This window comes from Mycobacteroides sp. CBMA 271, from assembly GCF_009729205.1.
In the GTDB taxonomy this organism is placed as follows: domain Bacteria; phylum Actinomycetota; class Actinomycetes; order Mycobacteriales; family Mycobacteriaceae; genus Mycobacterium.
This window is the reverse complement of the sequence record NZ_VTHB01000006.1, coordinates 286,377-342,895: the sequence shown is the minus strand read 5'-3', so window position 1 is coordinate 342,895 and position 56,519 is coordinate 286,377. Positions and strand designations below refer to the sequence as shown.

At 64.3% G+C, this 56,519-nt stretch carries 51 protein-coding genes and 3 tRNA genes (2 of these 54 cut by a window edge); 28 read left to right on the top strand and 26 right to left on the bottom strand.

The window, feature by feature from the left end:
• Together FZI91_RS17810 and FZI91_RS17805 are read left to right on the top strand one after the other, a co-directional pair.
• Positions 1–583, top strand: the 3' portion of a protein-coding gene (locus FZI91_RS17810) for a hypothetical protein (RefSeq protein ID WP_155940390.1). Its footprint begins 131 nt before the window's first position; only the last 583 of its 714 coding nucleotides appear in the window; its start codon lies off the left edge, out of view; its stop codon occupies positions 581–583.
• A 47-nt stretch (positions 584–630) separates the two neighbouring features.
• Entirely contained in the window at positions 631–1,914 is a 1,284-nt protein-coding gene (locus FZI91_RS17805; RefSeq protein ID WP_155940389.1) for a threonine/serine exporter family protein, read from the top strand.
• On the opposite strand, the gene FZI91_RS17800 is transcribed toward FZI91_RS17805, so the two are convergent.
• The gene (locus FZI91_RS17800; protein ID WP_155940388.1) at positions 1,904–3,139 is read right to left on the bottom strand and encodes an acyl-CoA dehydrogenase family protein; all 1,236 of its coding nucleotides are present in this window, start codon (positions 3,137–3,139) and stop codon (positions 1,904–1,906) included. The two genes, FZI91_RS17805 and FZI91_RS17800, sit on opposite strands and share 11 nt — an antisense overlap.
• A gap of 82 nt (positions 3,140–3,221) precedes the next feature.
• Here FZI91_RS17800 and FZI91_RS17795 point away from each other — a divergent pair, with 82 nt between their 5' ends.
• Positions 3,222–3,893 carry a histidine phosphatase family protein gene (locus FZI91_RS17795; RefSeq protein ID WP_155940387.1) on the top strand — a complete coding sequence of 224 codons (672 nt, stop codon included), beginning with the start codon at positions 3,222–3,224 and terminating at the stop codon, positions 3,891–3,893.
• On the opposite strand, the gene FZI91_RS17790 is transcribed toward FZI91_RS17795, so the two are convergent.
• From FZI91_RS17790 to FZI91_RS17775, 4 genes are all read right to left on the bottom strand, one after another.
• Positions 3,890–4,285 (bottom strand): hypothetical protein, encoded by a 396-nt coding sequence (locus FZI91_RS17790; RefSeq protein ID WP_155940386.1) that lies wholly within the window; start codon positions 4,283–4,285, stop codon positions 3,890–3,892. The two genes, FZI91_RS17795 and FZI91_RS17790, sit on opposite strands and share 4 nt — an antisense overlap.
• Before the next feature lie 101 nt (positions 4,286–4,386).
• Positions 4,387–6,282, bottom strand: a complete 1,896-nt coding sequence (locus FZI91_RS17785) for an alpha/beta hydrolase (RefSeq protein WP_155940385.1) — start codon at positions 6,280–6,282, stop codon at positions 4,387–4,389.
• On the bottom strand, positions 6,282–6,575 hold the full coding sequence (locus FZI91_RS17780; RefSeq protein ID WP_155940384.1) for a hypothetical protein: 294 nt from the start codon (positions 6,573–6,575) through the stop codon (positions 6,282–6,284). The genes FZI91_RS17785 and FZI91_RS17780 overlap by 1 nt, the downstream gene beginning before the upstream one ends.
• Positions 6,576–6,634: 59 nt before the next feature.
• On the bottom strand, positions 6,635–8,233 hold the full coding sequence (locus FZI91_RS17775; protein WP_155940383.1) for a GMC family oxidoreductase: 1,599 nt from the start codon (positions 8,231–8,233) through the stop codon (positions 6,635–6,637).
• 145 nt (positions 8,234–8,378) lie between these two features.
• Between FZI91_RS17775 and FZI91_RS17770 the strand changes: the two genes are divergently transcribed.
• Entirely contained in the window at positions 8,379–8,765 is a 387-nt protein-coding gene (locus FZI91_RS17770; RefSeq protein ID WP_155940382.1) for a hypothetical protein, read from the top strand.
• Between the two features lie 4 nt (positions 8,766–8,769).
• Here the strand turns inward: FZI91_RS17770 and FZI91_RS17765 are convergent, their stop codons facing one another.
• Positions 8,770–9,003 (bottom strand): hypothetical protein, encoded by a 234-nt coding sequence (locus tag FZI91_RS17765; protein WP_155940381.1) that lies wholly within the window; start codon positions 9,001–9,003, stop codon positions 8,770–8,772.
• A 114-nt stretch (positions 9,004–9,117) separates the two neighbouring features.
• Between FZI91_RS17765 and FZI91_RS17760 the strand changes: the two genes are divergently transcribed.
• Positions 9,118–9,711 (top strand): TetR/AcrR family transcriptional regulator, encoded by a 594-nt coding sequence (locus tag FZI91_RS17760; protein WP_155940380.1) that lies wholly within the window; start codon positions 9,118–9,120, stop codon positions 9,709–9,711.
• A 117-nt stretch (positions 9,712–9,828) separates the two neighbouring features.
• Here FZI91_RS17760 and FZI91_RS17755 read toward each other — a convergent pair whose 3' ends face one another.
• The 3 genes from FZI91_RS17755 to FZI91_RS17745 form a co-directional block, all read right to left on the bottom strand.
• Positions 9,829–10,257: an SRPBCC domain-containing protein gene (locus tag FZI91_RS17755; RefSeq protein ID WP_155940379.1), complete on the bottom strand. Its 429-nt coding sequence runs from the start codon at positions 10,255–10,257 to the stop codon at positions 9,829–9,831.
• 28 nt (positions 10,258–10,285) lie between these two features.
• Positions 10,286–10,361: transfer RNA gene (locus FZI91_RS17750), tRNA-Arg, on the bottom strand.
• A 48-nt stretch (positions 10,362–10,409) separates the two neighbouring features.
• A tRNA-Ser gene (locus tag FZI91_RS17745) sits at positions 10,410–10,498 on the bottom strand.
• Positions 10,499–10,665: 167 nt separating this feature from the next.
• Between FZI91_RS17745 and hisC the strand changes: the two genes are divergently transcribed.
• Positions 10,666–11,742: a histidinol-phosphate transaminase gene (gene hisC, locus FZI91_RS17740; RefSeq protein WP_162525423.1), complete on the top strand. Its 1,077-nt coding sequence runs from the start codon at positions 10,666–10,668 to the stop codon at positions 11,740–11,742.
• Here hisC and FZI91_RS17735 read toward each other — a convergent pair.
• Positions 11,739–13,022, bottom strand: a complete 1,284-nt coding sequence (locus tag FZI91_RS17735; RefSeq protein WP_155940377.1) for a TQXA domain-containing protein — start codon at positions 13,020–13,022, stop codon at positions 11,739–11,741. The two genes, hisC and FZI91_RS17735, sit on opposite strands and share 4 nt — an antisense overlap.
• A gap of 398 nt (positions 13,023–13,420) precedes the next feature.
• On the opposite strand from FZI91_RS17735, the gene FZI91_RS17730 reads away from it, so the two are divergent.
• Both FZI91_RS17730 and FZI91_RS17725 read left to right on the top strand, forming a co-directional pair.
• Complete coding sequence (locus FZI91_RS17730; RefSeq protein WP_162526160.1) at positions 13,421–14,344, top strand: family 2A encapsulin nanocompartment shell protein; 924 nt, start codon at positions 13,421–13,423, stop codon at positions 14,342–14,344.
• Positions 14,331–16,202, top strand: a complete 1,872-nt coding sequence (locus FZI91_RS17725; protein WP_155940375.1) for a family 2A encapsulin nanocompartment cargo protein cysteine desulfurase — start codon at positions 14,331–14,333, stop codon at positions 16,200–16,202. The genes FZI91_RS17730 and FZI91_RS17725 overlap by 14 nt, the downstream gene beginning before the upstream one ends.
• A 134-nt stretch (positions 16,203–16,336) precedes the next feature.
• Here the strand turns inward: FZI91_RS17725 and FZI91_RS17720 are convergent, their stop codons facing one another.
• From FZI91_RS17720 to FZI91_RS17700, 5 genes are all read right to left on the bottom strand, one after another.
• The gene (locus FZI91_RS17720; protein ID WP_155940374.1) at positions 16,337–16,789 is read right to left on the bottom strand and encodes a hypothetical protein; all 453 of its coding nucleotides are present in this window, start codon (positions 16,787–16,789) and stop codon (positions 16,337–16,339) included.
• A 405-nt stretch (positions 16,790–17,194) separates the two neighbouring features.
• Entirely contained in the window at positions 17,195–17,605 is a 411-nt protein-coding gene (locus FZI91_RS17715; protein ID WP_155940373.1) for a hypothetical protein, read from the bottom strand.
• Entirely contained in the window at positions 17,602–18,315 is a 714-nt protein-coding gene (locus tag FZI91_RS17710) for a hypothetical protein (RefSeq protein ID WP_155940372.1), read from the bottom strand. The genes FZI91_RS17715 and FZI91_RS17710 overlap by 4 nt, the downstream gene beginning before the upstream one ends.
• Before the next feature lie 10 nt (positions 18,316–18,325).
• Positions 18,326–21,424 (bottom strand): putative toxin, encoded by a 3,099-nt coding sequence (locus FZI91_RS17705; RefSeq protein WP_162526161.1) that lies wholly within the window; start codon positions 21,422–21,424, stop codon positions 18,326–18,328.
• A gap of 204 nt (positions 21,425–21,628) precedes the next feature.
• Positions 21,629–22,207 carry a recombinase family protein gene (locus FZI91_RS17700; protein WP_239001787.1) on the bottom strand — a complete coding sequence of 193 codons (579 nt, stop codon included), beginning with the start codon at positions 22,205–22,207 and terminating at the stop codon, positions 21,629–21,631.
• A gap of 225 nt (positions 22,208–22,432) precedes the next feature.
• Between FZI91_RS17700 and FZI91_RS17695 the strand changes: the two genes are divergently transcribed.
• Positions 22,433–23,323 carry a hypothetical protein gene (locus FZI91_RS17695; protein WP_155940371.1) on the top strand — a complete coding sequence of 297 codons (891 nt, stop codon included), beginning with the start codon at positions 22,433–22,435 and terminating at the stop codon, positions 23,321–23,323.
• On the opposite strand, the gene FZI91_RS17690 is transcribed toward FZI91_RS17695, so the two are convergent.
• A complete protein-coding gene (locus tag FZI91_RS17690; RefSeq protein WP_155940370.1) occupies positions 23,302–23,781 on the bottom strand; it encodes a hypothetical protein in 480 nt (159 codons plus the stop codon). The genes FZI91_RS17695 and FZI91_RS17690 overlap by 22 nt on opposite strands.
• 7 nt (positions 23,782–23,788) lie before the next feature.
• Positions 23,789–24,340 carry a hypothetical protein gene (locus tag FZI91_RS17685; protein ID WP_155940369.1) on the bottom strand — a complete coding sequence of 184 codons (552 nt, stop codon included), beginning with the start codon at positions 24,338–24,340 and terminating at the stop codon, positions 23,789–23,791.
• Positions 24,341–24,812: 472 nt separating this feature from the next.
• On the opposite strand from FZI91_RS17685, the gene FZI91_RS17680 reads away from it, so the two are divergent.
• Positions 24,813–25,169 carry a hypothetical protein gene (locus FZI91_RS17680; RefSeq protein WP_155940368.1) on the top strand — a complete coding sequence of 119 codons (357 nt, stop codon included), beginning with the start codon at positions 24,813–24,815 and terminating at the stop codon, positions 25,167–25,169.
• Here the strand turns inward: FZI91_RS17680 and FZI91_RS17675 are convergent.
• Both FZI91_RS17675 and FZI91_RS17670 read right to left on the bottom strand, forming a co-directional pair.
• Positions 25,151–25,237 (bottom strand) — tRNA-Ser (locus FZI91_RS17675). The genes FZI91_RS17680 and FZI91_RS17675 overlap by 19 nt on opposite strands.
• 31 nt (positions 25,238–25,268) lie before the next feature.
• Entirely contained in the window at positions 25,269–25,772 is a 504-nt protein-coding gene (locus tag FZI91_RS17670; RefSeq protein ID WP_155940367.1) for a MarR family transcriptional regulator, read from the bottom strand.
• Between the two features lie 100 nt (positions 25,773–25,872).
• Between FZI91_RS17670 and FZI91_RS17665 the strand changes: the two genes are divergently transcribed.
• Positions 25,873–26,859 carry an NAD(P)H-quinone oxidoreductase gene (locus FZI91_RS17665; protein ID WP_155940366.1) on the top strand — a complete coding sequence of 329 codons (987 nt, stop codon included), beginning with the start codon at positions 25,873–25,875 and terminating at the stop codon, positions 26,857–26,859.
• Positions 26,860–26,878: 19 nt separating this feature from the next.
• Here FZI91_RS17665 and FZI91_RS17660 read toward each other — a convergent pair whose 3' ends face one another.
• Positions 26,879–28,075: a cysteine desulfurase-like protein gene (locus tag FZI91_RS17660; protein WP_155940365.1), complete on the bottom strand. Its 1,197-nt coding sequence runs from the start codon at positions 28,073–28,075 to the stop codon at positions 26,879–26,881.
• A gap of 109 nt (positions 28,076–28,184) precedes the next feature.
• Between FZI91_RS17660 and FZI91_RS17655 the strand changes: the two genes are divergently transcribed.
• The 5 genes from FZI91_RS17655 to FZI91_RS17635 are packed head-to-tail and all read left to right on the top strand — an operon-like array spanning position 28,185 to position 33,232.
• Positions 28,185–30,161, top strand: a complete 1,977-nt coding sequence (locus tag FZI91_RS17655; protein ID WP_155940364.1) for a DUF6541 family protein — start codon at positions 28,185–28,187, stop codon at positions 30,159–30,161.
• Positions 30,158–30,673 (top strand): bacterial proteasome activator family protein, encoded by a 516-nt coding sequence (locus FZI91_RS17650; RefSeq protein WP_155940363.1) that lies wholly within the window; start codon positions 30,158–30,160, stop codon positions 30,671–30,673. Before FZI91_RS17655 ends, FZI91_RS17650 begins: the two co-directional genes overlap by 4 nt.
• Before the next feature lie 12 nt (positions 30,674–30,685).
• Entirely contained in the window at positions 30,686–31,477 is a 792-nt protein-coding gene (locus FZI91_RS17645; RefSeq protein ID WP_155940362.1) for an ABC transporter ATP-binding protein, read from the top strand.
• On the top strand, positions 31,470–32,402 hold the full coding sequence (locus tag FZI91_RS17640) for a glycosyltransferase (protein WP_155940361.1): 933 nt from the start codon (positions 31,470–31,472) through the stop codon (positions 32,400–32,402). The genes FZI91_RS17645 and FZI91_RS17640 overlap by 8 nt, the downstream gene beginning before the upstream one ends.
• Positions 32,399–33,232 carry an ABC transporter permease gene (locus FZI91_RS17635; RefSeq protein WP_155940360.1) on the top strand — a complete coding sequence of 278 codons (834 nt, stop codon included), beginning with the start codon at positions 32,399–32,401 and terminating at the stop codon, positions 33,230–33,232. The genes FZI91_RS17640 and FZI91_RS17635 overlap by 4 nt, the downstream gene beginning before the upstream one ends.
• A 129-nt stretch (positions 33,233–33,361) precedes the next feature.
• Here FZI91_RS17635 and FZI91_RS17630 read toward each other — a convergent pair whose 3' ends face one another.
• Positions 33,362–33,943 (bottom strand): hypothetical protein, encoded by a 582-nt coding sequence (locus tag FZI91_RS17630; protein ID WP_155940359.1) that lies wholly within the window; start codon positions 33,941–33,943, stop codon positions 33,362–33,364.
• A 108-nt stretch (positions 33,944–34,051) separates the two neighbouring features.
• Positions 34,052–34,516: a carboxymuconolactone decarboxylase family protein gene (locus FZI91_RS17625; RefSeq protein ID WP_155940358.1), complete on the bottom strand. Its 465-nt coding sequence runs from the start codon at positions 34,514–34,516 to the stop codon at positions 34,052–34,054.
• 50 nt (positions 34,517–34,566) lie between these two features.
• Here FZI91_RS17625 and FZI91_RS17620 point away from each other — a divergent pair, with 50 nt between their 5' ends.
• The 8 genes from FZI91_RS17620 (at position 34,567) to FZI91_RS17585 (ending at position 45,340) form a co-directional block, all read left to right on the top strand.
• Complete coding sequence (locus tag FZI91_RS17620) at positions 34,567–36,000, top strand: PLP-dependent aminotransferase family protein (protein ID WP_155940357.1); 1,434 nt, start codon at positions 34,567–34,569, stop codon at positions 35,998–36,000.
• A gap of 39 nt (positions 36,001–36,039) precedes the next feature.
• Positions 36,040–36,894 (top strand): alpha/beta fold hydrolase, encoded by an 855-nt coding sequence (locus FZI91_RS17615; protein WP_162526163.1) that lies wholly within the window; start codon positions 36,040–36,042, stop codon positions 36,892–36,894.
• Positions 36,895–37,185: 291 nt separating this feature from the next.
• Positions 37,186–37,650: a GtrA family protein gene (locus FZI91_RS17610; protein ID WP_155940355.1), complete on the top strand. Its 465-nt coding sequence runs from the start codon at positions 37,186–37,188 to the stop codon at positions 37,648–37,650.
• A 27-nt stretch (positions 37,651–37,677) separates the two neighbouring features.
• Positions 37,678–39,090, top strand: coding sequence for an FAD-binding oxidoreductase (locus FZI91_RS17605; protein WP_155940354.1), 1,413 nt, complete (start codon positions 37,678–37,680; stop codon positions 39,088–39,090).
• An 18-nt stretch (positions 39,091–39,108) separates the two neighbouring features.
• A complete protein-coding gene (locus tag FZI91_RS17600; protein ID WP_155940353.1) occupies positions 39,109–39,888 on the top strand; it encodes a decaprenylphospho-beta-D-erythro-pentofuranosid-2-ulose 2-reductase in 780 nt (259 codons plus the stop codon).
• Between the two features lie 10 nt (positions 39,889–39,898).
• Entirely contained in the window at positions 39,899–41,785 is a 1,887-nt protein-coding gene (locus FZI91_RS17595) for a galactan 5-O-arabinofuranosyltransferase (protein WP_155940352.1), read from the top strand.
• Between the two features lie 19 nt (positions 41,786–41,804).
• Positions 41,805–45,035 (top strand): arabinosyltransferase domain-containing protein, encoded by a 3,231-nt coding sequence (locus FZI91_RS17590; protein WP_162526164.1) that lies wholly within the window; start codon positions 41,805–41,807, stop codon positions 45,033–45,035.
• A 122-nt stretch (positions 45,036–45,157) separates the two neighbouring features.
• Complete coding sequence (locus tag FZI91_RS17585; RefSeq protein WP_155940350.1) at positions 45,158–45,340, top strand: hypothetical protein; 183 nt, start codon at positions 45,158–45,160, stop codon at positions 45,338–45,340.
• A 5-nt stretch (positions 45,341–45,345) separates the two neighbouring features.
• On the opposite strand, the gene FZI91_RS17580 is transcribed toward FZI91_RS17585, so the two are convergent.
• Both FZI91_RS17580 and FZI91_RS17575 read right to left on the bottom strand, forming a co-directional pair.
• Positions 45,346–45,621, bottom strand: coding sequence for a hypothetical protein (locus FZI91_RS17580; protein ID WP_155940349.1), 276 nt, complete (start codon positions 45,619–45,621; stop codon positions 45,346–45,348).
• 128 nt (positions 45,622–45,749) lie between these two features.
• Positions 45,750–46,913, bottom strand: coding sequence for an ATP-binding protein (locus tag FZI91_RS17575; protein WP_155940348.1), 1,164 nt, complete (start codon positions 46,911–46,913; stop codon positions 45,750–45,752).
• Positions 46,914–47,115: 202 nt separating this feature from the next.
• Here FZI91_RS17575 and FZI91_RS17570 point away from each other — a divergent pair, with 202 nt between their 5' ends.
• Together FZI91_RS17570 and FZI91_RS17565 are read left to right on the top strand one after the other, a co-directional pair.
• Positions 47,116–50,457 (top strand): arabinosyltransferase domain-containing protein, encoded by a 3,342-nt coding sequence (locus tag FZI91_RS17570; RefSeq protein ID WP_155940498.1) that lies wholly within the window; start codon positions 47,116–47,118, stop codon positions 50,455–50,457.
• A gap of 11 nt (positions 50,458–50,468) precedes the next feature.
• A complete protein-coding gene (locus FZI91_RS17565) occupies positions 50,469–53,660 on the top strand; it encodes an arabinosyltransferase domain-containing protein (protein WP_155940347.1) in 3,192 nt (1,063 codons plus the stop codon).
• A gap of 73 nt (positions 53,661–53,733) precedes the next feature.
• Here the strand turns inward: FZI91_RS17565 and FZI91_RS17560 are convergent, their stop codons facing one another.
• Positions 53,734–54,027, bottom strand: coding sequence for a zf-TFIIB domain-containing protein (locus tag FZI91_RS17560; protein ID WP_375234368.1), 294 nt, complete (start codon positions 54,025–54,027; stop codon positions 53,734–53,736).
• Positions 54,028–54,076: 49 nt separating this feature from the next.
• Here FZI91_RS17560 and FZI91_RS17555 point away from each other — a divergent pair, with 49 nt between their 5' ends.
• Together FZI91_RS17555 and FZI91_RS17550 are read left to right on the top strand one after the other, a co-directional pair.
• Positions 54,077–55,051, top strand: a complete 975-nt coding sequence (locus tag FZI91_RS17555; protein ID WP_155940345.1) for a cation diffusion facilitator family transporter — start codon at positions 54,077–54,079, stop codon at positions 55,049–55,051.
• A 39-nt stretch (positions 55,052–55,090) separates the two neighbouring features.
• The gene (locus FZI91_RS17550) at positions 55,091–55,504 is read left to right on the top strand and encodes a hypothetical protein (RefSeq protein ID WP_155940344.1); all 414 of its coding nucleotides are present in this window, start codon (positions 55,091–55,093) and stop codon (positions 55,502–55,504) included.
• An 87-nt stretch (positions 55,505–55,591) separates the two neighbouring features.
• Here FZI91_RS17550 and FZI91_RS17545 read toward each other — a convergent pair whose 3' ends face one another.
• Positions 55,592–56,519, bottom strand: partial view of an acyl-CoA carboxylase subunit beta gene (locus FZI91_RS17545; RefSeq protein WP_162526165.1) — the 3' portion only. 623 nt of this gene lie beyond the right edge of the window; 928 of the gene's 1,551 nt are visible here — the last part of the coding sequence; the start codon falls outside the window, past its right edge; the stop codon is at positions 55,592–55,594.

Genomic DNA, 56,519 nt, shown 5'->3' with positions numbered 1-56,519 from the left:
TCGATACGACGACGGCACGTTCATCGCCGCGGATGACACCACACGTCCCGAGTACCGAATTCCGCCGACTAGAGACAGCATCCAGTCACTCATCAACGTCATCGAGCGCACCACAACGTGTTCCGAGGTAAACACCTCATTCGGCCCCAACGGTGGAGGCCACCAGCCATCCACGTTGCTTGCCGGAGATTTCATCGTGCACGCGCTGATCGCTCAACCGGTATGGGATGCGATTTCGACTCATCACCACGCGCCAGAACGATCCGCCGACGCACAGTTCGCAGATGTCTTCACCGACCCAGCGTCGCGCCAGATCTACGACGGTCACGCTTCAGATCTGGTCGCGCGAATACGCGAACGTGCAGCGGTCGACGCGTTTCTTGCTGCGCGGGGTATCCCGTGGGCGCCACCCGGATCAAGCAACTGTCCCTACCCCAGCACCTACAACGACCACGAGGACGACGAGGTGCGAAGCTGGCTGGACCGTGCGCGCGGGGATTACCAGGATCTTCCGTGGATGGTCGCGGCCATCGACGAGTGCGGCACCACCTTCGAACGAGAGCTTCGTGCTATGCGCGAATAGGCCGATTCAGCCGACATCGACGTCCGCGCACCGGGACAATATGGCAGATGGTGAGGCTATCCGCACTTGTCCGTAAGGCTCTTAAGGACAAGCCCCTGCCGCTGGCGGACGCGAAGCATTTTGACGACGCCGAAGTCGTCACGATGCTGCGGATGATCGGCATCGCCATGCTTGAGGTAGGCCAGCCCACCAACCTGGTGCTGGCGAAGTTGCATAACATCGCACCGCAATACACCGACAAGGAGTTGCGTGCCGTCGTACTGCCGACGGTGTTGATCATCCAGATCGACGGCGTCACCGGGCAGCTCGAAGTCGAGGAATCCACCCGCAGCACAGCACAGTTGGACCAGGCCGGCCATATCGACACCATCGCAGATATGGCCGCCGCGGGGGCCATCGCGCCCGCTGAGGCAGTCGCACGGATCTACGAAATACGTTGCCTTAAACCTCGTTTCGGATCGATTATCACCGTGATCGGGCACACCATCCTCACTCTCGGTTTCGGATTGGCGCTGGCGCCGACCTCCTCGGCGCTACCCGCCTACCTGGTTCTCGGTCTGATTGTCGGCGTCCTCATGTTGACGACCAATCCCATGCCCACCCTGGCCGCCACCATGCCCGCAGTGGCCGCCTTCGTGGTGACGGTCGTCAGTACCTTCATCGTCGCGAACGTGCCCAGCGAGGGGCTCGCGCGGGTGCTAGCTCCGGCCCTTATCGCCGTGCTTCCCGGCGTGACCCTCACGATCGGGGCACTGGAACTAACGAGTACCCAGCTAATGGCCGGTTCCACGCGCATCGTGTACGGGATCGCCCAATTGATGCTGTTGGCATTCGGCGTGGTGATCGGCGTGAAAGTGGCTGGGCCACTGGAGCCCTCGCCCTTGGGACCACCACTGGGCAGCTGGACTATCGCGCTGGCGGTGCCGGTGATCGCTGTGGGTTTCTACCTCTACAAGTCCGCACCACGCGGATCTCTGATCTGGCTGGTGCTGGCGATCGGCGTCGCCGTGCTCGGGCAACGGCTCGGTGGTCTGTTTCTGGTACCGGCGATGACGGGTTTCGTCGGGGCCGTCGCCGTCGTGCCCTTCGCCCTCTTCGCGGCGCGGTTCAGGGGCGCCCCCTCTGCCATCGTGTTGCTGCTCGCGGCCTTCTGGTGTTTGGTGCCCGGCGCGTTGAGCTTCGTGAACGTCAGCGAGGTCGCGGCCACCGGACATGCCAATCTGACAGCGCTGCTGGATACCTGCATGGCGATCTTCTCGATCGCGCTGGGACTGCTCGTGGGCGCGAGCCTGCACCGCGGTATGCGCTATGCGCTGGCTGTCACTCGCTAGCGTATTTCGCCAGCTCGATCCGGGCGACCACACCGCGGTGTACCTCGTCAGGACCGTCGGCCAACCGCAACGCGCGGGCGTTGACCCACGCGGCGGCGAGCGGGAAATCGTTAGAAAGACCTCCGCCGCCGTGGATTTGGATTGCCATGTCGATGATCTGCTGGGCCATGTTGGGCGCGGCCACCTTGATTTCGGATACGGCCGACAGCGCCCCCATGATGCCCACGGTGTCCAACAGCCAGGCCGCGTGCAGCACCAGCAGCCGGGTCTGGTTGATGGCGATGCGGGCATCTGCGATGCGCTCACGGTTTCCGCCCAGGTTTACCAACGGCTTCCCGAATGCGGTGCGCTCCAATCCTCGTCGGCACGCATGCTCCAGCGCCACCTCGGCGAGGCCGATCAAGCGCATGGCATGGTGCACGCGGCCCGGCCCCAGCCGTCCCTGGGCGATCTCAAATCCCTTACCCGGTCCCGCGATGAACGCATCTACCGGGAGCCGGACGTTGTCAAAGGACACCACGCCATGGCCGCCGGGCTCGTCGTAGAACCCCATCGTCGGCAGCATCCGATCGACGGTGACGCCGGGACTGTCCATCGGCACAAGCACCATCGAGTGCCGCGCATACCGATGCGCGTCGGGGTCGGTGAGTCCCATGAAGATAATGACTTTGCAGTCGGGATGACCGACGCCGGTGCTCCACCATTTACGTCCGTTGATCACCACCTCGTCGCCGTCGACGACGGCAGTGGCCTCCATATTCGTGGCATCGGAGGACGCGACGTCGGGTTCGGTCATGCAGAAGGCGGACCGGATGTCGCCCTCAAGCAGCGGTTCCAGCCACACCTCCTTTTGTTCCTGGCTGCCGTAGCGGTGCAGCACTTCCATGTTCCCGGAATCCGGTGCATTGCAGTTGAATACGGTCGGCGCGAACAGCGAGCGGCCCATCTGTTCGGCCAGCGGCGCGTACTCGGAGTTGGAAAGTCCGCCGCCGAGCTCGGGATCGGGCAGGAACAGATTCCACAGTCTCGCGGCACGGGCCTTCGTCTTCAGCACGTCCAGCTCGGGCGGAACCTTCCATAGCTCGGCGGTCGTGCCGGCGCGAGCACCGAGCAGCTCATCGTGACGGGCCAGTACCGCGCGTTCCATCGGCATGATCTCGCCATCAATGAACTCCCGAACGGCGGCGGTCAGTTCAGCGGCGCGGGCAGACGGGGCAAAGTCCATGCGTCCGATGCTAGGCCCGCCCATCATCGGCGTCTGAGGTTCGCCGAGTGGTCGTGATCCGGACAGTCGATACGATTCCTATATGGGCGTCATCTACCTGGTCCGGCACGGTCAGGCTGCCAACTACTCCAGCAGTCCCGACAGCCCGCTCACCAGCATCGGGCAGCGGCAGGCCGATACCGTGGCCGCCGAGCTCGCCCGCCGCGGCCTGGGCGGCACCCGGGTTGTACACGGCGGGATGAAACGACAACGTCAGACCGGTGAGGCCGTTGCACTCGCATTGGGATCCGAGCCGCAGCAGGACGACCGGTGGGACGAGTACGACTACAAGGAGATCGTCGGCAACTCGCGGATGCGGCGGCTGGCGTCGGTCGACACTGTCAAGAAATTGGCCAAGGGCGATACCCAAGCCATCCTGGAGGACGGCCTGGCGCAGTGGGCCAGTACCGACTCATCCGGTGAATACGCCGAGAGCTACACCCGATTTCAGCAGCGCGTGCTGGCCGCGATGGCCGACATCACCACGCTGGACGGCGACACCGTGGTGGCCACATCTGCTGGAGTCATCGGCATGATCGTGGCGGACCGCTGGAGCGGGAGCGTAGCGAATTGGCTTACCGCACAACGTGTTGTCATCAACTCGTCGGTCACCTCGCTAGTCAACGGCAGGCGGGGACTGAGCCTGCTCTCCTTCAATGACCACACCCATCTGCTCGGAGGTGGCGGCAACCGGGACCTGGTGACCTACCGCTAGTCCTCGTTCGCGCACGGGGACGACGCGGTCACCCGGAAGACTGGGGTCCCGTCACCTTCCCTGTACTCGCTGGTGCCCACCGTGTAACCGGCGGCGTCACGATAGGTGAATTCATGCGGCGGCGCGGGATCGGGGCGCTTGCGCGCCTGCAGTTGGAATCCCTTGACGCTCAACGCTTCAAGGCGACCGAGCGTGGCGGCTATGAGTTCACTGGACGGATGGTCGTAGGCGCGGGTGAAGCGCACCGTCCACGGCGGACCGGCCGGCATCAGGTCAACCGTCCGGCAGCCGTCGCGCTGCGCCTTATCGGGGCTGGCGTCCACATGTTCACCGACTACCGCCGAAAGGTTTTCGGCGGTAGCAACTAACGCCTCGCTCATCTTCAACGTCACCGGCTGCATCGTTTCCTCGGTCCTTCCATCAGTGCGGTCGTCGGCACACGACGTCGCCGCCGTCAAAGCCACAACCAACGCTAAAACCCAACGAAGAGGCTTCATTTCACTTGTACCTTGGGCCCTAACCCGGGATTGTCGGTGACTCGCGGATTACCGTACGGGTCTTCCCATCGCGGGTTGGTGGGAATGTTGAACGGTCCGGGGAGATCGAAACCAGAAGCCAACTGGCCGCCCTTGGCGCGGATGATGTCACCCAGCTCCTGCTTCAGATTCCCGTCGTCACCGATGTTGATATCGACGTTGTTCGCTTCGATTCCACGCTCAACGTATGTGCTGACTTCCCCACCGCTGATGACGCCCGCCATGTTTTTGAATGCGTCCGATCCCCTGTCGTTCCAGTAGCCGCCGTGACCATCCTGACCAAAGACCACCTCGCCGGCATGCCGCGATGCCGTCTCGCTGTAGTACCCCGTGTCCAGGCGAGTGACTCCGGGGACCTTGTCCGGGTCGCCGCCGAGCGGATTCCCTCCGTGCGGGTTGCCCACACTCCCGTCGGGGGCGCGCATCTCGGGGGGCAGATCGATGGTGACACCGGGGAAGGGCGTGTATCGCGTCGGGATATCGGTGTGGCCGGGCAGAGACTGCACCGCACCGATGATGTCGCCCGGCGCGGTCATCGAGTATCGCTGCACATTCGGGTTCGGATCGTGCCATTCGGTGTTGTAGATCCCGGTTCCGGCGGACGACGCGAAGAGGACGCGGTCGGCACGAAGTCCCAGCTGCTCGGCGGTCCCGACGATCGAACCACCGTAGGAGTGCCCGATGTACGTCACCGGAGCCCCGGGGGCCGACTTGCCTACTTCGATATCGAGTTGCTTCCCGAACTCGACGAGCTGCGGCGCCATGGCTCGGGCGTACGACGGGTCGGCCGCCTTGGAAAGGTCCTGCGGGAAGTCGTTCTCCATGTAGACGAACACCGGCGACTTGCTGTCCTGGGCGAGGTTGTAGGCCGCCTCGTAGTTGGACTTGCTTCCGTTGAGGTTTGTGGTGGTCCCGGGCACATAGACACCCACACCAGGAACTCCCGGTTTGAGGTCTCCGATCTGCTCGATCATCCGGCCATTGCCCTCGGTCGAGAACATCACGAACTTGCGATCGACCATGAAATCGGCCGCCGATGCGGTCGTCTTCGGCGCATGCGGATCCACGATCGGTTTGAGCATGTCCGTCAGCTGGTTAATCCGCGCCTGATCCGGTGACGGCTTCTGCTGCTCATCAATCAGCGCGTTGCGGATGTTGATCTCGTTGGCATCGATGCGGATGTTGAAGGGGACCCCGTTGTCCTTCCCCATGTACTCGGGGTCCGCAATGACCATTTGGTGCACCGTCTCCGGAGGAAGCCCCTCCAGAAAGGCGCGGCGCTCCTCCGCGGACATGCCGCGGACCCGATCGACGAGCGCGTCGGGATCTATCTTCTCGCCCGATGGCAACGTAACGTCCTGCTGACCGTCGCGCATGGTCTCTAGGTCGTTGACGGCCTCCCGCAGCTTCCGGCCGTACATCTCGTCCAGGCGTGCGACCTCGTCGAGCCCCGATTGAATCCGGCGCTGGTGGTCCGCGGCGGCCTGCGCCTTCTCGGCGTCGGGATGACTCACCGCGCCGCTATCGGTCACGGTAAACCCGTCGGCGACAGCGGCGTCCACGTCCTGAAGCGTGTATTCCTTGGCGTGCTTGAGCGCACGCCCGGCATCCTCGGCATCATCGGAGAGCTGATTCAGGACATTCCGGACCTCGCGACCGTGGTCCAGCTCCTGGTCGACCTTGATCTTCGCCGCGTCGTGGGTCTTGCCGTACCAACCCGACGCGTCATTGAACACACGGTCACAGGAGTCCAGTGATCCATCTAGGGTCCGCGCGTTATCGCGCGCCGTCTCGCCAGCCTTGGTCAGCGCATCGAGATTCCAGCCGCGCAGCGCACTGATAGTCGGGCGCATCAGCGTGGCTTCAACGCATCGAACGACGCGGCGCTCTTCTCGTCCTGCGAGGTCACATTGGCCGCGAAGGTGCTGACGAGTCCTGACATGTCGGAGAATCTGCGGGCGATCGACGACATTGCCTTGATTCCCGGGGACTGGACGTCTCGGATCGCCGCCAACACCTCACTGCCGGCGCCCGAGGCGTCCGCGAAGGCCGACCATGGCATGTCGTTGATATGCAGCGTCTCGCTCAGCCATGTCTTCGAGATGGCGGCAAGCTCCTCGGTCCGGACCCCGAACTCGTCGCTCATGATTCCCCTCTCCCATCGGTGACTCTATCCAGTCAGACGCACGGGAACGCGAATCGGTTTCATCCTTGTGGAAAAAGAATCAGATCCGCGGCCATCTCGCCGAGCAGCACCGATGGCGCGTGGGTATGCCCGCGGATGAGGCTGGGCATTACGGAGGCGTCAACCACGCGGAGCCCTTGCACACCGCGGACGGTGAGATCGGGAGTCACCACGCTGGCTTCGTCGATCCCCATCCGGCAGGTGGCGACCGGGTGGTACAGCGTGTGCGAACAGTTCTCCAGAGCGTCCACGAGGGTCTCTTCCAGGTTCTCCGAAGGGCGCTCGGGTCGCAGGATCTTGCCCAGCAGCGTCCGCATCGAGGGCGCCTCGGCGATCCGGGCGCAGGTGCGCAGCCCGGACATCATCGCGGCCCGGTCGACGCCGCCGGAGTCGCTCAGGTACCGGGGGTCGATGCGCGGCTTGGCCAGCGGATCGGACGAAGTCAAGGTGATCTCGCCGCTACTGAGAGGCTTCAACAGAATCGGCCCCATGACGACGCCGTGCTCGGTGGCCTCCCCGAGGCCCTCGTCGAAGAACGGTGCCGGCGCAAAGATCAACTCCAGATCCGGTAGTGCGAGGTCGTCACGGCTGCGGATGAACCCGTATGCCTCACCAACATTCGAGGTGAGCATGCCGCGACGGCGCAGGAAGTAGTTGGCCAACTGCAACGGCTTCTCCGCGTCGAACAGTGAGTCCGACTCGACGGCATACCCGACCGGGCACACCAGGTGATCCAACAGATTCTGGCCCACCTGCGGGGCGTCATACACGACCTGGATACCCAACTCGCGCAGCTTGGCGGCATCGCCGATACCCGAAAGCATCAGCAGCTGAGGGGAATTGATGGCACCCCCACTGAGAATGACCTCGCGCCGCGCGTGCACGGTGTGGGTGATGCCGTCACGCACGTATTCCACGCCCACGGCACGGGTCCCGTCGAACAGCACCCGGCGCGCCTGCGCATCGGTGACGACGTTCAGGTTGCGCCGCCGCAGTGCGGGCTTGAGGTACCCATCCGCGGTGCTCCAACGCCGTCCGCGGTTCTCACACACCATGGTTTCGGTAAAGCCCTTGGGCTCCGGGGTATTGGCGCGCTCGACTTCGAATCCGGCCTCCCGCACAGCTTCCAGCCAGGCGCCGGTGCTGGAGCGAGGGCTGCGCTGTTTGGAGATTCGCAGCGCACCCTCGGTGCCCTCGTCGCTCCCCGGGTCCCGAGACGCGCCTTCCACATTTTCGATGCGCTTGAAGTACGGGGCGACATTCGCGAAGGACCATTGGTCTCCGGCGACCGCGGCCCAGTCATCGTAGTCGGCCGCGAATCCGCGGACCCACATCATGGCGTTCATGGACGATGAGCCGCCGAGGGTTTTCCCTCGCGGCCAATAGATTTGGCGGTTGTTCAGCTCGGGCTGCGGCTCGGTGAGGTAGTCCCAGTCGACATCGCTGCGGAACAACTTGGAGAAGGCGGCGGGAATGTGGATTCCCATGTCCTTGTTCTTGGGTCCGGCCTCCAGCACCAGCACCTGGTCGTTGGTCCGCTCGGAAAGCCGCGTAGCCAGCGGAGCCCCCGCCGATCCCGCGCCCACGATCACATAATCAGCCGTCAGGTCCTCAACCATGAGGGGGACGGTAGCGGACTGGACAGCGCGCCGGGCAGCTTCTGGTACGGGCCGTCCCAGGTGCGACGACTAGGTGCGCTCGCGCCCCCATTTGTCGAGCTGGGCCCCGCAGTACCAGCGACGACCATAGGGGACACTGGCCCCCATGCCTAGCCCAAACGGGGAGGAATCGAAAACTCGAGCCGACAAGCTGGGTGTGCATGTGGGCATCTACGTCGTCGTGAGCTCGCTGTTGCTCACCGCCGGCGCGGTGGTCAGTTTCATGTGGTTCTTCGCGGCCACGATGGCCAGCGACGGTTGCCATGGCAACGATGCGGACTACATCTGCACAGTCGAAGGGCAGCACTGGGCCCTCGTACTCCCCGTCGTGGCGTTCGTCGCCGCGGCTGTGGTGGCATTTGTCTCGCCGATCTGCGTCGCCGCGTTCAAGTGGTACCCGGCCTTGATCTGGATCGGCGTTCCGCTGACCATCGGCGCGTATGTGGTCGCCCCGAAGGTCGCCAACTGGGGTCGCCTGCAAGAAATTTGGTGAACCGTCACGGTGCCGGTGGGTACACCCGGTAGCAATTGGTCCCGCCGATGCCGAGCACATACACGGTGTCGCATCGAGTGAAGCTGCCGTCCGATCCGAAATCGGACTCGCAGACACCCCCGCCGTTTCCCCACACCACGACCTTGCCGCAGGGGGCAGCGGCGGCGGGCCCGGCCAGGGCGACGCCCCCGGCCGTCAACGCGACCGCGATACCCAGGGTTGCCAGTAGTTTCCGCATGTCATTGCCTCTTCTTGCGTTTCCGGCCGCTCGGATGGCGCGCCGGATCTACTGACTAAACGTTTCACTAATCGGCAAAGTTTCCTAATTTGGAAGGTTTGTTAGAATGGCCGCATGCCCCCACTCCCCGGCCTGCGTGAGCAGAAGAAGTCCGAGACCAAGCTGGCGCTGAGCCGGGCGGCCCTTGAACTGGCACAGGAACGCGGAGACCTCGCCGCGGTCACCATCGACGACATCGCCGACGCTGTACGCGTCTCGCCGCGCACCTTTCGCAACTACTTCACCAGCAAGGAAGACGCGGTCCTCTTCTCACTGCAGGGCGTCGAGGACACCGCAATCGAGCTGTTACGTCAGCGTCCCGGCGGCGAGCGCGTCCTCGATTCTCTGGAGGCAGCGATCGTGCACCTGGCGACCTCGGCGGCGTTCGGCACCGCGGTCGCTGTCACCCGATTGTCGGCGCAAAATCCGGGCTTGGCGGCGCACGCCGCCGCCCGACCCGACGATGCGGGAGCGCTGGTGCTCGCCGAAGTCAGCCGGCGCGCCGGCCTGGATTCCGACGTCGACCTGTATCCACTGTTGGTCTGCAATGCCGCCTACGCGGTCCTCAGAACGGTCATCCAGCTGGCAATCACCAAGACCGGGCTGCCAGGCGAGCCCGGGGAGCTTGTCGCCCAAGGGTTTCAGAAGCTGCGTGACGGGCTGGCGTGACCCTGACGCCGGTCCCCTGCGTCCAAACGCATGCCGAACTGCCGTTCGGCGCCGAAGCTTCATGCGCGTGTTCAAGATCGGCATGCGTTTGGACACCAGAGGGTTGGAGTGCGAAGGCTAGCGGCGCGGCTGATCCAGCAGTTTGGCGATGCCGTACAACTCGGTCGCCTGAACCTCTTCAACGACCCGCAACAGGACTCGTTCATCGAGATCGTCGAGGTTGACGCCCATGTTGGTCACCGTCAGCGCGGTGCCGCCCTCGTGCTCACGAAAGTCCACCCGCCGGGTCCAGCGAGCCGATTGCCCCGCGCTTGCGTGCGCGAGAAATCCGAGCGTGAAATGCTCGTACGGAAGAGCGTCGAGGAACTCGACCTCGAACACGCCGGTGAACCGCGTACCGACGACCTGAACGGTGGTCATCGTGAAAGTACTCCCCACGGCGACGTCGACCGGGACATCGGGCTTACCCCACCACGACGCCGGGTCGATGAGCGCCGACCACACCTCGCGGGGATGGTGCGGGAAATACCGCTGAACCTGTGTCATAGCTTCTCACTCACTCGTGAAGAAGTCGTGGTGCGCCCGAAGGGATTCGAACCCCTAACCTCTTGATCCGTAGTCAAGTGCTCTATCCGTTGAGCTACGGGCGCGTGCTATTCAATTGTTGTAGGTCAACAGGTTTGGCCTGCAGACCGACGCGGAGGCGAGAGGATTTGAACCTCCGGTCCCCTTTGAGGGGGACAACTCATTAGCAGTGAGTCCCATTCGGCCGCTCTGGCACGCCTCCTGAACTTCCCGAGGGTATCGGAGCCCATAAAATGGATCCCGTACCGCCGAGGGCACAGAGTACAGGCCCGCGCGCTCCAAAGGCAAAGCCGTTGGTCGTCATCCGGCTCAACATGCACCGATACTCTGGTCAGCGTGCCTGACTCTCTTCGCGCAAGCGGCTCATCGGTGCCCGCGCGGCTTCGCCCCGAACTGACCGAACTGCCGGCCTACACCCCGGGACGCACCGTCCCCGGCGCCATCAAGCTCGCCAGTAACGAGACCGTCCACGAGCCCCTCCCGAGCGTGCGCGCAGCCATCGCCGAGGCCACCTCGCTGATCAACCGATACCCCGACAACGGGTACGCCGAGCTGCGCTCGCACCTGGCCAAGCACGTGGACATAGCTCCCGAGCACATCGCGGTGGGATGTGGGTCGGTGAGCCTGTGCCAGCAGCTCGTCCAGATCACCGCGACCGTCGGCGACGAGGTGCTGTTCGGCTGGCGCTCCTTTGAGACCTACCCCCTGGTGGTCCGGGTCGCCGGGGCCACGCCGGTACAGGTGCCGCTGACCGACTACACCTACGACCTAAACGCGATGGCCGCCGCGGTGACGGACGCCACCCGCCTGATCTTCGTGTGCAACCCGAACAATCCGACCGGCACCGTGGTACCGCCGCATGAGCTACGGCGGTTCGTGGAGACGGTGCCGTCCCACATCCTCATCGCAATCGACGAGGCCTACGTCGAGTACGTCCGCGAGGATTTCACCGATGAGCCGCTTGCGCGAAGAGGATCAAGCACAGATAGCGTCGCATTGGTCCGCGAACACCCCAATGTGATTGTGTTACGGACCTTCTCGAAGGCTTACGGCCTTGCCGGTCTGCGCGTCGGCTACGCGATCGGCGATCCCGCCGTCATCACGACGCTCGGCAAGGTGTACGTGCCGTTCAGTGCGTCCAGCCTCGCTCAGGCCGCCGCAGTGGCCTCGCTCGGTGCGGCCGAGGAACTCCTGGCGCGCACCAATGACGTTGTCACCGAACGCGCTCGGGTGACCACCGCGCTGCGGGCGGCCGGGTACGACGTACCTCCGTCACAGGCCAACTTCGTGTGGCTGCCGTTGGGCGAGCGCTCCGCGGAGTTCGCACAGGCCTCCGCCGAGGCTCGAATCATCGTGCGCCCCTTTGCGACCGACGGAGTCCGCGTCACCATCGGTGCACCCGAGGAGAACGACGCTTTCCTTGAGTTCGCACGTACCTGGCGCTAACTCACCCGCGACAGTTCGGCGGCTTCGGCCCATTCGATCGTGAACTCGATGACTTCCCGAGCACCCGGATGCACCAAGGCCAGCGGGGTCAATGGCCCCTCGGCCACCCCCGTCAGCACCGGCGCCGTCGCGTCCGGATCGACTACAGAGACCGTCACCGCCGCGGCGCGCTCACCGGGACGCACGTAGAAACGGGTGCCCGGGTCCGCCGTTCCGGCAAGCTCGGAACCGGAGATGTCCATCGCCGTGGCGCCGGCCGACAACGAAAGCAGCACCGGGCGCTGCGAATCCAGCACAAACGGACCAACCAGGCCCGCCGCCATCACGGCCTGCGAGTCATCGATTACCGGGGGACGCTGCGCGTGGCCGGCAGCGATCGCCGACTGTTCCAGCAGATACCGATACAGCTGCACAACCCGGTCGGCATTCCGATGGTTGCGCGCGTCGTGCAACCAGAAATCGACATCCTCGACGTGGTCGGTACCACCCTGGACGTACAGGCGATAGAAGCGATACCCGAGATCCGATGCACCGTGGCGGGTTTCGGCCACCGTCGCGCCCACCCCCAAGGCCTTGACGTACCTGGTCTCGCCTTCGGTGAAGTTCAACTCCGAGGAGGACACCTCGCGCCACGCGGCACCGTCGACAGATGCGTGCAGACGTACCCCCGCCTGCCCCTGCGCGGCCGCGGTACGCACCACGAAGCCGCCCAGCTGGGGGCGTTCCCCGAATTCAAACTCGATGAAGGACGGCGACTTTCGCGTCGCACCGGGCACATTGCGCGCCGCAGTGTCCAGCTCTATGCCGTTGGTGAGAAACCAGATGGCCGCCTGGGTTCCGGCAATGGCCTCGTGGTCCTTGATGTTCGCAACGGTATTGGCGCCGCCCAAATAGCCCGTCTCACGCAGCCGACGACTCAGCTCCGCCGTCGACAACGCCGGATAGGAGTTGGCCAGGATCCACGCGGCCTGGGTCTCGCGGGTACGGGCCCGCAGATTCGCGACCGACAACCAGTCCGCCACCTGATAGTCCGACGGCAGGTTGGGGGCGATCCCCGCGATATCCAGCGAGTAGGCCGCGATGCTGGGGTTGAGGCGAATTAAATCAGTGCGAGCAGAAGTTCCGTCGATGAACACAACCTCGTCCACGGTGGACGAATATGTGCCGCCTCGGTACCGCGTCAGGCGCGACGGGAGCACCTCGGTATTACGGCGACGGCTCCTGCCAGTGACGCGGGCAGACGGCCATTCGACGAGCGCTAGCAAAGAATGAGTGGTCATGGGTTGGTTGATCCTTATGCCGACGTATTGCAACCCAGGAGCTCAGCTACCCCGATAAATGTCGGGGTATGGCGAGCCGGGATGCCAGGGGCGGGGGTGGGGGAATCAACAACAACAGCAACATGCGGCGGCGCTGCGCGTCGCGGTCATGTCGGCGCGCAGCCCGCTGATCGGCCGGAGGCGGCTCGACGGTGCGAAATGCTGCATGCAACAAGTGTACGTACCCGCGACTATCGACTTGTCGGGCGAAAGTGCGAGTGGACCATCCGGAAAGTCGACACCTGGCGGACTTGAACCGAGTTTGACGCAGGGGTGTTCCTTACCTGATGCGCGGCGGCAATCGCGATTAGGCTTCCATTCGTCAGGTCTTGATCCATATCGCCGAGGAGGAATCCGCTGTGCCCGCTGCCAAGAACGAATCCCAGGCCCTCGGCGACCTTGCCGCACGGCAGCTAGCCAACGCGACCAAGACCGTCCCCCAGCTCTCGACGATCACCCCGCGGTGGCTGCTGCACCTGCTGAACTGGGTTCCCGTCGAGGCGGGCATCTACCGCGTGAACCGAGTGATCAACCCAGACAAGGTCGCCATCCACAGCGAGGAGCAGGGTGAGGGCGAGGCCCCGCTGCCGCAGACCTACGTCGACTACGAGACCAACCCGCGCGAGTTCACGCTGCGGACCATCTCGACCCTGCTCGACATCAACACCCGGGTCTCCGACCTGTACTCCAGCCCGCACGACCAGATCGCCCAGCAGCTGCGCCTGACCATCGAGTCCGTCAAAGAACGTCAGGAAAGCGAGCTCATCAACAACGCCGAGTACGGCCTGCTCGCTCAGGCGACCCCGGAGCAGACCATCAAGACGCTCGGTGGCCCTCCTACCCCGGACGACCTGGACGCGCTGATTACCAAGGTGTGGAAGACCCCCGGTTTCTTCTTGACCCACCCCTTGGGAGTCGCGGCGTTCGGCCGTGAGGCCACCCGCCGCGGCGTGCCGCCGGCTGTGGTGAGCTTGTTCGGCGCGCAGTTCCTTACCTGGCGCGGTATCCCAATCATCCCGTCGGACAAGGTTCCGGTGACGGACGCCAAGACCAAGTTCCTGCTGGTGCGCACCGGCGAGGAGCGCCAGGGCGTCGTCGGACTCTTCCAGCCCGGCCTAGTTGGCGAGCAGGCACCGGGTCTCTCGGTGCGATTCACCGGAATCAACCGGTCGGCCATCGCCTCGTACCTCGTCACCCTGTATTCGTCGCTGGCCGTGCTGACTGATGACGCACTGGCCGTTCTCGACGACGTGCAGGTGGACAAGTTCCATGCCTACAAGTGATGCGATTCCGGTAACCGACAGTCCGCCTGGTTTCCCTTCCGCGGCGGAGCTGTCGGCTTTGGCCACTCAGTTGTTCTGGGAGACAACGCCGACCGGAGCTCCGGGTATCGATACCCCGGGACCTGCGGTACCCGTCGCACCCCGGGGTACCGTCCCTGACGCGACCGCGGGGTCGTCCGCGGCAGCCACGGCGGGCTCGTTGGCCAGTCCGTACGCGCCGGCACCCGTGGCGGACGTGCTATCGACGGCAACGGTGGCTCCCCCCGTGGCAGCATTCGGTTCGGGTGCGCCAGACGGTGTCCCCGGAGCAGTACCGGTTGCTCCGCGCGGCGGGGGCGGAGATCTGACCTCGGGGACGTCGGCTGCCCACACCGCCGCCACGTATCCGGCTGCGGACGTGGTGGATCCGTTCGGCATTCCCGCCGGCTTGGTACCGACGATTCCGGGTGTGCTCGCCACTCCCGTCGTCGCGACAGCCCCATCGGTACCCCGTGTGGCGCCGCACTCGGAGGGGCTCACGGTTCCGGACCTCGGTTGGACGACGCCGGTCGCCCCGGCCGGTGACGATGCGCAGAACTACTACTTCCTGGGTGGGGCACCCGCCGCCGCGCCGACACACGAGGATGCCCGCGCCTTCGACGTCGCGGCAATTCGGGCGGACTTCCCGATTCTCACCGAGACCGTCAACGGCAAGCCGTTGATCTGGTTCGACAACGCGGCCACTACCCAGAAGCCGCAGTCGGTGATCGATCGGCTGGTGCACTTCTATCAGCACGAGAACTCGAACATCCACCGTGCGGCACACGAACTGGCGGCGCGGGCGACGGACGCCTACGAGGATGCGCGCGGAGCGGTCCGCAAGTTCCTGGGCGCCGAGGCCGACGAGAACATCATCTTTGTGCGCGGCGCCACCGAGGCGATCAACCTGGTGGCGCATGCCTGGGGTGGCAAGAACCTCGGGCACGGGGACGAGATCGTCATCACCCATCTAGAGCATCACGCCAATATCGTGCCGTGGCAACAGATCGCCAAGAAGACCGGCGCCGTCATCAAGGTGGCGCCGGTGGACGATGCCGGTAACTTGCTGCTGTCCGAGTTGGAGGACCTGGTCGGCCCGCGCACCAAACTGGTTGCGGCCACCCAAGTTTCCAATGCGCTGGGAACGGTGACGCCGGCCAAGCAGATCGTTGAGATCGCGCATCGGTACGGCGCACGCGTGCTGATCGACGGCGCCCAGTCGGTGCCGCACCTGACGGTGAACCTGCAGGAGCTCGGGGCCGACTTCTTCGTCTTCTCCGGCCATAAGATCTACGGCCCCACCGGAATCGGCGTGCTGTACGGCAGCGAGGATGCCTTGGCGGAGACGCCACCGTGGCAGGGCGGCGGCAACATGATCGCCGACGTGACGTTGCAGCGTTCGGTGTTCCAGGGTCCGCCCAACAAGTTCGAGGCGGGCACCGGGAACATCGCCGATGCCGTCGGGCTCGGTGAAGCGTTGCGGTATGTGGAGCGCATCGGCATCGATCGGATCGCCGAGTACGAACACGCGCTGCTGGAGTACGCGACGCCGCTGTTGGCAGCGATTCCCGGTGTGCGGCTGGTGGGTACGGCCGATCACAAGGCCTCGGTGCTGTCCTTTGTTCTCGACGGACACGACCCGGTGGAGGTCGGCACGGCACTGAACGCCGACGGTATCGCGGTGCGGGCCGGCCATCACTGCGCCCAGCCGATCCTGCGGCGCCTCGGGCTGGAACAGACCGTGCGACCGTCGTTCGCCTTCTACAACACCTTCGACGAGATCGACGTCTTCATCGACGCGGTGCGCAGGTTGGCGGAGGGCGGCGGACCCAAGGCCTAAGTCGCCAAAGTTGGACCGCGGCGCATATTTCCCGTGATGATGCGGGCCACGAAGGCGGGCCGCAGCATGCGGGTGGCCTAACGCCACCGGGGCGCCGTCAACGCGGGCCGCCCGCAGCGATTCGGTGTGCTTGGTTAGTGGGCGGCGGGGAAGAGTTCGGGCGGCGCCGCGTAGTCGCGGCTCCATGTCACCCAGGGAACATCGGTCGGCCCTATGCTGCTGGTGATTAGAGTCCACTGCCCTGTGTCGCCGCGCTGCAGGAGCCCGGCATACTGCTGCGACTTCACGCCGTGCTTGGCGGCTTCGGCGTCCTCCGAATCCAGATACGCAACGGGCCCGCCGTTTGCATTGCGCATCTTGGCATACACAAAAGCCCAGCGGCCATCATCTGAGATGCGGAACGTTTCATATTTAGAACTGATCACCAGCTGAACAGATTGCCCGAATTTGGCATCGAGATCTGTCAGTGCTGGCTTGAGGATTACGCAGCCTTCGGGTGATTGTGGATCCACATCCGCCGACGCAAAGGGTGCACTGATCAGGGAGCCCGCCAGAACTAACAGAAGCGGAGTCAATATCCTCAACATGGAAGCCTCTTTAATTTGCTGCTAGGTTAACGTGATCCCGGCTCAGGACGGGGGCTTCAGATAGGTGATCGCGCTACTCCATGGAGCCTCGAAGCCGACTTTCCGCGGCCCTTCCCCTCCAGGTCCTGTGTTATTTGACCCTATAAGCGTGAGTTTTCCAGCATCGTTAGCGGAGACAAACTCGACGTGCCGATTGTACGCACTGCCGAATATAGCGACCGCTCCAGGCGGAGCCTCAGCTGCTGGGACAGCCTTCCATTTATTTGCTACTAGGGTACTGTACAGCGGCAAGACCCCGACGGTTTGAGAACTTGGATCACTCAGACCAGCTTTGATTAGTACTGCGCTCGCAAAATTCGCACAGTCCACTGTTGCTGTGAAGTCCTAGCCAGAGCGGAGTATTCGCTACCAGATCGTGCGCGTCGCCGTCTGCGCGATCAGGTCGCCCACCTCAATAGTGTTGCCCCGCTTGGTGTACGGGATTTGCACGGTCATCGCGGCGCCTTCGCGGTGCTGTAAACGCACCTCGATGGCATCCGAACTCAGCGCCGCGACCCGCGTGTCGTAAGCGAGGGCGTACGCGGCGAGTTCGTCCTTCTGCGATGCCAATTCGCGCTCTAGAGTCACGATAGTCTGCTTCGCGTCTTCCCCCGCACCTGACAGCAGGGAATGCTCTTGCTGCGCATTGACGGTAACGGCGAACGGGATGAAGCTGTCAGCCTTCTGCAGGTTCAGCACCGCCATGTCAATGGCGGTGCTGAACAGAGTATCTAGCGCATCTTGGGCATTGGCAGTCGTGGTGTCCCGCCAGCTCATGTCTTGTTCTCCTGCTTCGGTTCGCACTGCGTCAGTGCCCGTTTCACCCTATCTTGCAGCCACTTATCCGGGGTATTTGCGAGCGTTTTCAACGGCGTATACAACCTGGGATCACGTAGCTTGCCCGCCGCAGCGACAGCCGCAGGCGGTATGACCTCAACAGCATCCTCGGATCCAACTGGGGTTTCGAGTACTTCTTTGATCAACAACACTGCACGCTCGCGTTGTTTCTTCGTTCGCGACACCGCCGATAAGAGGAAGTCCGCGTCTGCTTTGCGGGGGAGCTCGTCGATCAATCCGAAGATCCTCTCTATCTGCTCTTCATTGAGCTTGCCGTCTATCGCATCGGAGATGTACCGCCGCATCTCCGTACCGCCACAATCGCGCGTTCCGGCGAATTCCCGATAGGCCTCAATAAGGGCATCAATCGAGTAAGGACGCATCTTCCCGAGCTCAATAATGATTGACCGCTGCTGTTTCCGACTCGGGATGCGGTACAGGTACTTCACCAAGACTGGCACATTGGCGGCGGCGACCGGCGTCTTATTCCCGCCATGGGCCTGCCTGAAGGCTTCGGTCCTGTCACGTTTCAGCGCTTCGAGCCATGGTGCGATTTCAGACCAGGATTCCTCGGTCGACAAAAGATCGATCCGATTGTAGAAATCGTCATCATCAATCGGATGTGGTTCCTGCACAAGCTCTTTGGCCATCGACTCCATGCTATATCACCTTGTGAAGGACTATTTGCCCTGAGTCTACGAGCACTTGAAGCGGCCCCGACAGTTGAGTGCCCTCCCCCTGGCGGACAAATAGATGCACAGCGTATCCGTTCGCTTTTGCGTACCGCAGGTACTCCGTCAACTGCTGGGTCAGCGACAGTTTCCCGACATTCTTGACTTCGCCCAACATATTGACAGGCGCCTGCACCAGTACATCGGGAATACGGAACTTCTTCGTAGACGAGCTCGGAAAGATCTTCTCGGTGTTCTGCGGCAGACCGACTGCCTCCATACCCTGCCGGCCGCGAGCTCCGCTGCTCATCTTGGTCATCACCGCGGAGGTGCCTGGGGCGTTTTGCGCCTGTAAGTAGCCTTCAAGTGTTCCTGTGGCTTGGCGCTGAATGTTTCCTTCGAACCATTCGACGGTCGCGGTCTGTTTAAACAGAATGGTGTCGCCGTCCGTAACCTGGGGCACGAACAGCGTGTAGTTGTTGACTGCCTCCAGCAGTTTGGGCTCGACCTTCTCACCGTTGACCCAGATTTCAGTGGTTTGTTCGGCAACCTCCGTCGGTGAAGTTCCCAGACCCTGGTACTGCCACACGAAGGAAGCTAGTCCGGTATCGGTATCGCCTTGAGGCAGGAAACTCGCCTTGCCGGTGACCAGCATGTCGGGCACTTGCACACCCGCGGTCGTCGGTTTGAACGGCACCGACTGATCGATGGTGACCGGTTGCCCCGCGATCAGCGGCACGACGTCATCAGTCGTTGGCACCCCGTCACCGCTTGGATCAGATGGAGCGGGAAGCTCCGGTTGAGGTCCGCCAAAGGTGGCCGGACCGCTCCCAGCCGGGCCGCTCGTCGACGTCGCCCACCCCACCATCTCATCTGGTGCTTCACTCGCCGCCTCCGACGGCAGTCCGCCCGACCCCATACTGCTCACCGTGTTTACGGCGCCAGCACCTTGTGAGGTGAGCTGGGCGCCCTGCCCAACGAGATCGGTGACCTGGGACGCTTGGTCGTTGAGTTGCGTGAATTGCTCGGTCTGCGATTTCAGCTGCGGGTTGGCGTCCCCAACTGCCTGCGCAACTTGATCGGCCTCTCCCTGAGCAGTTTTCACGATCTGACTACCCGCATTGACCGCGTCGGCTGTGCCTTGCACACCCTGCGAGACACCCTGAACCAGGGTGATCGCGTCCTGCGGGTTCACCGCGCCGGATTGCGCCGATGAGGCCAGCGAGGCACCGGCCTGCGCAGCCGACCCAAAGCCCTGAGCGGCCTGCCCCGACGACTCGCCAATCTGCTGGCCCGACTGCACATAGGTCTGCACATCGCCCGGAAGCCCTTGCACCGCTTGGGATGCATCCTGACCGAGCGCCTGCGTGTCAGGGCCCTGCTGCTCGTCCTGCTTGCGGCGCCGCGTCGAGGCCGCACCCAACAGCAGCGCGGTCAAGTCATTGTCGCCGGACTGATCGTCGGGGTCCTTCTGGTCGTCTTTCTTTTTGTCCTTCGACGACGGCAATTTGGGCAACTGCTGCTGCTTCTGATTGCCGTTCTGCTTCTGCTGGAGCTGCTTGGTCAGATCATCGACACGCTGACGATTCTGACCGGACTTCTGCTGCTGGTCCTGCAGCTGATGCGTCAGGTCGTCGATCTTCTGCTGATCGGACTGGTTGGGCTGCTGATTCGGCTGCTGCCCCGTGTTGTTCTGCGGCGGCTGCTGTGATGCCTGCTGCGGCTGTTGCGCTGGCTGCTGCGCACCCTGGTTGGGCTGGCCGCCTTGAGATCCCGGGTTGGCTTGTCCGCCGTTGAAATCCGGATTCGGCCTGCCCGGTCCCTGCGTGTACGGCGTCGCGTTCTGATAATCCGGGGGCTGGGTGCCGTGTGCGGGCTGATCCCACCCTTGCTGAGGCTCCTGCTGCGCGCCCTGGGAGCCAGTGCTGTTGCCCGCCGAAGGGGCTTGAGTGTTGTAGATCGACACCGAGCCGTTTTGGTCCATCGGCGGCTGGTTGATACCGCCCTGATAGTCGGGCATCTGTTGCCCACCCTGGCTTGGCGGCTGGAAAATCTGGCCACCACCAGGAGGGCCATCGCTACCGCCCGGGCCGCCGCAGTCCGGCGGGCACGCCGCATGAGCCTGCGGCACCGTCGCCGGAGTGAACCAGCCCAAACCCAGTCCCCCAGCTGAGAACATGAGCAGCGCAACCACACCCGTGACCGCTGAGGCTTTCTGCGAGGCATCCGTGGCCCAGGTGTACAGACCGCCAAGGCCTTTCCACCAACCCAGGTTCGAACCAATCGCCCACAGCAGCACCGCGGCGATAGCGGCCACCGCGGGAAACACATCAGGGCCGGTGATCCACACATACAGCCGCGGGGTGATCCCGGCGGTCAGCAGCACCAAGCCCAAACCACCGCCGATAAGGGCAGCCACCAGGCCCGGATGCCACAGCCCTTCCGGTGCGCGCCGCTTACTGGCTGCGCGGTCGCGTTCGCGCTCCATGAGCAGACCCGAATCGGTGAGCGCTTCCTTGACCAAACCGGTCAGGTACCGGCCGCCAGTGAACAGCACAGCACCCGCCAGGACGGCGATGAGCATCTGACCTACCCCAAGCGACAACGACCACTGACTCTCACCGGTGAGCGAGTACCACCAGCTGGTATAGCCGCCCCGGAACGTCCACCACATGCCCAGCGCCCCGGCGATGACCGCACCCGACGCGACCACCGCCGGAAGCGGCTCCGAGAGGCGGGCCTTCGCCCCATCGAACACCGCGGTGGTTACCGGCGCGGCGCCCCACATCGCGAGCTTGATCCCGCCACCGAGCGCAGTCAACGCCAGCAGCAACAACCCAGCCCAGGCGATCAGGTCAGACACTCCGTCGCCGTCGCGATACAGGTTGTGCAGCGCAGCCACCGCGCCGACAACCAGAACACAGCCACCAGCGAAAGAGGAAAGCCTCCGGCCGGAGTCGCGATTGACGCCGGAGGGAGAAGCAAGATCACGCGTAAGCAACTCCTGCGTGGCCGGACCTGAACGCGCCAAATCACGGCAGTCTGTCACTGCTGTCAGCTGTTTAGCTGATCTATTGCTCCCCGACACGCCGCCTCCATCAACTTCCGCAAAGCCTTCAGGGACGTGACACTACGCCCAGACGACGCGGGTGTCCACAAAGACAGCAAACATTGGGCAGAGTACGACGACAGGAACAGCGACTCCAGCTGCGGCGGCTGTTGAAGGAGGCTGGAGGCCTGTGAGCTATCCGTTCTAAATCACGGGTCACATCCACCCGCCCCTCGGCAGGCTTTAGGCGGCCAACGCGCGGTACGCAGTGCTCTTGGAACAACGGAGCGACGCGGCGATCTCTTCGGCGGAGCTGCCGCCGTTGAACAGCATCTTTGCGTGTCGTCGGTCCGCAGTGGATAGTGATCGGGGACGGCCGATCTTCGCGCCGCGAGATCGAGCAGCGGCGAGGCCGGCCTTCGTACGCTCGGCAAGAACCTCACGTTCCATGGTCGCTACGGCGGCAAGGAGTGTGTACGCGAAACGACCTGCAGGACTAGTTGTATCGATCGGTTCGGTGCACGAGACCATCGCCACCCATGCTCGCTCGAACCGCTCCGACAATTCCAACAGGTGCTTGGTGCCGCGACTCAATCGCGACAGGGAGTAGAAGATCACCGTATCGCCGCGCTGCATGTCGGCCAACATCTTGTCGAGCTTGGGCCGGGACGTAGTGGTGCCGCTCACGGCGTGCTCCATGTAGAGCGTGTCCACTCCGGCCTTATCGAGAGCTTGACGCTGCAACAACTCGTCCTGAGATTCGGTGCTGACCCGCATGTAGCCGAGCCGGCGACCGCTCAATGCGGAGATCATCTCGTTCATGGCGCCGATTGTGCCGAAATCGCCTGACATCAACGCTTCTGGCGCGTTGTGATCGTCCACCATTCTGGCGCAGAGTTTTGGCACGCGCGACCGGCTCCGTTGCGAGAATGGATGTCTGTGACTAAACCGGTCGTTTTCTGGCACTCGACTACATTCGAGGCCAAGCCAGGGATCTGGCCCGCTTACGTGGGGTCAGGTGTCACAACGCGGTGCCATGCTTTATGGATGGGTGACAGCGGTAAACAGACTCAAGGGCGCGGCCGGCTGTCTGAATGGTCGCTGCAGCGGCAAGCCGAGGTGTGGGAAGCGGTGCGCGCTGTGCGTGCGGTTATGCCGAAATGGGCTTGGCCGGAGGTGGATCTAGAGACGCTGCCTCCGCCCGGGGCAATTGAGCACGACCCAGTCGGGCCGCTACCGAAGTTCCAGCGTTTGCACCAGTGGTTTACCGAGCAGCGCGACGAGCAGCTGGAGGTCCCAAAGGAGCTCTTCAACGAATTGATCGATGGAGGGCTTCCGTCTGGGGCCACCATTGGTAAATGTTCAGCGGAGTGGTGGACGAACAACCCGAGCAAACGGCAATGCAGGGCATGGGTCAATGCCGGATACCTGTTCACCGGTGAGTGCAGGGCTGGCGCACGGATCTTCGTACGCAGGCCGAGGCCTGTGCAGACTCGCGCTCAGATCGTCTCACAACGGCTGTATTGGCTTCGGCACCTCCAGGTGTGCCCAACGTCAACACATGACCGAGAGCCTCACGACCGACCAACGAGCGTCTACATCATCCATCTGAACGACATCGGTCTGTACAAGGTCGGAGTTAGCGCCACGCTGGACCGCAGAATGCACGACCATGCAGCTGGCGGCCGTCGGCACACCATCGTGCAGACGTTGGCGCTCCAGCATCGCAGCTGCGCCTACGCGCTCGAGGCGGTAGTACTCAATCTTACCGAGCAGTGGCGCACCTTCGATGACCCGTGGCGCTGTCCCGGTGGATACAGCGAGACGTGGAGCGATGACGGCCTAGTCCCTGATCTACAGCAGTTGGCGGAACTGATGAACGGGGATCCACGGCCGGCGCGCAGCGGATGGCCTTGCTACGAGTTCACCGGTGGGTGACACCAGGCGTAGAAGCCGCGGGCCTGCTCGGCTGCCCACTCAGTGAGCTCTGATTGCCCGCCGCGAGACAGCACGGTGTACGCCTCATCGAACAAGTCGCGCGCCGGCGCCAGGAGCGCGAAATCTATAGTGCTGGACCGATCGGGAATCGGCGGCGGGGGCGGTACATGCAACGAGGCTTCGAATCCCGCGGCGTCGTCACATACGGCGATCTCGCCGGCGAAGTAATTGGCGTGCATCTGGTTGGTCGCGCGGACGACCATTGCGCGGCGCCGCAAGTTCTCGGCCTGCCAGGCAATGAGATCGGCCAGGCCCTGTAGCCGTGCCGCATCGTGCACTGCCAGGTAATAACGCTGCGCGTCATCGCAATACACCTCGAACTGCCACACCGCTGAGTCGTACAACCCGGCTGCCAGTTCCAGGCGGATGGGGTCGAGTTGGGGCTGTGGCTTCATCATGATTCAGCTAGGCCTTCGAGGACTGGCAGTCGGGCACAGTGCGGTTGTTGCCGATCTCCTGTACCAGCCAGTCGTTAGTCTTGTGCAGCGTGAACGTGACCTCGGATGCCCCCGGCACGGCGTGGTCACTGGTGTGTGGGTAATCGCTACGTGCAGTGAAATCGTATGTATAGCAAGCAATTACCTTGGCATCTGCACCGTTGATTTCCGGGATGGTGGTGTTGGCCAAGGCGAGATGATCAGTCTGGCCGAGTTCCACCCCGTCTGGCCCGAGAATTTCTCCGATGTCTTGTGCTCGATGCTTGATATCGACCGTCACTCCCGGCGCTATCACGTTATTGAACTTGGCCATATCGGAATCTGGGCCTGGTGGGGACTGCGGGTCTCCTTGGCCGTAGTACCTGTAGTCCATGATCGTTGGCCACAGCACATTGGTGAATCGAGCGGTGAGCGCCGGGTCGCTGATCGCAGTGGTGGTGGCGACAGGTTTGGTTTCCGTCGTCGTTGTCGGGGTGCAGGCGGCCGACAGGGCAGCCAGCATGATGATGGCGCGCTTCATGATCCCAGTATCCGCAAGGTGTCGGCCTTGCCGTGTCCCTTCACGGGATCAACCCATACGGGGTCGCCCAAGCCGGGGCCAGTTTTTCGGCGGCGTCTTGTCTCCGCTTGCGCAGGAACTGCAGCATCGCTTGAGGACTCTTCATTGCCGGCCAAACGGGCTGCTTCGGAAGTTCTGGTAGAAATCATCTTCTTCGAGGGCTGTGGGCGGGGGTTGCTTCTTTGTCCCACGCGGTGATTCGCTTCGGAAGGCTTGCGCAGGCCTGGCAGCGGAGGTCGGTGCGCCGAGCTTGGCGGCAGCCTGTGCCGGGCCCACATCCCCGGTCCGCAGGGCGTGTACGACGGTCGGATGAAGATCGGAGGTATCAGCCAATGTCACGCCGCCCCTTCATAGATATCGACCGTTGGTGCCCCAGCTTATGCGGTGCCTGCATCCGCGTGATGCCACTGACGAAGTGCTCTGGGGAATGGACATGACGATGAGCCGGGAACGCACTGAGCCCAGCATCGAGGACTTTCCGCCGTTTCAGGAGGCAGTGTCTCTGACCGGTCTCGCGCTTACGACGAGCGCCGCGCCCGATATTGACCGCTTGCTGGCCGTCGATATCCTCTTGACCACATTGCAGGACCGCGGCATGGCCCGAGAGATGTACCCCGACGGCACCTCACCCTTGAAATTCGGTGAGACCGACCGCGGTGAACGACACGCCGACTGCTCCGTGGGACCGATACCGGAGCCCATGTGTCATGTCGTGTCATGTGGCGGAATTCCGGGACCTGATACAGACTCCCGGAAATATGCCCTGAACAGCGGTGGCGGAGGGATTTGAACCCCCGGTCGGTGTTAGCCGACTCTCGCTTTCAAGGCGAGTGCATTAGGCCGCTCTGCCACGCCACCGTGGGCAAGCCTAGCGGCTCCGCGCGACGGCCTACTCCCCGCCGCGGCCCTCGGCATCATTAAGCGCCTCCTCGGCGCCCTCACCCACCCGCCGGAAGCTCTCTGCAATCGCCGCCTGCTGGGGTCGCGTCAGCCGCATCAGATAGTGCTCACGCACGCACTCTGAATACGTGAGCATCGCCGCCTCGCCCAGCGTGCGTCCCGGCTCGGTGAGCGCAGCCAGCACCGCCCTACGGTCCTGGGGCATCGACCCACGCTTGACCAGGCCCTGCTCCTCCAGGCGCCGCACCTGATGAGTGATGCGGCTACGCGAGGCCAACAGGCTGTTCGCGATGTCCCCCATCCGGCAGCTGCCATTGGCAGACCGCAACAACTGCTGCAGCACATGGAAATCGGTCAGCGAAATGCTGTGCGTTGCAACCATTTTGCGGTTCAACAGAAAGTGCAACCGATTCGTTGCCACCCAAAAGTTTTGCCATGAACGAAATTCGGCGAGATCGAGTCCTGGGACTTCGCTCTCTGAACGCATACTCATCCGCCATCCCCCTTCCGCCGGCCAAGCTATGGCCCAGACCGCGCCTCCATCCGCTGTGTCTGATGCCCGATGTTCGATAGCTCGGCATAGTCTGGATGTCATGCACGCTATCACCGTTGATCATCCTGGTGGGCCAGAAGCGCTGCGCTGGACCGAGGTTCCCGAGCCCACCCCAGGTCCGGATGAGATCTTGATTGATGTGGCCGCCTCGGCAGTCAATCGCGCTGATCTGCTGCAACGTCAAGGTTTGTACACCCCGCCACCCGGAGCAAGCTCCATTTTGGGTCTGGAATGCTCGGGTACCGTCCGCGAAGTCGGCCGGAATGTTACGCGATGGACTGTGGGGCAACCTGTTTGCGCGCTATTATCCGGCGGTAGCTACGCCGAGAGGGTGGTGGCGCCCGCTAGCCAGGTGCTACCGATTCCTTCAGGTATCAACCTTGACATAGCGGCCGCGCTACCAGAGGTCGCCTGCACGGTGTGGTCAAACCTGGTGATGACGGCGAGAATGACTGCCGGACAATCGATCTTGATTCATGGCGGCGCCAGCGGCATCGGTACCCACGCCATTCAGGTAGCCAAGGCGCTGGGTGTGCGGGTGGCGGTCACCGCAGGCTCGCCCGACAAACTCTCTGCATGCCGCGATCTTGGTGCCGACCTGACCATCAACTACCGCGACGCTGATTTTGTCCAGGCTGTCCACAGTTTCACCGGCGGGACGGGCACCGATCTCATTCTGGACATCATGGGAGCGAAGTATCTGGACCGGAACATCGATGCCCTTGGCAATGACGGACACCTAATCATCATCGGCATGCAGGGCGGCGTGGTGGCCGAACTCAACATCGCCAAGCTGATCGCCAAACGCGGCTCGATCACTGCCACCACCCTGCGAGGCCGCCCCGTCGACGGCCCAGCCGGCAAGGCCGCGATCGTGGCGTCCGTGACACAGAACCTGTGGCCACTCATCGAGGGAAACAAGGTTCGGCCTGTAGTTGGTGCAGAGATCCCCATCAGCCAGGCCGCGAAGGCGCACCGCATGCTGGAGAGCGGCGGGGTCGTGGGCAAGATACTGCTGACGCTCTAAGCGTGCGAGCGTGAGGTGCTCAGCCTAACGAGGCGACGGCGCGCACCAGCTGATCAACCTCGGCGGCCGTCGAATAGTGCCCCAACCCAACCGTTATCGCGCCGCCGATCTCGTTGACACCGATGGCGTCGAGCACCCGTGAGCTGGTGTTGGCGATCGCGCACACTCCGTTGTCGGCGAGGCGCTGCACCACGCGGTCCGCGGGAACACCAATCACGGTGAAGCTAAGTGCGGGAATCCGGTCCTCAGGAGCCCCGATGACCATGACACGCGGCAATGTCCTCAGCGCGCTCACCAGATACCTGAACAACCAGTCCAGATATGCGCCAGCCGAGTTCAGAGACGTCAGCAGACGCTCCCGCCGAGTGCCCGAGGCGGACTCGTCCAGACCCGCCAGGTACTCCACGCTCGCGACCAGGCCGGCAAGCATCGCGAACTGGTGTCCACCCAGCTCCAGTCGGGCCGGACCGCTCGCGAGCGGGTCAAGTGATATCGAACTGATCGAATCCAGCAACGCAGGGTCACGAAACACCAAGGCGCCCACCGGCGGTCCACCCCAGGCCGTGGCATTGAACGCGATAACGTCGGCGTCCAGGGCGTCCAGGTCGACGGCGCGGTACGGCACCAGGCTCGAACAGTCCATCACCACGATGCCGCCGACCGCATGCGCCAGCTTGGCGGCCTGCTGCAGGTCCGGCACCGTGCCGAGAGTCGACGATGCCGCCGTCACTGCCACCAGCCGAGTCGGCTTCGTAATCAACGACTCCCACTGCCACGACGGCAGATCGCCAGATTCGATGTCCACCTCGGCCCATTTGACCTTGGCTCCGTACCGGTTGGCCGAACGAAGCCACGGCTGCACATTGGCCTCTTCGTCGAGCCTGGACACCACCAAGTCGTAGCCCAGCCCGGCCTTCGATGACGACCCCTCGGCCAAGGAGTTCAGCAGCACCGCCCGGTCGCTACCCAGCACCACACCCCGCGGATCGGCGCCCACCAGATCAGCGGCAGCTTGCCGCGCCGCTTCCAAAACCGCGGCGCTACGCCGCGCACTGGGGTGCGGTCCCCGCGTGTCGGAGAAAGATCCGCGGAACGCAGTGGATACAGTCGTAGCAACCGCATCCGGGATCAGCATGCCGGCTTGAGTGTCGAAATGTACCCAGCCGTCGCCAAGCGTCGGGTGCAAACCACGCACCCGGGCGACGTCATATGCCATGCCAGACACCTTAGATGCTCACCACAGGTCACGGCACTGAACCCGTCGTAGCAGCACGCCCCGACGGACGACTGTCAACGGCGCCGTCTCGTGTAGTCATACTAGAACAATGTCGTTCGCTCTCGGGGTGGCTGCGGCAATGCTGTTGCTGTTCATTCCAGGCTGGCTGATCGGTCGGGCCTTTGGGCTACCAACACATTCGGCCGCCGTCATCGCACCTGCATTGACCTACGGCCTAGTTGGGTTCTGCATCGTCGTCTTTGGCTCAATCGGCATACCCTGGAACTCAGTTTCCGCCGGGTTTGCGCTGTTCGGCGCGATCGTCATCGCGCGGCTGTTGTGGCACTGGCTGCGACCAAATAAACACGGTGAACATTCAGCCCAAAATAATTATGCGGCTCTCGCGGCCGTCGCCTTCGGGATCGCGATCGGTACCGCACTGATCTTCTACGCGTTCCTGCGCGGGCTCACCCATTGGCAATCGGTTCCGAGCACCTGGGACTCGATGTGGCACGGAAACACCATCCGCTACATCCTCGAGACCGGGCAAGCATCGTCGACTCGCATGGGCGACCTCCGCAACGTCGAGACGCACGCCACCCTCTACTACCCGTCGGCCTTCCACGGGTTGGCGGCGGTGCTCTGCCAGCTGACCGGAGCAGCCCCCACGACGAGCTACACCCTCTACTCGGTGGCCGGGTCGCTGCTCATCCCGCTCGGCGCGGCAGGGTTGACGTGGCAGATGCTGCGCGGTCGCACCAGCGTCACGTTCCAGGCCGGTTCCGCCGCCACGGCGGCCGCGCTGTCGGCATCGTTCACCGCGCTGCCCTATGTCGAGTTCTACGTCTCGGCTATCCCGAATTTGGTGTCCTTCGCCCTGGTAGGTCCGGCGATGATCGCCATCACCAGCGTGGTCGTCGACCGCAGCCGCATACCGGTCGCAATCTTGGCCTTCGTGGGTGTCGCCTCGGTGCATACCTCTGGCGCCATCGTGCTGGTCATCTTCGTCGCCGCGTGGTGGTTGCTGGCACCGTTGTCTCGACGTACGGGAACGGACCGTAAACCCTTACGCCGCTTGGGCAATGGGTTCGTGCCGCTGGCCATCGCCGGCGCGGGATCGCTGGTACTGCTCTACCCGCAGCTGCGTACCCTGCTGCAGTTATCCGAGATCATCGCCGGGCATCAGTTCGCCACACCGTGGGGCAAGAAACGCGCGTTACTGGATGCCCTCACCCAGCACACCCGACATCTGGCCGACTATCCGGTGCAGTCCGCGCTGCTGTGGCTGGCGCTGCTCGGCGCCATCGTGCTGATCGTGAAGCGGGTGTATTGGCCAATCGCCGTCTGGCTGGTGCTGATCGTCGCGATTGTCCACTCCTCCAGACCTTTTGGCGGATTCATCGGCCATGCGGTAGCCCTGCTCTCCGACGCCTTCTACAGCGACCCCCGACGACTGTCGGCCATCGTGTGCTTGCTGCTGGCTCCCGCCGCGGGTATCGGCCTCTTCACCCTGGCATTTGTCGCGCTGGTGAGGCTGCAGGGGGAGCGAACACGAAAATGGGCGCTGGCGGCCACCGCGATCGTGCTGGCCCTGGCATGCACCTTCTCCGCTCGCCATTACTTCCTGCCACACAAGACTCTCGTGGGAGCCAAGTACGACCAGGTGATGGTCGGTCCCAAGAAGCTCGACGCGATGGCCTACCTAGCGACCCTGCCCGGCGCCAAGGACACCACGATCGGCGACGGAAACGTGGACGGCTCGGGATGGATGTACGCGGTCGCGGGTTTGCATCCGCTGTGGACGCACTACGACTTCCCACAGCAGCAAGGGCCGGGCTATCACCGGTACATCTTCTGGGCCTACGCCGACGATGCCGATACCGACAGGCGCGTCACCGACGCGGTGCACTCGCTGAACATTCGCTACGTCATGACCAGCACTCCGGTGGTACAGGGGTTCAAGGTCCCCGACGGACTAAGGTCGTTGGACAGATCCCGATCATGGAGAAAGCTGTACGACAACGGCGCCGCCCGCATCTACGAATGGGCCGGCGACCCGAAACCACATGCGGAAGGTGACAGATGACCGATCCAGGTCACTACGAGGACGCCGAGGACCAGGTAATCATTCTGGGAGCAGATGGCTCCGGCAAGAGTGCCGACGGCGCTGACGACGATCCTTCGATCACCGATCTCGTGGAACAGCCCGCGAAGGTGATGCGGATCGGCACGATGATCAAGCAGCTGCTTGAGGAGGTGCGCGCGGCTCCCCTCGATGACGCAAGCCGCACCCGGCTGCGTGAGATCCACGCCAAATCAGTCCGCGAGCTGGAAGACGGTTTGGCCCCCGAGCTCCGCGAGGAACTCGAGCGTCTCGCGCTGCCGTTCAACGAGGACACTATTCCGTCGGATGCCGAGCTACGCATCGCGCAGGCGCAGCTGGTGGGCTGGCTAGAGGGCCTGTTCCACGGCATCCAGACCGCGCTCTTCGCTCAGCAGATGGCGGCCCGGGCGCAGCTTCAACAGATGCGCGGCGCTCTGCCGCCGGGCCTTTCGGTGCCCGCGGCGGGCGGCAGCGGCACCGGCCAGTACCTCTAAGCCCCGAACATCATGGTCAGTATCCAGACCCACGACGCGTGGGTGGAATTCCCGATATTCGACGCCAAGTCGCGCTCGCTGAAGAAGGCGTTCCTCGGCAAGGCCGGCGGTGCAATCGGCCGTAACGCCTCGAACGTGGTGGTCATCGAAGCGCTGCGTGACATCACGCTCTCCCTCAAGGAGGGCGACCGGGTGGGGCTCGTCGGTCACAACGGCGCCGGCAAATCGACTCTGCTGCGGCTCCTTTCGGGAATCTACGAACCCACCCGGGGCAGCTCGTACGTGCAGGGCCGGGTTGCGCCCGTCTTCGACCTGGGCGTGGGCATGGATCCGGAGATCTCCGGGTACGAGAACATCATCATCCGCGGCATGTTCCTGGGACAGACCCGCAAGCAGATGCAGGCCAAGGTCGACGAGATCGCCGACTTCACCGAGCTGGGCGAATACCTCTCCATGCCACTGCGGACGTACTCCACCGGCATGCGGGTTCGCCTCGCGATGGGCGTGGTCACCAGCATCGACCCGGAGATCCTGCTGCTCGACGAGGGCATCGGAGCTGTCGACGCCGAGTTCATGAAGAAGGCGCGAATCCGGTTGCAGCAGTTAGTGGAACGCTCCGGCATGCTCGTCTTCGCCAGCCACTCCAACGAATTCCTGGCCCGTCTGTGCAACACGGCAATGTGGATCGACCACGGCACCATCAAAATGAGTGGCGGCATCGAGGATGTGGTGCGCGCCTACGAGGGCGACGAGGCCGCCGACCATGTGGCCCAGATTCTCGCCGAAGACGAGCGACATGCCTGAGGCGGTCGTTGCCGTCGTCGTCACCTATCGACGCGCGGCCCAGCTGGCCGAGTCGCTGACGATCGTCGCCTCCCAGACGACGCCGCCCACGCATCTGGTCGTGGTGGACAACGACAACGACCCCGCCGTCAAGGCTCTGGTGGATGGGCAGCCCATCGCCACCACCTACCTGGGTTCGCGCCGAAACCTCGGGGGTGCAGGCGGATTCGCGCTCGGCATGCTGCACGCGCTCACCTTGGGCGCCGACTGGGTGTGGCTGGCCGACGACGACGGTCGCCCGGGCGGATCCGACGTACTGGAAACCCTGCTGGCCTGCGCCGGCAAGCATCGCCTCGCCGAGGTGTCGCCCATGGTGTGCGATATCGATGATCCCGGCCGGCTGGCGTTTCCGCTGCGCCGCGGCCTGGTATGGCGACGGCGTGTGGAAGAGCTGCGTACCGAGGCCGGCCAAGACCTGCTGCCGGGGATCGCGTCGCTGTTCAACGGTGCCCTCTTTCGTGCGGAAACGCTGGAGGCCGTGGGCGTTCCGGACCTGCGCCTGTTCGTGCGCGGCGACGAGGTGGACGTACACCGGCGCCTCGTGCGCTCGGGGCTGCCGTTCGGAACCTGCCTGAACGCCACCTATCTACATCCCAACGGTGCCGCCGAATTCAAGCCGATCTTCGGCGGGCGCATGCATACCCAGTACCCCGACGATGAGACCAAGCGGTACTTCACCTACCGCAACCGCGGCTACCTGATGTCGCAACCCGGCATGCGCAAGCTGTTGCTTCAGGAATGGGTGCGCTTCGGCTGGTACTTCATGGTCACCCGCCGCGATCTTGCCGGCCTGCGCGAATGGATTGCCTTGCGACGCTTGGGCCGACGCGAGCAATTCGGCCGGCCGGGCAACCCGACTCCTTCGGTACAGGAGAGTGAGAAATGACGCAGGAAATGCTGGAGCTGTCTTCGGACTCCCGAACCTTCAAGCGGGCGTGGCGTGACCTATCGGACGGCTTCGAGCATCGGCAGCTCTGGTTACAGCTGGGCTGGCAGGACATCAAGCAGCGCTATCGGCGCTCGGTGCTGGGACCGTTCTGGATCACCATCGCCACCGGCTCGACCGCGCTGGCGATGGGCATCCTGTACTCCCAGCTGTTCAAGCTCCCCCTGGCGGAGCATTTGCCCTACGTGACAATCGGTTTGATCGTCTGGAACCTGTTCAACGCCGCAATCTTGGAGGGCTCCGATGTCTTTGTCGCCAACGAGGGCCTGATCAAACAGTTGCCGACCCCGCTCAGCGTGCACGTCTATCGGCTGGTGTGGCGACAGCTCCTGCTGTTCGCGCACAACATCATCATCTTCCTGATCGTCATCGCGGTGTATCCGCCGCACTGGCAGTACACCGATCTCAGTTTCCTTCCCGCGCTGGTCTTGATTGTCCTGAATTGCCTATGGGTTTCACTGGTTTTCGGCGTGTTGGCCACCCGCTATCGCGATATCTCGCCGCTGCTGGGCAGCCTGGTCCAGTTGCTGTTCTTCATGACGCCAATCATCTGGAACGAAAACATGCTGGGCGAGCGGGTCGGAAAGCTGGCCACCGTGGTGCAGCTCAACCCGTTCGTACATTTCTTGGCGATCATCCGCGATCCGCTGCTCGGGCTTCATCAGCAGATTCATCACTGGATCATCGCCTGTGCCATCACCGTGATCGGTTGGACCGTCGCGATCCTGGTGATGCGCCAGTTCCGCGCTCGGGTGCCCTACTGGGTCTGATGTGACGGTCGATTCGCCCGTCCCCGCGCGGTATTGGTTTCCTTCGGGCCGGATGGTCTGGATACCTGGCGGCCATCACGATCGCCGAGGGCATCCCCCAATTCGTCTGGGAGGACTACGGACAACCGACTAGCAGCTGACCGCGGGAGGGTTCGCACCCGCACGGAACGACACGTGCACGTGGTCATAGTGATTGGCGGTCGCGCTGCCCCGGTTCTCCATCATCGACCAGCCATTGCCGTCGTTATACCGCTGCTGCCAGATCACGTAGGTCACACCCAACCGATCACGGTTGGCGAGAACGAAATTCGCCAGAGCAGTGCCGGTCGCGTAGGACCCCGTCATGAAGTCCAAGGCCAGACCGCGACCGTGGTCACCGCCGCCTCCGCGACCGCTGGCACCACCGATGTCTGAGATGCCGAACATCCCCTTCAAGAAATTCCCCGCCTGGGCGACAGCAGGCTGCGCGCCGGACAAGACCGTGGAACACGGCTTGATGGCCCTGGCCCTGGCCTCCATGGCCAGCGCTTCGCCCGAGATGTAGCGCCGGTCCCGCTGTACGCGCGGTACGTCGGCGACAAGCGCGATCGCAGCCTGTTCCGGCTTAATCGACAGCTGAACCTTGGGCTGCCCGACTTCGCTCGCGATCCCCATCGCGGCGGCGCCGGCAACGAGTGACAGCGCGAGGCCCGCGACGCGAGAGGTCGGCATCACGGGCCTCTTCTCACCGTCCTTCGCACGCCATCTCGCCAAGATCACCTGGTTAGATTACGAAACGATCACGCTTCTGTCACGCCGACGGCAAAGAATGTGGCAAATCTATACACGCCGCCTCGGGGCGTTGCGGGTACTGACAGCGATGCGATTCCAGGCGTTAATCGTCAGGATCATCCCGATGATCTGTCCCAGCTCACGATCGCTGAAGACCTCGGCGGCCCGCGCGTAGGTCGCGTCAGACACGTGCTCACCAGCGGAAAGCACGGTGGCCTCCTCGGTGAGGGCCAGCGCCGCCTTTTCCCGCTCGGTATAGATGTCACCGGCCTCCGCCCATGCGTTGAGCAGGTAAATGCGCTGCTCGGTCTCACCGTTTTTGCGGGCGTCGTGGGTGTGCATATCGAGACAGAAAGCACAGTGATTGAGCTGAGACGCACGGATCTTGATGAGCTCGGCGAGGTTCGGGTCGACATCCTTGGCGGAGGCGATGCTCAGCGCCATCATGGCCTCGTAGACCTCGGGCGAGACCTTCTCCATGCGGATCCTTGGGGCATTCAGTGTGTTCGTCATGTCCTCAACACTAGATTCGGAAAGACCCACTCTCATGGTTCAATCCAGGCATGAGTTCATGGGCCAATTCGGGAACGGCAGAACCGCGGCCCCTCAGCCACGATCTGCACCTCGACCTGCGCGGCACCATCACCCCGGGCGCCCGTGGCGTACGCGACCTGCTGACCGCAGCGCTTCGCGATGCCGTCCGCTCGGGGCGACTGGCGGTCGGCGCGATGCTGCCGCCGTCACGAACCTTGGCCGGCGATCTGGGTCTGGCGCGGAACACCGTCGCCGAGTCGTATGCGGAACTCGTCGCTGAGGGCTGGCTTGAATCACGGCAAGGATCGGGAACGCGGGTGGTCAACCGCGGCCAAGACCAACAGCCACCGCGGCCACGCGGGGCGGGCTCGACCCCACCGCACAACCTCATGCCCGGATCCGGGGACGTCACGGCCTTCCCCCGCACGGACTGGCTCACCTCCGTACGCCGCGCACTGAGCAACGCACCCAACGAGGCACTGCGGGCCGGCGATCCGCGCGGACGTCTCGAATTACGCTCCGCCGTAGCCGAATACGTGGGGCGGGTGCGGGGTGTGCGGACCACCCCGGATTCGGTGGTCATCTGCGCGGGCACCCGGCACGCCGTGGAAATCTTGACCCGGATGTACGGACTGGCTCAGCCAATCGCCGTGGAAGCCTACGGGCTCTTCATCTTTCGCGATTGCATCGAAGCGGCGGGCGGCTCCAGCACCCCAATGGGCTTCGATGACGAGGGGGCCGTCGTGAACGACCTCGACACTCTCAGTGTCCGCGCCGCACTGGTAACCCCCGCCCACCACTTCCCGCATGGACTGCCGCTGCACCCGGCGCGGCGCACCGCGGTGGTGGACTGGGCCCGCCGCACCGACTCCTACGTGCTGGAGGACGACTACGACGGCGAGTTCCGGTACGACCGTCAGCCCGTCGGCGCGCTACAGAGCCTGGATCCGGACCGCGTCGTGTATCTGGGTTCGGCGAGCAAGAGCCTGACGCCCGTGCTGCGGCTGGGGTGGATGGTGCTGCCGCCCGACCTGGTGGACGCGGCGGTGGCGGCCGCCGGAGGCGGGCAGTGGTACGTGGACGTGATCTCGCAGCTGACCATGGCGGACTTCATCGCCAACGGACTCTACGACCGGCATATCCGGCGCATGCGCACGCGTTATCGGCGGCGGCGCGACCTACTCGTCGAGCGTCTGTCGCACTACAACGTCGGCATCCGAGGAGTATCGGCCGGACTACACCTGCTGCTGACGCTGCCCGACGGGGCCGAACCCGATGTGCTGTACCGAGCCGGCGAGGCAGGCGTCGGGTTGGCCGGGCTGTCGCGGTTGCGTCACCCTCTCGCCGGAGTGCAGGTACCCGATCCGGACGGGGTGGTGATCAGCTTCGGCACTCCCGCCGATCACGGTTTCGTGCCTGCCGTCGACGCGCTGTGCGGTGTGCTGGAGGCGACGGGCCTGTAGGCCGAGTAGTGGCACCGTCTGGCAGTGCCATGCCTCGTAATGGCAGCAGATCAGGGCGATCGTCGACGCATGCCTACTTTCCAGTCCTCCGCCGGCCCTATTCACTACCGCGATAGCGGGGAAGGTCCACCGATCGTCTTCGTGCACGGGCTCTTCGTCACCGGCACCATGTGGCGGAAGGTCATCGATCCACTGAGCGAGCGATTTCGCTGCATCGCGCCGGATCTGCCCCTCGGTGCGCATAAGACTCCGATGAACCCGGGCGCGGAACTCAGCCCGCGCGCGGTGGCCGGGCTGATCCGCGAGCTCATCGAAAGCCTCGAGCTCGACGACGTCACCGTGGTGGCCACCGACACCGGCGGTGCCATCACCCAGCTGCTACTCGCGGACGGCTGCGACCGCGTCGGCCGTGTGGTGCTGACACCCTGCGATTCCTTCGACAACTTCCTGCCGATGTCGATTCGCATCTTCCAGTACTGGGCGCGCATGCCCGGCACCGACTTCGTGCTGCGCCCGTTCAGGCTGAAGCTGGCGCGACGTGCGCTCGGAAACACCCTTGCCAAACACTCGATTCCCGACGAGGTGCTGCGCGAGTGGGTACAGCCTCTGTTGCAGGACAAGGCTGTGCGGCGCGATGTGCGTGCTTTCCTGAGCCGGATCGACTACCACGACACCCTGGGCGCAGCGGAAACGCTGCGCGGCTTTCAGAAGCCGGTGCTACTGCTCTGGCCACGCAAGCTGCCGTTCTTCCCCTTCGCCCACGCGGAGCGCTGGGTACAGCTACTGCCCGATGCCCGGCTCGTGGAAGTCCCTGACAGCTACGCATTTGTCAGCGAGGACCAACCCGAGCTCATGATCCGCGAGGTCGAGGCCTTCGTCTCGCAGCGAGTGTGAGCCTCAGTGTGCGAAAAACGCCGAGTGCGAGCGCTGGCGCTCACACTCGGCGGAAACGGATGGGCTTACTCGTCATCCTTGGCGTGATCGGCGACACCGGGGTTCGGATCGCGCGACAGGTCGATCAGCGGATCAACACCCTCGCCTTCGGCCCGTTCGTGCTTTCCGTGCTCCGGAGTCGTCATAGCTGTCCCTCACGCGTCGATGTTCCAGCAATCCAGCAATTCAGAGATCGACCCTACCTGCGCAACGAACACCGCGCAGGAACCTCTGGACTACCCCGGTCACCAGATGGGCGACGCGACCTGGCATAGGCTCTGCCGCGTGCAGGATGCCCCCGAATCTGGCCCAGCGCCGAGCCCAGCGCAGCTGCCGCTGACCACTCAAGCCGTCCGGTTCGTCATCACCGGCGGGCTCTCCGCTGTCGTCGACTTCGGGTTGTACGTGCTGCTCTACAAGACCCTCGACGTACAGCCGGACCTGGCCAAGGCCGTCGGCTTCATCGCCGGCACCACCACCGCCTACCTGATCAACCGGCGGTGGACCTTCCAGGCACCGCCCAGTACTGCGCGTTTGATCGCAGTGTGGGCGCTGTACCTAACCACGTTCATCGTCCAGGTGGGTCTCAATCATCTCTTCCTGGGCCTGCTGGACTACACCAAGACGGCGGTACTCGTCGCCTTCGTGATCGCGCAGGGCACCGCGACTGTCATCAACTTCATCGTCCAGCGCGCCGTGATTTTCCGGATGCGCTGAGCGGCTCAAGTACGCTTTTTCACTGATATGTCTACTGACCTTCCCCTGACCCCGCGCGCACTGACCGGGTTCGGCCGCACCGCACCCACAGTCGCCCACGTGTTGTCGACGCCCGATGTGGACGTCATCGCCGAGGCCGTGCGTCGGGTCGCCGACGCCAACTCCAACAGTCCCGCGTATCTGCGCCGTGGCATCGTCGCGCGCGGCCTGGGCCGCTCCTACGGTGATCACGCACAGAACGGCGGCGGCATCGTCGTCGACATGACCGCGGTGAACACCGTGCATTCGATCAGCGCCGATACCGGCGTGGCCGACGTGGACGGCGGGGTGAGCCTCGACCAACTCATGAAGGCAGCGCTGCCGTTCGGCCTGTGGGTTCCGGTGCTGCCGGGCACCCGACAGGTCACCATCGGCGGCGCCATCGGCTCGGATATCCATGGCAAAAACCACCACAGCGCGGGCAGCTTCGGCAATCACGTGCTGTCCATGGACCTGCTGATGGCCGACGGTGAAGTACGCACCCTCACGCCTTCAGGCAGCCCCGATGACAAAGATGCAGCGCTGTTCTGGGCCACAGTCGGCGGCAACGGGTTGACCGGCATCATCGTCCGTGCCCGTATTGCCATGACGCGCACCGAAACTGCGTACTTCATCAACGACGGCGTCGGCACGGCAGATCTAGACGAAACCGTCGCAGTCCACCTCGACGGCAGCGAGGACAACTACACCTACTCCAGCGCGTGGTTCGACGCGATCAGCCCGGCGCCGAAGCTCGGGCGCGCCGCCATCACCCGCGGCCGGTTGGCCAAACTGGACGAACTGCCCAAGAAGTTGGCCAAGAATCCACTCAAATTCGATGCACCACAACTGATGACGGTTCCCGACATCTTCCCCATCAGCGGCGTGAACAAGCTGTCCTGCATGGTCATCGGGGAGCTCTACTATCGCCGCGGCGGCACCTACACCAACAAGGTGCAAAACCTCACGCAGTTCTATCATCCGCTCGATCTGCTTGGCGAGTGGAATCGTGGTTACGGCCCAGCGGGTTTCGCTCAGCATCAGTTCCTGGTGCCACCTGACGCGCTGGAAGAATTCAAGGCCATCATCCGGTGGATCCAAACCAGCGGACACTATTCCGTGCTCAACGTCTTCAAACTGTTCGGTTCGGGAAACAGGGCACCACTGAGCTTCCCCATGGCCGGATGGAACGTCGCGATGGACTTTCCGAACAAACCCGGTGTCAACGAATTCCTCAACGAGCTCGACGACCGCGCTATGGAGTTCGGTGGTCGGGTCTACACCGCCAAGGATTCGCGGGTGAACGCGGAGAAGTTCCACAAGATGTACCCGCGCGTCGACGAGTGGATTGCCACCCGACGCAAGGCCGATCCCCACGGCGTGTTCGCCTCAGATATGGCCCGCCGCCTCGAGCTGCTCTAGAAAGGCTTTAGCCACACCATGATTGATGCAACCGGAAACCCGCAGACCATCCTGCTGTTGGGCGGCACCTCGGAGATCGGCCTGGCCATCGTCGAGCGCTACCTCAAGAACGCGAAGGCACGCGTCATCCTGGCCGATCTGCCGGCCGCGCCCAAGCGCGCGGCTGCCATCGCACAGATCGAGGCCGCGGGCGCCAAGTCGGTCGAGTACTTAGAGTTTGATGCGGTCGACACCAAGAGCCATCCAGCCCTCATCGAATCCGCCTGGGCGCAGGGCGATGTGGACGTCGCGATCGTCGCCTTCGGCATCCTCGGAGACGCCGAAGAGCTGTGGCAGGACCAGGCCAAGGCGGTGCTGAGCGCACAGGTCAACTACACCGCCGCCGTCTCTGTCGGCGTGCTCATCGGCCAGCGGCTGAAGGCGCAGGGCTTCGGCCAGATCATCGCGATGTCCTCGGTCGCCGGCGAACGAGTGCGCCGCTCCAATTTCGTCTACGGCTCCACCAAGGCCGGCCTCGACGGTTTCTATCTGGGTCTCGGAGAGGCGCTGCGCGAGTTCGGCGCCCGCGTGCTGGTGGTACGGCCCGGCCAGGTGCGCACCACCACGACGATCGAGCATTGGCAGGCCACCGGCGCCAAGGAGGCCCCGTTCACGGTCGACAAGGAGCAGATCGCCGAGCAGGTGGTGACCTCGGCCGCGGCGGGCAAGGAGCTGATCTGGGCCCCCGGACAGTGGCGCTTCGTGATGTCGGTGCTGCGCCACGTACCGCGCCCCATCTTCCGTAAATTGCCGGTGTAATCGCGCCGAGATGGCCGCCCCGATGGCACTGACGGCACGACGGCACGTGCTGGACACCACCAAGGACCTGACGCTCGCCGTCGCCATGGCCGTCGCGGTCAGCGTCGTCGCGCTCATCGCGATAGCGCGGGTGGAGTGGCCGGCTTTCGGCTCCTCCAACCAACTGCACGCACTGACCACCGTCGGGCAGTTCGGCGCCATCGCCGGACTGGTGCTGGCCGGTGTCGTCTGGCGCCGCGGCCGTGAACTCGTCGCGAAAGTGCTTTCCCTGCTCTTTCTTTCGGTGTTCACGGTGGTGACCCTCGGCATGCCGCTGGGTGCCACCAAGCTCTATCTCTTCGGGATCTCGGTGGATCAGCAGTTCCGCACCGAATACCTGACGCGGTTGACTGACGCACCGGCGCTGCACGATATGACGTACCCGGATATGCCGCCGTTCTATCCGGCCGGCTGGTTCTGGCTCGGCGGACGCATCGCGGCACTCACCGGGACCGCGGGTTGGGAGATGTACAAGCCGTGGGCCATCGCATCCCTGGCGATCGCAGTGTGCGCGGCATTTGTGCTGTGGAACAAGCTGATCCGCTTCGAGTACGCACTCGTGGTAAGCACAGCGACAGCCGCGACCACACTCGCGTACACCGCTGCTGAGCCGTACGGCGCGATCGTGACGGTCCTGCTGCCCCCGGTGCTGGTGATGGGCTACAGCGCGCTGCGCGCACCCGCCGGCCGCGGGTGGGCGGCTGTCGTCGGTGTCGGTATTTTCCTAGGGTTCGCGGCACTGTTCTACACGTTGCTCACCGGCTTCGGGGCACTCGCAATCACCGTCGCCGCCAAGGTGGTGGCGATAGGCCGTTGGCGGACCGCCGGCTGGCGCTCCATGAAAGAACCGCTGCTGCGGTGGCTCGCTATCGCCGGTATCGCCATCGCGATTGCCCTCGTGTTCTGGGGCCCTTATCTGATTGCGGTGTCGCACGCCTCCCTGGAAAAGGCGGCGTCGGCATGGCATTACCTGCCCAATGACGGCGCGGAACTGTCCTTCCCCATGCTGCAGCCCACCATGCTCGGCGGCCTGTGCCTGCTCGGCACCGTGTGGCTGGTGGTGCGGGCACGACATTCGACACGCGCCGGGGCGCTCGCGATCGGAGTGGCGACCGTCTACCTGTGGTCACTGCTGTCCATGCTGGCCACCCTGGCCCAGACCACCCTGCTGTCGTTCCGGCTGGTGCCCACCCTCACCGTGCTGCTCACCGCGGCGGGCGTATTCGCCTTCTTCGAAGTTGCAGCGTGGGCGTCGGGGCGCGCCAAATCGGCAACCATCGTGGCCGCCGCCGTCGGCCTGGCCGGTGCGCTGGCGTTCAGCCAGGACATTCCCAACGTGCTGCGCTCGGACATCGTCATCGCCTACGCCGATACCGACGGCACCGGACAACGCGCCGATCGACGTCCGCCCGGCCCGGAAAGTCACTACCAAGCCATCGACAAGGCGATCACCGAGATCACCGGCAAGCCCCGCGATGAGACCGTGGTCCTCACCGCCGACTACAGCTTCCTGGCGTTCTACCCGTACTACGGCTTCCAGGGACTCACCCCGCACTACGCGAACCCCCTCGCGCAGTTCGACAAACGTGCGGCGGCGATCAAGAGCTGGGCAGACCTGCACACCGCCGACGAGATGGTCCGTGCGCTGGACGCACTGCCCTGGCGGGCTCCGACCGTGTTCTTGATGCGTCAGTCCGGCGACAACTATTCCCTGCGGCTTGCCAAGGACGTCTACCCCAACCAGCCGAATGTGAAGCGATACACCGTCACACTGAGCAAGCAGTTGTTCGCTGACCCACGGTTCACCGTGCGCACCATCGGACCCTTCGTCCTGGTTGTGCGGGTCCCGCGGGGCTAGCCAACTAACATCTTCCTCCGTGACGGTTCAGGGAAGCGCGACGCCAGAGGTCGCTAGCGGCGGCGACGGCGACTACCGCAAGGCCCGACTGATCGCGATCGTCACCGGAGTCCTCGGTGCGCTGCTGGCGATAGCCACTCCGCTGCTTCCGGTCCAGCAGGACACCGCACAGCTGAACTGGCCCCAAAACAACACCCTCGCCAGCGTCAACGCCCCCCTCATCGGATACGTCGCCACCGACCTCACCATCACGGTGCCCTGCGCCGCAGCCAAGCCGCTGGACGGCCACAACAGCGTGCTGCTGTCGACCGTGCCCAAGCAGGCCCCCAACGCGGTGGACCGCGGCATGCTGATCCAGCGCACCGGTGGCGACCTCGTCGTGATCGTGCGCAATGTCCCCGTGGTCTCGGCACCCTTCGCCGACGTCATCGGCCCCGACTGCCAGCGGCTCGAGGTGACCGCGCACTCAGACAAGGTGACCGGGACGTTCGTCGGCCTCACCCAGGGGCCCAAGGACGCCCGACCCGGGCAGCCGCGCGCCGGGGAACGCGGCGGGTACGACTTCCGGCCGCAGATCGTCGGCGTCTTCACCGACTTGTCCGGTCCCGCTCCGGCGGGCCTGAAACTCTCCGCAACCGTCGATACCCGATACAGCAGTTCCCCGACCGCCCTCAAGTTCATCGCGATGATCCTGGGTGTCGTGTTGACCGGCATCTCGCTGCTCGCCCTGCACACCCTCGATACGGCCGACGGACGCCGGCATAAGCGCTTCCTGCCCGAGCGCTGGTGGAAACCGCGCCCGCTCGACATGCTCGTCGGCGCGGTGTTGGTGTGGTGGCATTTTGTCGGCGCCAACACCTCCGACGACGGCTACATCCTCACCATGGCCCGGGTCGCGGAGCACTCGGGCTACATGGCCAATTACTACCGCTGGTTCGGCACCCCCGAGGCGCCGTTCGGCTGGTACTACGACCTGCTGACCATCTGGGCGCATGTCAGCACCTCCAGCGTGTGGATGCGGCTGCCCACCCTGCTGATGGCCGTGCTGTGTTGGGCCGTGATCAGCCGCGAGGTAATTCCCCGGCTGGGCCATGCGGCCCGCACCAACCCGATCGTGCCGTGGACCGCGGCGGCGATGTTCCTGGCGTTCTGGCTGCCGTTCAACAACGGTCTGCGCCCCGAGCCGATCATCGCCGTGGGCATTCTGTTGACCTGGTGCTCGGTCGAGCGGTCCATCGCCACCAACAGGCTGCTTCCCGCGGCGGTCGCCTGCATCATCGGGGCCCTGACCCTGTTCTCCGGGCCGACGGGCATCGCGTCGATCGGTGCGCTACTGGTCGCGATCGGTCCCTTGCGCACCATCGTGGGCAAGCGCGCCAAGCGATTCGGCTACGCCGCGCTGTTGGCGCCGATCCTGGCCGCGGGCCTGGTGACGCTGATCGTCATCTTCCGCGATCAAACCCTTGTCGGGGAGATTCAGGCCAGCGCACTCAAGTCCGCCGTCGGCCCGTCACTGAACTGGTTCGACGAACACGTCCGCTACGAGCGCCTGTTCCTGCCCACCACCGACGGCGCGATCTCCCGCCGCTTCCCGGTGCTGGCGCTGGTCATCGCGCTCGGCGTGGCCGTGGCAATGACTCTGCGCAAGAACAAGATTCCCGGTACCGCTAGCGGCCCCAGCCGACGGATCATCGGTATCACCCTGATCTCGTTTGTCGCGATCATGTTTACCCCCACCAAGTGGACGCACCACTTCGGCGTGTTCGCAGGCCTGGCCGGATCGCTGGGCGCGTTGGCCGCGGTGGCGGTGACCGCGGCGGCGATGCGCTCGCCGCGCAACCGCACGCTGTACGCCGCGATCGTGCTGTTCGTCCTCGCCCTGTCGTTCTCCAGTGTGAACGGCTGGTGGTACGTCTCCAACTTCGGAGTGCCCTGGTCAAATTCCTTCCCGCAGTGGCACTTCGGCATCAGCACCGTGTTCTTCGGGCTCTCGGTCCTCGCCATCTTGGCCGCGGCGTGGATACATTTCACAGGCCGCGACCACCCCGGCCGCACGCCCATGCACCCGGTGCTCGCACGCCTAGCCGAATCCCCCTTGGCCGTCGGCACCTGGCTGGTCGTGATCTGGTCGGTGTTCTCGCTGACCGCGGGCATGGTCAATCAATACCCTGCCTGGTCCGTCGGCCGATCCAACCTCGACGCGCTGCGCGGAAACGGCTGCGGACTGGCCAACGACGTCTTGGTCGAGGAGAGCCCCAACGCCGGGATGCTGCAACCCATCGATGCCCCCGTCGGGCAGGCACTAGCCGCCGATACCAATATCCTGTTCAACCCCAACGGAATCCCGTCGGACGTCTCCGCCGACGAGGAGAACAACCCGCAAAGCTCCGACAGCTTCGTCCAACGCGACAAGGGCGGCAACAACGCCAACGGCAGCCAGGAGGGTACCGAGGGCGGCACGACCTTCGCCCCCGGTGTCAACGGGTCGTTGGCCCGACTGCCCTTCGACCTCAAACCGGAGAGCACGCCGGTCATGGGCAGCTACCAGGTGGGCAGCCAACGCGCGGCGCGGTTGCAGTCGGCGTGGTATCGGTTGCCGCCGAAGGACGCCACCAAGCCGTTGATAGTGCTCGCCGCCGCGGGCCGGTTCGACCCATACGAGCTCCAGGTGCAGTTCGCCCGGGAGGACGGGAAGGTCATGGGCGCCATCTCGTTTGCCGATCTTGGCCCGTCACCAGCCTGGCGGAACCTACGCATGTCCCGTGATGCCATCCCGACAGAGGCCACCCGGATCCGGCTGCTCGCGACCGACGACGACCTGGCACCGCAGCACTGGATAGCGATTACCCCGCCCCGAGTTCCCTCGCTGCGCACGCTGCAGGAAGTCGTGGGCTCCGATCCGGTATTCCTGGATTGGCTTGTTGGACTCGCCTTCCCGTGTCAGCGACCGTTCGATCACAAGAACGGTGTCGTCGAGATCCCTAAGTGGCGCATTCTTCCCGACCGCTTTGGCGCGGAAGCCAACTCGCCGGTGATGGATTACCTCGGCGGCGGCCCGCTGGGCATCACCGAACTGCTACTAAAGGCGACGCCGGTACCGACCTATCTGCAGAACGACTGGTTCCGCGACTGGGGCGCCCTGCAGAAGTTCACGCCGTACTACAAGGACGCCACCGAGGCACAGCTGCGACTCGGAACCACGGTACACAGTGGGCTGTGGACGCCTGGGCCGCTGCGCAAGAGTCGATAGCACCCGGCCTTTCAACTCTTGGCTGATTTCCGATAAGAACTGGCAACTTATCGGAAGCCCGCGGCCGGCTCGCCAACTTCAATGGGGTTGTCAGTAAAGAGATCCCAGAGGAAGGCGCCGCGATGCTGCGACAAATCGCTTGGCAGTTTTTGGTGACCGCGTCCCTGGCCTCGTACTTGGTGACAACCATTCCGGCCCTCGGGAAACCCGGCGATGACGAGCCCTGCCCCCATCACCCCGTCAAGCTCGATCCCAAGTGCGAACGCTCGGGGGCGGTTCGGGAGAAGTCGCCACACAACGACTAGCGCACTCACTTCTCCAAGGCGCGCACGAGTAGGTCTTTGATTTCGGACTGACCGTCTTCAAGCGACCGGACTCGAGTGTTGGTGTCGTCGAGCTTGGATTCGAGACGCACCAACCGCTCGCCGTGGTCGCGGAGCGTCTCGCCGTGCTCACGCAGGGTCTGGGAGCGCTCCCGCTGGTTCGCCCCGAGCGCATTGACGGCCGAGAGAACTGCCTTGTAGTCAGCGCGCTCGGCCTCAAGTGCCGACACCCGAGCATCGAGGTCATCCATGCGCGCGTTCATAGCAGCGATGGTAGCGAGATCCGCCGACAACGGCACGAGTTATCCACAGGCCTCGCCCCTGCGTCGAGACTACGGTTTTCGACGCATTTCGCGAGTGTGCGAGACAGAAATCTGCGCGTCAATGGAAGCTAGTCCTCCTGTGCGCGAACGAATTCCGCGAATCCTGGGATGGTGAACTCCAGGAGTCCATGGCCCGCGACGTCGATGAAGCCCTTGTCGATGAGGCCGGCACGGGCCGCACTGATTGCCCGCGAATCCCGGCCCATCACGGCGGCGATATCGGCCCGGCTGGCCAGCCGCTCGTCGGTGAGCGACTGCGCCATCGCCGCCATGAACAACCGCTGCACCGGTGTCGCGTTGTTCCAGCGCGCACGAAAGAGGGCGTCCATGTCCTCGGCGACCAGCCGGGCCGCGTGCTCGACATCGGATGCCCGAATCTGACCGCCCGCGTCCGGGTATCCGGCGCGCGCCCATGCGGCGTCGGCGTAGAGCTGCAGGGTGTGCGGATAGCCGTTCGTCTGCGCGATAACCGCATCGAGCGCGTCCTGATCCCAGCCAACCCCGGCCTCTGCGGCGGGCTTGACGAGCGCCACCCGGGACGCGTCGGGACCGAGCCGATGCAACGTGCGATAGGCGAATCGTTCACTAAATGTCGCTGCGGCACTGATGATCTCCGGCGTCTGCGGCAGCCCCGCCGCAAACACCCCCGTAGGCAGGGCGTCGGCCTCGGCCTGCAGGTCCTGCCAGGTGACCGCCAAGGTGCGCAGCCCCTGCCGGTCGGCGTCCTGGACTTCGTCGATCAGCAGCACCAGCCCGCGGTGCCCCTCATCACGCGCCGCCCGCACGGTTTCGACGATCAGTTCCTTGAACGACGGCTCCGCCAACGACGCCGCAGGCGCCGTCGGTTTGACGGTCGCGCCAACCTGGGCCACACCGGGCACGCCGGCGGTGATGCTCACCTGCTCGATGGCGCGCAGCAAGCGGCCACGCGACTTCTTCTTCCACCCCGCGACGCGGGCGCGGATTTGGGTGGCGATCGCCTGGATGAGCGGCTCGTCTCCCCCGGCGGTGACCCACACCGTCACCACGCCGCGGGCCTCCGCGTCACGCTGGACCTCACGCAGTAGGGAGGTCTTTCCCACACCGCGCGGACCCGTGTCCACCCGGATGCGCCCGATCAGCCGACCGAGCTCAGACATGTACATCAACCGCTCCCCGATCTCGGCCAGCTGCTCGGCGCGGCCGACCACCTCACGCGCCACCTGGCCGGGTGTGTACGGGCTGGGCTGCATATCGGATTCCTTACGGGAAAACTCCACTTGATACTTACGGAGCGGTATCAATACGTATCAGACGGGTCTGACATTCTGGATACTTATCGATACTTTGTCTAAAGTATCCATAGGTATCGAGCTTGGAGGTATCAATCCGGCCAACGGACCGCGCTGCATTCCGGTGCCCAAAGGTCCGTCACATACCATCGCCCTCGTGCCTTTGCCTTCCGATGAGCCGCTTAAGCGAAGAGCAACAGGTTCTTCAGAGTCCGGGACAGCACGACGCGCACGCCTGATTTCACTGGTAGCAGCCGCCATCGGTGTGCTGCTGTGCGTGCTCGTCCCGCTGCTGCCGGTCCGCCAATCCACCGCCGACATCACCTGGCCTCAGGGCGTGACGGCCGACGGAAACATCGCAAGCCTCACCGCGCCCTTGGTATCGGGCGCGCCGCTGTCCTTCGAGGCCCACATTCCGTGCACCGCCGTCGCGACGCTGCCCGCCGCTGGTGGCGTGGTGCTGTCCACCAGTCCCGACGGCGGATTCGAGGCGAGCCGACACGCCCTATTCGTGCGCGCGACGTCCGACCTCGTGGTCGTCGCTTTCCGTGACAACGTCGCGACGGTCGCCCCGCGCAAGGCCGTGGAATCCGGCGGCTGCACCACCCTGGACATCTGGGCCAACGCCGGCGGTGTGGGTGCCAACTTCGCCGGACTCCCCAATGCCACCGGCACGCTGTCCATCGAGAACAAGCCTCAGGTGACCGGCCTGTTCACCGACCTCAAGGTGCCCGCCGGCGCATCAGCACCGACGGCGCATGTCGTGCTCGACACCCGCTTCATCACCAGCCCCACCTTGCTCAAGCTGTCGGCCCTGGTGCTCGGCCTCGCCGCGGTGGCGATCGCCATCGGGGCGCTGGCCGTGCTGGAGCGTGGCGGACGTAAGCCCGCTGCATTGAAGCCATCCGGCCGCACGCTCCGTCTGCCGAACCGCGCGACTCTTCTCACCAACGGTGTCGCCGATATCGGAGTGGTTGGCACCCTTCTTCTTTGGCACGTCATCGGCGCCATCACCTCCGACGACGGCAACATCCTCACCGAGGCCCGCGTTGCACACGACGCCGGCTACGTCACCGAGTACTACCGCTACTTCGGCGCTACCGCATCACCCTTCGATTGGTACGCAACCCTCTTGAGCTGGCTCACGCAGATGAGCACGGTCGGCGTGTGGATGCGCGTCCCGGCCACCCTGGCCGGGATCGGCACCTGGTACATCCTGCGCACGAAGGTGCTGCCCCGGCTGGGCGAGCAGCTCACCACCAGCCGGACCGCCGTGTGGACCGCGGCCCTGGTCTTCCTGGCCGCCTGGCTCCCCTTCAATAACGGCCTGCGTCCCGAGCCGATCATCGTGTTCGGCACCGTCGTCACCTGGATTCTGGTGGAGCGCACCATCGCGACCCGCCGCCTGTCCCCCGCCGCGCTGGCGATCATCGCCGCCCTACTCACCGCGACCGTCGCCCCCCAGGGACTCATCGCCCTCGGGCCGCTACTCGCCGGTGGACGCGCCATCGCCCGCGTCGTCGCGGTCCGGCGCCTGCGGTACGGGCGGTTCACCCCGATCGCGGTCATCGCGGCGTCGGTCGCAGGAGTGTTCGCTTTCACCTTCCGAGACCAGACCCTGGCCACCGTCGCCGAATCCGCGCGCATCAAGTACGTGGTCGGCCCGACGATCGCCTGGTACCAGGAGTTCCTGCGCTACTACTTCCTCACCGTCGAATCCAATGTCGATGGTTCGATGACGCGCCGCATCGCGGTGCTGATCCTGCTGCTCTGCCTTTTCGGCACGCTGGCGGTGCTGCTGCGCCGCGGCATGCTGCCCGGCCTGGCCAGCGGACCGGTATGGCGGCTGATCGGCAGCACCGCGATCGGACTGCTGCTACTCACCTTCACCCCCACCAAGTGGGCCATCCAGTTCGGCATCTTCGCCGGGCTGACCGGCGCCCTCGGCGGGGTCGCGGCCTTCACCTTCGCCCGCGTGGGGCTGCATTCTCGACGCAACCTCACGCTGTATGTGACGGCGCTGCTGTTCATCCTGGCGTGGGCGACCTCCGGTATCAACGGCTGGTTCTACGTAGGCAACTACGGCGTGCCGTGGTTCGACAAACAACCGGTCATCGCCAGTCATGCAGTCACCTCGATGTTCCTGGCGCTGTCGATCGTCACCGCGCTGCTGGCCGCGTGGCAGCACTTCCGCATTGACTACACCGGACACACCGAGGTCAAAAACAACCGCCGCAACCGTTTCCTGGCCTCCACCCCGCTGATGATCGTCGCCGCCATCATGGTGATTCTCGAAGTGTCCTCGATGGCCAAGGGTGTCTACGCGCGCAGTGACACCTACACCACCGGTAAGGCCAACCTGTTGGCACTGACCGGCAGCCCCTGCGCGATGGCCAACGACGTTCTGGTCGAGCCCGACGCCAATGACGGCCTGCTGCAACCAGTTCCAGGCCAGAAGGCGGGAAAATACGGCCCACTCGGCGGCACGGATCCCATCGGCTTCACCCCCGACGCCGTGGGTATCGGCATGACCTCACTGCCCGTCATCGGCAAGCCGGGCCTGGTGAACTCCGACGCCTCGCCGAACGCGCCCATCATGGAAGTCAGCGATGCGGCCGGGACCACCGGCGGTATCGGACCGGTCGGCATCAACGGCTCCAGCGCACTGCTGCCCTTCGGGCTGGATCCGGCCCGCACCCCGGTGATGGGCAGCTACGGCGAGGATTCCATTGCCGCACATCTCAAGTCTTCCTGGTATGAGCTCCCAGCGCCCAGCCCCGATCGGCCGCTGGTGGTGATCTCGGCTGCTGGTTCCATCGGATCCCACGCGCAGGACGGCGGTTTCAACGGCGAGGTCAACTACGGACAGCCCCTCCTGCTGGAGTGGGGTTCCAGGGACCCGGGAACGGGCGAGGTGAAACCGCTGCGACGCCCCGGCCAAAAAGATCCGGATGAACCCATCGACATTGGTCCGCAAAAGGTTTGGCGAAATCTACGGGTTCCGATGAAATCAGCACCGCCCGGGGCCAACGTGGTTCGGATCGTCGCAGACGACCCCAACCTGTCCAACGACCAGTGGCTAGCCTTCACGCCGCCCCGAGTACCGACCCTCAAGACCGCGCAGGACCTCATGGGCTCCGACACTCCGGTACTGCTGGATATGGCTGTGGCACAAAACTTCCCATGCCAACGACCGTTCAGTGAGCGTCTCGGAGTCGCCGAACTGCCCAAGTACCGGGTAATGCCCGAGCACAAGCAGGTGGCGACGTCGTCGAACATGTGGATGTCGGCCGAGGACGGTGGACCGTTCATGTTCACCACCGCACTGCTGCGGACCTCCTCGGTACCCACCTATCTGCGTAATGACTGGTACCGCGACTGGGGCTCGATCGAGAAGTACGTGCCCGTCGTCGGGCCGGATCTGGCACCCAACGCCAAACTCACCGAGGGCACCGTCGTCGTGAACGGCTGGACCCGCAATGGACCGATTCGAGCTTTGCCGTGAATGACACAGCCATGACCGACACCGCCACCTCTGCCGCTCGCGACCTCAAGATCGCGCGGTGGACGGCAACCGTTTTCGGCCTGCTCGGATTTGTGCTGAGCGTCTCCATCCCGCTGCTGCCGGTCACGGTGTCCACCGCGACTCTCAACTGGCCCCAGCAGGGACAGCTGACAAATGTCACCGCGCCGCTGATTACCCAGACACCCGTTGACATGACGGTGACGGTGCCGTGCGCCATGCTTCGCTCGGCACCCCCAGAGGGTGCCGTGGTCCTTAGTACCGCGCCGCCCGAAGGCAAGCAGGCCATGCTGCAAAGCCTCTTCGTCAGGGTGACCAAGGAACGCGTCGACATCACCGACCGCAATGTCGTCATCGCCAGCGTCCCACGCGCAAAGGTGGCCTCACCCGACTGTCGACAGCTCGTCATCACCTCGTCCAACAAGGGGACCTTCGCGAAGTTCGAAGGTCTGAAAAACGCCGACGGTACCGAGGTCACCGGCGGGGACCCCCAGCCCAACCTGCGCCCGCAGATCGTGGGTGTCTTCACCCAGCTCAGCGGTCCCGCCCCGGCGGGGCTGAGCCTGACGGCTCATATCGACACGCGATTCTCCTCCAGCCCAACGCTTCTCAAACTTGTCGCGATGGTGGGCGCGGTGATCTCCACCATCATCGCGCTGCTGGCTTTGTGGCGCATCGATCAGGCCGACGGTCATCGGATGCAGCGGGTGATCCCCACCCGCTGGCGGCGTTTCGATCTGCCCGACGCCGTCATCATGGGCAGCCTCGTGCTCTGGTACGTGATCGGGGCGGGGTCTTCCGACGACGGCTACCAGATGGGCATGGCTCGCACCGCCGAGCACGCCGGCTACATGGCCAACTACTTCCGCTGGTTCGGCAGCCCCGAAGACCCCTTCGGCTGGTACTACAACCTGCTGGCCATCATGACGAAGGTCAGCGATATCAGCCTGTGGATCCGGCTGCCCGACCTGATCGCCTCGCTGGTCTGCTGGCTGCTGATCAGCCGGGAAGTGTTGCCGCGCTTGGGTCCTGCCGTCGCGCGCAGTCAACCCGCGGCATGGGCGGCCGGCTTCGTGCTGCTGGCGTCCTGGTTCCCGTTTAACAACGGTCTGCGTCCCGAGGGTCAGATCGCTGTCGGTTCGCTGATCACCTGGGTGCTCATCGAGCGCGCCATCACCTCCCGACGATTGACCCCCGCCGCGCTGGCGATCATCACGGCGGCGTTCACCCTCGGGATCCAGCCGACGGGTCTGATCGCCGTCGCCGCCCTGCTCGCCGGTGGCCGGCCCATCCTGCGGATCATCGTGGCCAAGCACCGCCTGGTGGGCACCTGGCCCTTGGTCGCACCGATGCTGGCCGCCGGAACGGTCATCCTGCCCGTGGTGTTCTCCGATCAAACCTTGGCAACGGTCATCGAGGCCACCAGGATTCGCACGGCGATCGGCCCCTCACAGGCCTGGTACACCGACAACCTGCGGTACTACTACATGTTCCTGCCGACCGTGGACGGCTCGGTATCGCGGCGCTTCGGGTTCCTGCTGATCGCCGCGTGCCTGTTCATCTCGATGTTTATCCTGTTGCGGCGCAAACGAGTTGCCGGTGTGGCACGCGGTCCCGCGTGGCGCGTGCTGGGCGTCGTCTTCGGCACCATCTTCTTCCTGATGTTCGCGCCGACCAAGTGGGTGCACCACTTCGGGCTGTTCGCCGCCCTGGGTGCCGCCGTGGCGGCGTTGGCCACGGTGCTGGTGTCTCCGGCCGTGCTGCGCTGGAGTCGCAACCGGATGGCCGTGGTCGCCACGGTGCTGTTCGTGCTGGCACTGAGCTGGGCCAGTGCGGCCGGCTGGTGGTACGTCTCGAGCTTCGGCATCCCGTTCAACAGCAGCATGCCCAAGTTCGGCGGAATCAGCGTCAGCACAATGTTCTTCGCGCTGTTCGCGCTCGCGGTCGCCTACGCCGCGTGGCTACACTTCTCGCCCGATCGCACAGAAAACCGCGTCACGAAGTCCATCACCTCGGCCCCGGTGGCCTGGGCCGCCGGGTTCATGGTGCTGACATCCATCTGCCAGCTGGCGATCGGCGTCGTTCGTCAGTATCCGTCGTATTCCAACGGCTGGGCCAACATCCGTGAGCTCGCGGGTGGATGCGGGCTGGCCGATGACGTACTCGTCGAGGCCGATCCGAACGCCGGAATGCTTTCCGCCATCGGCGCACAGGCAGGCCCGCTGGGGCCGCTGGGCGGTGCCGATCCGTCAGGTTTCACTCCCGACGGGGTACCGGACAAGATCGTCACCGAGTCCATCCGGATGAATGACCCCCGGCCCGGCACCGACTACGACTGGGATTCCAAGGACCGCAACACAACTCCGGGAGTCAACGGCTCCACGGTGCGGCTGCCCTACGGGCTGGACCCGACGCGGGTGCCGATCGTCGGCTCCTACCGGGTAGGCCCGCAGCAGCAGGCGAAGGTGACCTCCGACTGGTATCAGCTACCGGCCCGCGATGCCGCCCATCCGCTGGTCGTGGTGACGGCCGCCGGAACGATCGCCGCGAAGAACGTCAGGGGCGAGACATCCGGGCAGACATTGCAATTGGAGTACGGCACGCCCGGCCCGAATGGCGCCTTCACGCCGGCCGGACGCCTCACCCCTTACGATCTGGGGCCCGCACCGTCCTGGCGCAACCTGCGCTTCGCCCGTTCGGATATCCCCGACACCGCGACCGCCGTGCGGATCGTGGCGGTCGACGGATCGCTGACCCCGGGCGACTGGCTGGCCTTCGCGCCGCCCCGGGTGCCCCAGCTGAAGTCGCTGCAGGAGTTCGTGGGCAGGACGAGACCGGTCCTCCTGGACTGGACCGTCGGGCTCGTCTTCCCGTGCCAGCAGCCGATGCTGCACCAGTACGGGATCACCGAGGTCCCCGAATTCCGGATCACGCCCGACTACGACCAGAAGCGCAAGGACACCGATACCTGGCAGGACGGCGTAAACGGCGGTCTACTCGGCATTACCGATCTGCTGTTGCGAGCACACGTCATGCCGACCTATCTGTCGAAGGACTGGGGCCGGGATTGGGGCTCACTGCGCAAGTTCGACACCCTCGTCGATGCCCAGCCGGCACAGATCGAGTACGGCTCGGCGGTGCACAGCGGGCTATGGAAGCCGAACAAGATCCGGATCGGTCCGTAGTTCAGCTCGGCGAGCGTGCACGGAGGAATGCATCGTCCGAGTAGCGCGGTGCGCAATTGCGCACTCGGCGGGGTCAGTGGTGACCGCCTCGGCGCCGATTGCCGTGGCCACCCCCGCCAAATAGCCCGCCCATGATGCCGCGGTAGTCCTGCGGGGGCGGCGGCGGATAGGACTGCGGCTGATCGATGTGCGCAGACGGGCCGAAGCGGGCGGCACCGTCCACAAACTGCTGAAGGCTGTCCTGCTCCAGCAGTACCGCGGCGCATCCCGTGCATTGGAAGGTACGCACGCCGAACCACTTGGTCGACAGCATTTGCGACTCGCACTTGGGGCAGGTCAACGGAGAACTAGCCTGAACGTTTGTCATTACACATGCTAGCATGCATATGTTTGCATGATTGATAAGGAGCGTGAACATGGCAACGGACGCACACGAACACGGGTCGGGGCACTCACATAGTCACGGCGTGAGCGCCACGGCCGATCGGAAATGGTTGACCATCGCCCTCGTCCTGATCGGCAGCTTCATGGCTGTAGAGGTCGTGATCGGCATCATCGCCCAGTCGCTGGCGCTGATCTCCGATGCCGGGCACATGCTCACCGACGCGGCGTCGATCGTGTTGGCGCTCATCGCCATTCGGTTGGCCGCCCGCCCCGCCCGCGGCAGCTATACCTACGGGCTCAAGCGCGCGGAGATTCTGTCCGCACAGGCCAATGGGATGACCCTGTTCCTGCTCGCGGCCTTCTTCATCTACGAGGGCATCCGCCGGTTGATCAACCCCCCCGAGGTGTCTGGGCTGCTGGTCTTCATCACCGCGCTGGTCGGAATCGTCGTCAACGTGGCAGCCACCTGGTGCATCAGCAAGGCGAACCGCAGCAGCCTCAATGTCGAGGGCGCCTTCCAACACATCCTCAACGACCTGTACGCGTTCATCGCCACCGCCATTGCGGGTGCCGTGGTGTGGCTCACCGGGTTCACCCGCGCGGACGCCATCGCGGCCCTCGTCGTCGCCGCGCTGATGCTCAAGGCGGGATGGAGCCTGGTGCGCGAATCGGGGCGCATCTTCCTGGAAGCAGCTCCCGCCAACCTTGATCCCGACGCCATCGGCGCCCAGCTCGCCGCCGTGGAATCCGTCACCGAGGTGCACGATCTGCACATCTGGCAGATCACCTCCGGCCAGCCCGCGCTGTCGGCACACATCTTGGTGGCGCCCAAAGCGGACTGCCATGGAATACGACGTGATCTTGAGCAGTTACTCCATAAGCAGTACGACATCGACCACACCACGTTGCAAGTCGACCATGACGATGCCGAGACGTCGGAGCATTGCCTCGACCCCCATGGAACGCCGTACCGCGCGAATGCGAGCCCCTTGCCGGGCGCTAGCTAGGTATCTACTATCGAATGTAGTAGACCAACGGAGGTCACGATGTCACCGCTGAGTGCTCGCGCCGACACGTTCTTACGGGGAGCCACCATCGCGTTCGTCATCGGCTGGGCGCTGGATCTCGGGGACCACCTGCGACGCGGCCTGAACGCGACTCCCCTGACCCTCACCTACCTGGCCGCCACCCACGCCGTGTTCATCGCGGTGGCGGTCACGATGATCCTGCGCCACCGCAAGCACGCGCCCGAGGCCACCGTGGTTGTCGGCACCGCGAGCGTGCTCGGACTCGGCTATGTGCACCTCATGCCGACCTACTGGCCGGCCGTACAGGACAGCTTCATCACGGGGCCACGCGTCGACGTCACCTGGTTCTCCTGGGTGACGGTGGTGGTGGCGATCGGCGCGGCCGTGGTCTGGGCCCACGCCGGCAGCCGCGCGCTGGTCCTACGCGACTGACCCTCCCCACGCGAACAGACGCTTAGCGCAGGCCCGTCCTGGGCTTTTGATGCACTAAGCGTCTGCTGGCGGAAAAGGAGGGGACCGTTAGATCGGGGTCAGACCGTGCTTGCGCTGCACGCGGCTAATCTGCTTGTCCCGCAACAATTTCAGCGACTTACGCAGCAGCAGCCGGGTCTGATGCGGTTCGATGACACCGTCGATGTAACCACGTTCGGCGGCGATCCACGGAGTGGCCAGGTTGGCGTTGTAGCCCTCGATGAAGTCGGCCCGGATCTTCAGCACCTCCGGTGCTGTCGGGTCGGGGAACCGCTTCACCAGCAGCTGCGCGGCACCCTCGGCACCGATCACCGCGATGCGCGCAGTCGGCCAGGCGTAGTTCAGATCCGCGCTCAGCTGCTTGGAGCCCATCACCGCGTATCCGCCGCCGTAGGCCTTACGGATGATGAAGGTCACCTTCGGCACGTCGGCCTCCACCACGGCGTTGAAGAACCGTCCGCCACGTTTGATGACGCCGTTCGTCTCCTCCTCCACACCCGGCATGGCACCGGGGGTATCGACGACGAACACCAATGGCAAATTGAACGAATCGCAGAATCTGATGAACCCGGCCGCCTTGTCGGAGGCCTCATTACCTACCGCACCAGACATGTGCATCGGCTGGTTGGCGATCACCCCGACCGGATGTCCGTCGACACGTGCGAACGCGGTGATCATGGACGGGCTCCGCTGGTCGGCGATCTCGAAGATGTCGCCGTCATCGAAAATCCGCAGCAGGATCTCGTGCATGTCGTAGCCCTGGTTGTCGGCATCCGGGACGATCGTGTCGAGGTACAGGTCGTCCTCGGTGATCTCGGGCTCCAGACCCGGGTTGACGATCGGCGGGTAGTCAAAGGTGTTGGCGGGCAAGAAACTCAGGTAGTCGCGCACGTACTGGTACGCGGCCGCCTCATCCTCAACAACCTTGTGGATATTGCCGCGCTGCGCCTGCACATCGGCCCCACCGAGTTCGTCG

What these genes read in the sequence shown, in the direction of transcription:
- FZI91_RS17800 (WP_155940388.1), bottom strand. Translation starts at nt 3,139, where the DNA reads ATGGACTTTGCCCCGTCTGCCCGCGCCGCTGAACTGACCGCCGCCGTT.
- FZI91_RS17630 (WP_155940359.1), bottom strand. Translation starts at nt 33,943, where the DNA reads ATGCCGACCTCTCGCGTCGCGGGCCTCGCGCTGTCACTCGTTGCCGGC.
- FZI91_RS17620 (WP_155940357.1), top strand. Translation starts at nt 34,567, where the DNA reads ATGAGTTCATGGGCCAATTCGGGAACGGCAGAACCGCGGCCCCTCAGC.
- FZI91_RS17765 (WP_155940381.1), bottom strand. Translation starts at nt 9,003, where the DNA reads ATGCGGAAACTACTGGCAACCCTGGGTATCGCGGTCGCGTTGACGGCC.
- FZI91_RS17575 (WP_155940348.1), bottom strand. Translation starts at nt 46,913, where the DNA reads ATGCAGCCCAGCCCGTACACACCCGGCCAGGTGGCGCGTGAGGTGGTC.
- FZI91_RS17780 (WP_155940384.1), bottom strand. Translation starts at nt 6,575, where the DNA reads ATGAGCGACGAGTTCGGGGTCCGGACCGAGGAGCTTGCCGCCATCTCG.
- FZI91_RS17615 (WP_162526163.1), top strand. Translation starts at nt 36,040, where the DNA reads ATGGCAGCAGATCAGGGCGATCGTCGACGCATGCCTACTTTCCAGTCC.
- FZI91_RS17560 (WP_375234368.1), bottom strand. Translation starts at nt 54,027, where the DNA reads ATGACAAACGTTCAGGCTAGTTCTCCGTTGACCTGCCCCAAGTGCGAG.
- FZI91_RS17775 (WP_155940383.1), bottom strand. Translation starts at nt 8,233, where the DNA reads ATGGTTGAGGACCTGACGGCTGATTATGTGATCGTGGGCGCGGGATCG.
- FZI91_RS17785 (WP_155940385.1), bottom strand. Translation starts at nt 6,282, where the DNA reads ATGCGCCCGACTATCAGTGCGCTGCGCGGCTGGAATCTCGATGCGCTG.
- FZI91_RS17655 (WP_155940364.1), top strand. Translation starts at nt 28,185, where the DNA reads ATGTCGTTCGCTCTCGGGGTGGCTGCGGCAATGCTGTTGCTGTTCATT.
- FZI91_RS17600 (WP_155940353.1), top strand. Translation starts at nt 39,109, where the DNA reads ATGATTGATGCAACCGGAAACCCGCAGACCATCCTGCTGTTGGGCGGC.
- FZI91_RS17670 (WP_155940367.1), bottom strand. Translation starts at nt 25,772, where the DNA reads ATGAGTATGCGTTCAGAGAGCGAAGTCCCAGGACTCGATCTCGCCGAA.
- FZI91_RS17555 (WP_155940345.1), top strand. Translation starts at nt 54,077, where the DNA reads ATGGCAACGGACGCACACGAACACGGGTCGGGGCACTCACATAGTCAC.
- FZI91_RS17770 (WP_155940382.1), top strand. Translation starts at nt 8,379, where the DNA reads ATGCCTAGCCCAAACGGGGAGGAATCGAAAACTCGAGCCGACAAGCTG.
- FZI91_RS17725 (WP_155940375.1), top strand. Translation starts at nt 14,331, where the DNA reads ATGCCTACAAGTGATGCGATTCCGGTAACCGACAGTCCGCCTGGTTTC.
- FZI91_RS17625 (WP_155940358.1), bottom strand. Translation starts at nt 34,516, where the DNA reads ATGACGAACACACTGAATGCCCCAAGGATCCGCATGGAGAAGGTCTCG.
- FZI91_RS17580 (WP_155940349.1), bottom strand. Translation starts at nt 45,621, where the DNA reads ATGAACGCGCGCATGGATGACCTCGATGCTCGGGTGTCGGCACTTGAG.
- FZI91_RS17660 (WP_155940365.1), bottom strand. Translation starts at nt 28,075, where the DNA reads ATGGCATATGACGTCGCCCGGGTGCGTGGTTTGCACCCGACGCTTGGC.
- FZI91_RS17720 (WP_155940374.1), bottom strand. Translation starts at nt 16,789, where the DNA reads ATGTTGAGGATATTGACTCCGCTTCTGTTAGTTCTGGCGGGCTCCCTG.
- FZI91_RS17645 (WP_155940362.1), top strand. Translation starts at nt 30,686, where the DNA reads ATGGTCAGTATCCAGACCCACGACGCGTGGGTGGAATTCCCGATATTC.
- FZI91_RS17610 (WP_155940355.1), top strand. Translation starts at nt 37,186, where the DNA reads ATGGGCGACGCGACCTGGCATAGGCTCTGCCGCGTGCAGGATGCCCCC.
- FZI91_RS17760 (WP_155940380.1), top strand. Translation starts at nt 9,118, where the DNA reads ATGCCCCCACTCCCCGGCCTGCGTGAGCAGAAGAAGTCCGAGACCAAG.
- FZI91_RS17685 (WP_155940369.1), bottom strand. Translation starts at nt 24,340, where the DNA reads ATGAAGCGCGCCATCATCATGCTGGCTGCCCTGTCGGCCGCCTGCACC.
- FZI91_RS17795 (WP_155940387.1), top strand. Translation starts at nt 3,222, where the DNA reads ATGGGCGTCATCTACCTGGTCCGGCACGGTCAGGCTGCCAACTACTCC.
- FZI91_RS17550 (WP_155940344.1), top strand. Translation starts at nt 55,091, where the DNA reads ATGTCACCGCTGAGTGCTCGCGCCGACACGTTCTTACGGGGAGCCACC.
- FZI91_RS17680 (WP_155940368.1), top strand. Translation starts at nt 24,813, where the DNA reads ATGACGATGAGCCGGGAACGCACTGAGCCCAGCATCGAGGACTTTCCG.
- FZI91_RS17695 (WP_155940371.1), top strand. Translation starts at nt 22,433, where the DNA reads ATGGGTGACAGCGGTAAACAGACTCAAGGGCGCGGCCGGCTGTCTGAA.
- FZI91_RS17715 (WP_155940373.1), bottom strand. Translation starts at nt 17,605, where the DNA reads ATGAGCTGGCGGGACACCACGACTGCCAATGCCCAAGATGCGCTAGAT.
- FZI91_RS17640 (WP_155940361.1), top strand. Translation starts at nt 31,470, where the DNA reads ATGCCTGAGGCGGTCGTTGCCGTCGTCGTCACCTATCGACGCGCGGCC.
- FZI91_RS17605 (WP_155940354.1), top strand. Translation starts at nt 37,678, where the DNA reads ATGTCTACTGACCTTCCCCTGACCCCGCGCGCACTGACCGGGTTCGGC.
- FZI91_RS17635 (WP_155940360.1), top strand. Translation starts at nt 32,399, where the DNA reads ATGACGCAGGAAATGCTGGAGCTGTCTTCGGACTCCCGAACCTTCAAG.
- FZI91_RS17690 (WP_155940370.1), bottom strand. Translation starts at nt 23,781, where the DNA reads ATGATGAAGCCACAGCCCCAACTCGACCCCATCCGCCTGGAACTGGCA.
- FZI91_RS17805 (WP_155940389.1), top strand. Translation starts at nt 631, where the DNA reads ATGGTGAGGCTATCCGCACTTGTCCGTAAGGCTCTTAAGGACAAGCCC.
- FZI91_RS17595 (WP_155940352.1), top strand. Translation starts at nt 39,899, where the DNA reads ATGGCCGCCCCGATGGCACTGACGGCACGACGGCACGTGCTGGACACC.
- FZI91_RS17665 (WP_155940366.1), top strand. Translation starts at nt 25,873, where the DNA reads ATGCACGCTATCACCGTTGATCATCCTGGTGGGCCAGAAGCGCTGCGC.
- FZI91_RS17565 (WP_155940347.1), top strand. Translation starts at nt 50,469, where the DNA reads ATGACCGACACCGCCACCTCTGCCGCTCGCGACCTCAAGATCGCGCGG.
- FZI91_RS17585 (WP_155940350.1), top strand. Translation starts at nt 45,158, where the DNA reads ATGCTGCGACAAATCGCTTGGCAGTTTTTGGTGACCGCGTCCCTGGCC.
- FZI91_RS17710 (WP_155940372.1), bottom strand. Translation starts at nt 18,315, where the DNA reads ATGGCCAAAGAGCTTGTGCAGGAACCACATCCGATTGATGATGACGAT.
- FZI91_RS17700 (WP_239001787.1), bottom strand. Translation starts at nt 22,207, where the DNA reads ATGAACGAGATGATCTCCGCATTGAGCGGTCGCCGGCTCGGCTACATG.
- FZI91_RS17755 (WP_155940379.1), bottom strand. Translation starts at nt 10,257, where the DNA reads ATGACACAGGTTCAGCGGTATTTCCCGCACCATCCCCGCGAGGTGTGG.
- FZI91_RS17650 (WP_155940363.1), top strand. Translation starts at nt 30,158, where the DNA reads ATGACCGATCCAGGTCACTACGAGGACGCCGAGGACCAGGTAATCATT.
- FZI91_RS17735 (WP_155940377.1), bottom strand. Translation starts at nt 13,022, where the DNA reads ATGACCACTCATTCTTTGCTAGCGCTCGTCGAATGGCCGTCTGCCCGC.